Source organism: Bacillus sp. 3a, from assembly GCF_017161885.1.
Lineage (GTDB): Bacteria > Bacillota > Bacilli > Bacillales > Bacillaceae > Bacillus > Bacillus safensis.
Map to the genome: position 1 here is coordinate 288,357 of NZ_CP067376.1, position 55,657 is coordinate 344,013.

At 43.0% G+C, this 55,657-nt stretch carries 69 protein-coding genes, 2 tRNA genes, 3 rRNA genes, 1 pseudogene and 1 other annotated feature (2 of these 76 only partly in view); of the genes and pseudogenes, 3 read left to right on the forward strand and 72 right to left on the reverse strand.

Annotated features, from left to right (window positions below):
- From JJ692_RS01205 to JJ692_RS01230, 6 genes are all read right to left on the reverse strand, one after another.
- Positions 1-430, reverse strand: partial view of a SulP family inorganic anion transporter gene (locus JJ692_RS01205; RefSeq protein ID WP_206534143.1) — the 5' portion only. It extends 1,010 nt beyond the left edge of the window; 430 of the gene's 1,440 nt are visible here — the first part of the coding sequence; the start codon lies at positions 428-430; its stop codon lies beyond the left edge, outside the window.
- Between the two features lie 354 nt (positions 431-784).
- Positions 785-857: transfer RNA gene (locus JJ692_RS01210), tRNA-Thr, on the reverse strand.
- Between the two features lies 1 nt (position 858).
- A tRNA-Asn gene (locus tag JJ692_RS01215) sits at positions 859-933 on the reverse strand.
- Positions 934-975: 42 nt separating this feature from the next.
- A 5S ribosomal RNA gene (gene rrf, locus JJ692_RS01220) occupies positions 976-1,091 on the reverse strand.
- Positions 1,092-1,152: 61 nt separating this feature from the next.
- Positions 1,153-4,083 (reverse strand): 23S ribosomal RNA (locus JJ692_RS01225).
- Between the two features lie 182 nt (positions 4,084-4,265).
- Positions 4,266-5,814: ribosomal RNA gene (locus JJ692_RS01230) — 16S ribosomal RNA — on the reverse strand.
- The 16S, 23S and 5S rRNA genes sit together here with 2 tRNA genes alongside, the layout of an rRNA operon.
- Before the next feature lie 375 nt (positions 5,815-6,189).
- On the opposite strand from JJ692_RS01230, the gene pdaB reads away from it, so the two are divergent.
- Positions 6,190-6,954: a polysaccharide deacetylase family sporulation protein PdaB gene (gene pdaB / locus JJ692_RS01235; protein ID WP_025092244.1), complete on the forward strand. Its 765-nt coding sequence runs from the start codon at positions 6,190-6,192 to the stop codon at positions 6,952-6,954.
- Here the strand turns inward: pdaB and JJ692_RS01240 are convergent.
- Positions 6,947-7,549: a KinB-signaling pathway activation protein gene (locus JJ692_RS01240; RefSeq protein ID WP_024425618.1), complete on the reverse strand. Its 603-nt coding sequence runs from the start codon at positions 7,547-7,549 to the stop codon at positions 6,947-6,949. The two genes, pdaB and JJ692_RS01240, sit on opposite strands and share 8 nt — an antisense overlap.
- 90 nt (positions 7,550-7,639) lie before the next feature.
- On the opposite strand from JJ692_RS01240, the gene gerD reads away from it, so the two are divergent.
- A complete protein-coding gene (gerD, locus tag JJ692_RS01245; RefSeq protein WP_206534144.1) occupies positions 7,640-8,224 on the forward strand; it encodes a spore germination lipoprotein GerD in 585 nt (194 codons plus the stop codon).
- A gap of 41 nt (positions 8,225-8,265) precedes the next feature.
- On the opposite strand, the gene JJ692_RS01250 is transcribed toward gerD, so the two are convergent.
- The 3 genes from JJ692_RS01250 to JJ692_RS01260 form a co-directional block, all read right to left on the reverse strand.
- On the reverse strand, positions 8,266-9,324 hold the full coding sequence (locus JJ692_RS01250; RefSeq protein ID WP_206534145.1) for an Mrp/NBP35 family ATP-binding protein: 1,059 nt from the start codon (positions 9,322-9,324) through the stop codon (positions 8,266-8,268).
- A gap of 103 nt (positions 9,325-9,427) precedes the next feature.
- Complete coding sequence (cwlD, locus tag JJ692_RS01255; protein ID WP_024425615.1) at positions 9,428-10,141, reverse strand: N-acetylmuramoyl-L-alanine amidase CwlD; 714 nt, start codon at positions 10,139-10,141, stop codon at positions 9,428-9,430.
- Between the two features lie 58 nt (positions 10,142-10,199).
- Entirely contained in the window at positions 10,200-10,643 is a 444-nt protein-coding gene (locus JJ692_RS01260; RefSeq protein ID WP_044333888.1) for a DUF2521 family protein, read from the reverse strand.
- Positions 10,644-10,795: 152 nt separating this feature from the next.
- Here JJ692_RS01260 and JJ692_RS01265 point away from each other — a divergent pair, with 152 nt between their 5' ends.
- Positions 10,796-11,365, forward strand: a complete 570-nt coding sequence (locus JJ692_RS01265; protein ID WP_024425613.1) for a DUF4825 domain-containing protein — start codon at positions 10,796-10,798, stop codon at positions 11,363-11,365.
- Positions 11,366-11,401: 36 nt separating this feature from the next.
- Here the strand turns inward: JJ692_RS01265 and JJ692_RS01270 are convergent, their stop codons facing one another.
- The 62 genes and pseudogenes from JJ692_RS01270 to cysE all read right to left on the reverse strand — a co-directional run.
- A complete protein-coding gene (locus tag JJ692_RS01270; protein ID WP_238550049.1) occupies positions 11,402-12,418 on the reverse strand; it encodes a serine hydrolase in 1,017 nt (338 codons plus the stop codon).
- 171 nt (positions 12,419-12,589) lie between these two features.
- Positions 12,590-13,063, reverse strand: coding sequence for a GNAT family N-acetyltransferase (locus tag JJ692_RS01275; protein WP_024425611.1), 474 nt, complete (start codon positions 13,061-13,063; stop codon positions 12,590-12,592).
- A gap of 122 nt (positions 13,064-13,185) precedes the next feature.
- On the reverse strand, positions 13,186-13,710 hold the full coding sequence (locus JJ692_RS01280; protein WP_024425869.1) for a GNAT family N-acetyltransferase: 525 nt from the start codon (positions 13,708-13,710) through the stop codon (positions 13,186-13,188).
- A 177-nt stretch (positions 13,711-13,887) separates the two neighbouring features.
- Positions 13,888-14,280, reverse strand: coding sequence for a 30S ribosomal protein S9 (gene rpsI, locus JJ692_RS01285; protein WP_007496354.1), 393 nt, complete (start codon positions 14,278-14,280; stop codon positions 13,888-13,890).
- A 20-nt stretch (positions 14,281-14,300) separates the two neighbouring features.
- On the reverse strand, positions 14,301-14,738 hold the full coding sequence (gene rplM / locus JJ692_RS01290) for a 50S ribosomal protein L13 (RefSeq protein ID WP_003217042.1): 438 nt from the start codon (positions 14,736-14,738) through the stop codon (positions 14,301-14,303).
- A gap of 165 nt (positions 14,739-14,903) precedes the next feature.
- Positions 14,904-15,647: a tRNA pseudouridine(38-40) synthase TruA gene (gene truA / locus JJ692_RS01295; protein ID WP_024425608.1), complete on the reverse strand. Its 744-nt coding sequence runs from the start codon at positions 15,645-15,647 to the stop codon at positions 14,904-14,906.
- 11 nt (positions 15,648-15,658) lie between these two features.
- Positions 15,659-16,456, reverse strand: coding sequence for an energy-coupling factor transporter transmembrane component T family protein (locus JJ692_RS01300; protein WP_024425607.1), 798 nt, complete (start codon positions 16,454-16,456; stop codon positions 15,659-15,661).
- The gene (locus tag JJ692_RS01305; RefSeq protein ID WP_024425606.1) at positions 16,453-17,322 is read right to left on the reverse strand and encodes an energy-coupling factor ABC transporter ATP-binding protein; all 870 of its coding nucleotides are present in this window, start codon (positions 17,320-17,322) and stop codon (positions 16,453-16,455) included. The genes JJ692_RS01300 and JJ692_RS01305 overlap by 4 nt, the downstream gene beginning before the upstream one ends.
- Positions 17,298-18,140: an energy-coupling factor ABC transporter ATP-binding protein gene (locus JJ692_RS01310; RefSeq protein ID WP_008356549.1), complete on the reverse strand. Its 843-nt coding sequence runs from the start codon at positions 18,138-18,140 to the stop codon at positions 17,298-17,300. Before JJ692_RS01310 ends, JJ692_RS01305 begins: the two co-directional genes overlap by 25 nt.
- Before the next feature lie 127 nt (positions 18,141-18,267).
- Positions 18,268-18,630: a 50S ribosomal protein L17 gene (gene rplQ / locus JJ692_RS01315; protein ID WP_003216944.1), complete on the reverse strand. Its 363-nt coding sequence runs from the start codon at positions 18,628-18,630 to the stop codon at positions 18,268-18,270.
- 75 nt (positions 18,631-18,705) lie between these two features.
- A complete protein-coding gene (locus JJ692_RS01320; RefSeq protein ID WP_206534146.1) occupies positions 18,706-19,650 on the reverse strand; it encodes a DNA-directed RNA polymerase subunit alpha in 945 nt (314 codons plus the stop codon).
- 175 nt (positions 19,651-19,825) lie between these two features.
- Positions 19,826-20,221: a 30S ribosomal protein S11 gene (gene rpsK / locus JJ692_RS01325; RefSeq protein WP_003217231.1), complete on the reverse strand. Its 396-nt coding sequence runs from the start codon at positions 20,219-20,221 to the stop codon at positions 19,826-19,828.
- Between the two features lie 20 nt (positions 20,222-20,241).
- Positions 20,242-20,607, reverse strand: a complete 366-nt coding sequence (gene rpsM, locus JJ692_RS01330; RefSeq protein ID WP_003217023.1) for a 30S ribosomal protein S13 — start codon at positions 20,605-20,607, stop codon at positions 20,242-20,244.
- 21 nt (positions 20,608-20,628) lie between these two features.
- Entirely contained in the window at positions 20,629-20,742 is a 114-nt protein-coding gene (gene rpmJ, locus JJ692_RS01335) for a 50S ribosomal protein L36 (RefSeq protein WP_003156543.1), read from the reverse strand.
- Positions 20,743-20,773: 31 nt separating this feature from the next.
- Positions 20,774-20,992, reverse strand: coding sequence for a translation initiation factor IF-1 (infA, locus tag JJ692_RS01340; RefSeq protein WP_003217190.1), 219 nt, complete (start codon positions 20,990-20,992; stop codon positions 20,774-20,776).
- A pseudogene (locus tag JJ692_RS18875) lies at positions 20,970-21,276 on the reverse strand (KOW domain-containing RNA-binding protein). The gene infA and the pseudogene JJ692_RS18875 overlap by 23 nt, the downstream one beginning before the upstream one ends.
- Before the next feature lie 27 nt (positions 21,277-21,303).
- Complete coding sequence (map, locus tag JJ692_RS01345; protein ID WP_003217210.1) at positions 21,304-22,050, reverse strand: type I methionyl aminopeptidase; 747 nt, start codon at positions 22,048-22,050, stop codon at positions 21,304-21,306.
- Positions 22,047-22,700, reverse strand: coding sequence for an adenylate kinase (locus JJ692_RS01350; protein ID WP_024425604.1), 654 nt, complete (start codon positions 22,698-22,700; stop codon positions 22,047-22,049). Before JJ692_RS01350 ends, map begins: the two co-directional genes overlap by 4 nt.
- A gap of 55 nt (positions 22,701-22,755) precedes the next feature.
- Positions 22,756-24,048, reverse strand: a complete 1,293-nt coding sequence (gene secY, locus JJ692_RS01355; protein ID WP_007496334.1) for a preprotein translocase subunit SecY — start codon at positions 24,046-24,048, stop codon at positions 22,756-22,758.
- Between the two features lies 1 nt (position 24,049).
- Complete coding sequence (rplO, locus tag JJ692_RS01360) at positions 24,050-24,490, reverse strand: 50S ribosomal protein L15 (RefSeq protein ID WP_003216888.1); 441 nt, start codon at positions 24,488-24,490, stop codon at positions 24,050-24,052.
- A 30-nt stretch (positions 24,491-24,520) separates the two neighbouring features.
- Positions 24,521-24,703: a 50S ribosomal protein L30 gene (gene rpmD, locus JJ692_RS01365; RefSeq protein WP_003217067.1), complete on the reverse strand. Its 183-nt coding sequence runs from the start codon at positions 24,701-24,703 to the stop codon at positions 24,521-24,523.
- A 13-nt stretch (positions 24,704-24,716) separates the two neighbouring features.
- Entirely contained in the window at positions 24,717-25,217 is a 501-nt protein-coding gene (rpsE, locus tag JJ692_RS01370; protein WP_007496332.1) for a 30S ribosomal protein S5, read from the reverse strand.
- Positions 25,218-25,241: 24 nt separating this feature from the next.
- Complete coding sequence (gene rplR, locus JJ692_RS01375; protein ID WP_008356544.1) at positions 25,242-25,604, reverse strand: 50S ribosomal protein L18; 363 nt, start codon at positions 25,602-25,604, stop codon at positions 25,242-25,244.
- 32 nt (positions 25,605-25,636) lie between these two features.
- Entirely contained in the window at positions 25,637-26,173 is a 537-nt protein-coding gene (rplF, locus tag JJ692_RS01380) for a 50S ribosomal protein L6 (protein WP_024425602.1), read from the reverse strand.
- A 31-nt stretch (positions 26,174-26,204) separates the two neighbouring features.
- Positions 26,205-26,603, reverse strand: coding sequence for a 30S ribosomal protein S8 (gene rpsH / locus JJ692_RS01385; RefSeq protein WP_007496327.1), 399 nt, complete (start codon positions 26,601-26,603; stop codon positions 26,205-26,207).
- Positions 26,604-26,634: 31 nt separating this feature from the next.
- Entirely contained in the window at positions 26,635-26,820 is a 186-nt protein-coding gene (gene rpsN / locus JJ692_RS01390; RefSeq protein WP_008356542.1) for a 30S ribosomal protein S14, read from the reverse strand.
- A gap of 22 nt (positions 26,821-26,842) precedes the next feature.
- The gene (gene rplE / locus JJ692_RS01395) at positions 26,843-27,382 is read right to left on the reverse strand and encodes a 50S ribosomal protein L5 (RefSeq protein ID WP_024425600.1); all 540 of its coding nucleotides are present in this window, start codon (positions 27,380-27,382) and stop codon (positions 26,843-26,845) included.
- Positions 27,383-27,407: 25 nt separating this feature from the next.
- A complete protein-coding gene (rplX, locus tag JJ692_RS01400) occupies positions 27,408-27,719 on the reverse strand; it encodes a 50S ribosomal protein L24 (RefSeq protein WP_008356538.1) in 312 nt (103 codons plus the stop codon).
- A 35-nt stretch (positions 27,720-27,754) separates the two neighbouring features.
- Positions 27,755-28,123, reverse strand: a complete 369-nt coding sequence (gene rplN / locus JJ692_RS01405) for a 50S ribosomal protein L14 (RefSeq protein WP_003216882.1) — start codon at positions 28,121-28,123, stop codon at positions 27,755-27,757.
- Positions 28,124-28,162: 39 nt separating this feature from the next.
- On the reverse strand, positions 28,163-28,426 hold the full coding sequence (gene rpsQ, locus JJ692_RS01410) for a 30S ribosomal protein S17 (RefSeq protein ID WP_003216906.1): 264 nt from the start codon (positions 28,424-28,426) through the stop codon (positions 28,163-28,165).
- Between the two features lie 25 nt (positions 28,427-28,451).
- Positions 28,452-28,652, reverse strand: coding sequence for a 50S ribosomal protein L29 (gene rpmC, locus JJ692_RS01415; RefSeq protein ID WP_003217155.1), 201 nt, complete (start codon positions 28,650-28,652; stop codon positions 28,452-28,454).
- Positions 28,642-29,076 carry a 50S ribosomal protein L16 gene (gene rplP, locus JJ692_RS01420; RefSeq protein WP_003156478.1) on the reverse strand — a complete coding sequence of 145 codons (435 nt, stop codon included), beginning with the start codon at positions 29,074-29,076 and terminating at the stop codon, positions 28,642-28,644. The genes rpmC and rplP overlap by 11 nt, the downstream gene beginning before the upstream one ends.
- A 1-nt stretch (position 29,077) precedes the next feature.
- Positions 29,078-29,734, reverse strand: a complete 657-nt coding sequence (gene rpsC / locus JJ692_RS01425; RefSeq protein ID WP_003217241.1) for a 30S ribosomal protein S3 — start codon at positions 29,732-29,734, stop codon at positions 29,078-29,080.
- Positions 29,735-29,737: 3 nt separating this feature from the next.
- Positions 29,738-30,079: a 50S ribosomal protein L22 gene (gene rplV / locus JJ692_RS01430; RefSeq protein WP_007496316.1), complete on the reverse strand. Its 342-nt coding sequence runs from the start codon at positions 30,077-30,079 to the stop codon at positions 29,738-29,740.
- Positions 30,080-30,096: 17 nt separating this feature from the next.
- Positions 30,097-30,375 (reverse strand): 30S ribosomal protein S19, encoded by a 279-nt coding sequence (gene rpsS / locus JJ692_RS01435; protein ID WP_003216920.1) that lies wholly within the window; start codon positions 30,373-30,375, stop codon positions 30,097-30,099.
- 57 nt (positions 30,376-30,432) lie between these two features.
- Complete coding sequence (gene rplB / locus JJ692_RS01440) at positions 30,433-31,266, reverse strand: 50S ribosomal protein L2 (RefSeq protein WP_024425599.1); 834 nt, start codon at positions 31,264-31,266, stop codon at positions 30,433-30,435.
- A 28-nt stretch (positions 31,267-31,294) separates the two neighbouring features.
- A complete protein-coding gene (rplW, locus tag JJ692_RS01445; RefSeq protein WP_003217016.1) occupies positions 31,295-31,582 on the reverse strand; it encodes a 50S ribosomal protein L23 in 288 nt (95 codons plus the stop codon).
- Positions 31,582-32,205, reverse strand: coding sequence for a 50S ribosomal protein L4 (gene rplD / locus JJ692_RS01450; RefSeq protein ID WP_024425598.1), 624 nt, complete (start codon positions 32,203-32,205; stop codon positions 31,582-31,584). Before rplD ends, rplW begins: the two co-directional genes overlap by 1 nt.
- 27 nt (positions 32,206-32,232) lie before the next feature.
- Positions 32,233-32,862: a 50S ribosomal protein L3 gene (gene rplC / locus JJ692_RS01455; protein WP_024425597.1), complete on the reverse strand. Its 630-nt coding sequence runs from the start codon at positions 32,860-32,862 to the stop codon at positions 32,233-32,235.
- 37 nt (positions 32,863-32,899) lie between these two features.
- A complete protein-coding gene (gene rpsJ / locus JJ692_RS01460; protein ID WP_003156464.1) occupies positions 32,900-33,208 on the reverse strand; it encodes a 30S ribosomal protein S10 in 309 nt (102 codons plus the stop codon).
- A 218-nt stretch (positions 33,209-33,426) separates the two neighbouring features.
- On the reverse strand, positions 33,427-34,386 hold the full coding sequence (locus JJ692_RS01465; RefSeq protein ID WP_125587477.1) for an alpha/beta fold hydrolase: 960 nt from the start codon (positions 34,384-34,386) through the stop codon (positions 33,427-33,429).
- Positions 34,387-34,495: 109 nt separating this feature from the next.
- Positions 34,496-35,686, reverse strand: coding sequence for an elongation factor Tu (gene tuf / locus JJ692_RS01470; RefSeq protein ID WP_024425595.1), 1,191 nt, complete (start codon positions 35,684-35,686; stop codon positions 34,496-34,498).
- A gap of 118 nt (positions 35,687-35,804) precedes the next feature.
- Positions 35,805-37,883, reverse strand: a complete 2,079-nt coding sequence (gene fusA / locus JJ692_RS01475; RefSeq protein ID WP_024425594.1) for an elongation factor G — start codon at positions 37,881-37,883, stop codon at positions 35,805-35,807.
- Between the two features lie 54 nt (positions 37,884-37,937).
- Positions 37,938-38,408 carry a 30S ribosomal protein S7 gene (gene rpsG / locus JJ692_RS01480; protein ID WP_008356520.1) on the reverse strand — a complete coding sequence of 157 codons (471 nt, stop codon included), beginning with the start codon at positions 38,406-38,408 and terminating at the stop codon, positions 37,938-37,940.
- 121 nt (positions 38,409-38,529) lie between these two features.
- Complete coding sequence (gene rpsL / locus JJ692_RS01485; protein WP_008356518.1) at positions 38,530-38,949, reverse strand: 30S ribosomal protein S12; 420 nt, start codon at positions 38,947-38,949, stop codon at positions 38,530-38,532.
- Positions 38,950-39,062: 113 nt separating this feature from the next.
- Positions 39,063-39,311: a 50S ribosomal protein L7ae-like protein gene (locus JJ692_RS01490; protein ID WP_024425593.1), complete on the reverse strand. Its 249-nt coding sequence runs from the start codon at positions 39,309-39,311 to the stop codon at positions 39,063-39,065.
- 144 nt (positions 39,312-39,455) lie between these two features.
- Entirely contained in the window at positions 39,456-43,055 is a 3,600-nt protein-coding gene (gene rpoC, locus JJ692_RS01495; protein WP_024425592.1) for a DNA-directed RNA polymerase subunit beta', read from the reverse strand.
- A gap of 61 nt (positions 43,056-43,116) precedes the next feature.
- On the reverse strand, positions 43,117-46,698 hold the full coding sequence (gene rpoB, locus JJ692_RS01500) for a DNA-directed RNA polymerase subunit beta (RefSeq protein ID WP_024425866.1): 3,582 nt from the start codon (positions 46,696-46,698) through the stop codon (positions 43,117-43,119).
- 255 nt (positions 46,699-46,953) lie between these two features.
- On the reverse strand, positions 46,954-47,559 hold the full coding sequence (locus tag JJ692_RS01505) for a class I SAM-dependent methyltransferase (RefSeq protein WP_024425591.1): 606 nt from the start codon (positions 47,557-47,559) through the stop codon (positions 46,954-46,956).
- A gap of 96 nt (positions 47,560-47,655) precedes the next feature.
- Positions 47,656-48,021: a 50S ribosomal protein L7/L12 gene (rplL, locus tag JJ692_RS01510; RefSeq protein ID WP_008345418.1), complete on the reverse strand. Its 366-nt coding sequence runs from the start codon at positions 48,019-48,021 to the stop codon at positions 47,656-47,658.
- A 48-nt stretch (positions 48,022-48,069) separates the two neighbouring features.
- On the reverse strand, positions 48,070-48,570 hold the full coding sequence (gene rplJ, locus JJ692_RS01515; RefSeq protein WP_024425590.1) for a 50S ribosomal protein L10: 501 nt from the start codon (positions 48,568-48,570) through the stop codon (positions 48,070-48,072).
- A 69-nt stretch (positions 48,571-48,639) separates the two neighbouring features.
- Positions 48,640-48,780 (reverse strand) — a sequence feature (ribosomal protein L10 leader region).
- Between the two features lie 49 nt (positions 48,781-48,829).
- Entirely contained in the window at positions 48,830-49,528 is a 699-nt protein-coding gene (gene rplA, locus JJ692_RS01520; RefSeq protein WP_017359164.1) for a 50S ribosomal protein L1, read from the reverse strand.
- A gap of 99 nt (positions 49,529-49,627) precedes the next feature.
- Positions 49,628-50,053, reverse strand: a complete 426-nt coding sequence (gene rplK, locus JJ692_RS01525; protein ID WP_003216956.1) for a 50S ribosomal protein L11 — start codon at positions 50,051-50,053, stop codon at positions 49,628-49,630.
- Between the two features lie 171 nt (positions 50,054-50,224).
- Positions 50,225-50,758 carry a transcription termination/antitermination protein NusG gene (gene nusG / locus JJ692_RS01530; protein WP_003217197.1) on the reverse strand — a complete coding sequence of 178 codons (534 nt, stop codon included), beginning with the start codon at positions 50,756-50,758 and terminating at the stop codon, positions 50,225-50,227.
- 171 nt (positions 50,759-50,929) lie between these two features.
- Positions 50,930-51,106, reverse strand: a complete 177-nt coding sequence (gene secE, locus JJ692_RS01535) for a preprotein translocase subunit SecE (protein WP_008345422.1) — start codon at positions 51,104-51,106, stop codon at positions 50,930-50,932.
- Positions 51,107-51,140: 34 nt separating this feature from the next.
- A complete protein-coding gene (gene rpmG / locus JJ692_RS01540) occupies positions 51,141-51,290 on the reverse strand; it encodes a 50S ribosomal protein L33 (protein ID WP_008356502.1) in 150 nt (49 codons plus the stop codon).
- A 76-nt stretch (positions 51,291-51,366) separates the two neighbouring features.
- The gene (gene sigH / locus JJ692_RS01545) at positions 51,367-52,023 is read right to left on the reverse strand and encodes an RNA polymerase sporulation sigma factor SigH (protein ID WP_008345424.1); all 657 of its coding nucleotides are present in this window, start codon (positions 52,021-52,023) and stop codon (positions 51,367-51,369) included.
- A gap of 63 nt (positions 52,024-52,086) precedes the next feature.
- Positions 52,087-52,599 carry a ribosome-dependent mRNA decay endonuclease Rae1/YacP gene (rae1, locus tag JJ692_RS01550; protein ID WP_024425589.1) on the reverse strand — a complete coding sequence of 171 codons (513 nt, stop codon included), beginning with the start codon at positions 52,597-52,599 and terminating at the stop codon, positions 52,087-52,089.
- Between the two features lie 2 nt (positions 52,600-52,601).
- Positions 52,602-53,351: a 23S rRNA (guanosine(2251)-2'-O)-methyltransferase RlmB gene (gene rlmB, locus JJ692_RS01555; protein WP_024425588.1), complete on the reverse strand. Its 750-nt coding sequence runs from the start codon at positions 53,349-53,351 to the stop codon at positions 52,602-52,604.
- Positions 53,335-53,766: a Mini-ribonuclease 3 gene (locus tag JJ692_RS01560; protein WP_003217007.1), complete on the reverse strand. Its 432-nt coding sequence runs from the start codon at positions 53,764-53,766 to the stop codon at positions 53,335-53,337. Before JJ692_RS01560 ends, rlmB begins: the two co-directional genes overlap by 17 nt.
- Positions 53,767-53,769: 3 nt before the next feature.
- Positions 53,770-55,170 (reverse strand): cysteine--tRNA ligase, encoded by a 1,401-nt coding sequence (gene cysS / locus JJ692_RS01565; RefSeq protein WP_044333797.1) that lies wholly within the window; start codon positions 55,168-55,170, stop codon positions 53,770-53,772.
- Positions 55,167-55,657, reverse strand: the 3' portion of a protein-coding gene (gene cysE / locus JJ692_RS01570; protein ID WP_024425585.1) for a serine O-acetyltransferase. 163 nt of this gene lie beyond the right edge of the window; 491 of the gene's 654 nt are visible here — the last part of the coding sequence; its start codon lies beyond the right edge, outside the window — the gene reads right to left on this strand; its stop codon occupies positions 55,167-55,169. The genes cysS and cysE overlap by 4 nt, the downstream gene beginning before the upstream one ends.

Consider the following 55,657-nt stretch of genomic DNA (forward strand, 5'->3'; position numbering starts at 1 on the left):
ATTCCCCAACGAAATGTGGAAGCTGAGCCATGAAGATCATAATAGCCAACGCATTGACAAAGCCAACCATGACGGACCTCGGAATAAATTTCATCAAACGAGACACTCGGCACAATCCAAACACAATTTGAATCAAACCCGTCAAAATCGTAGCTGCAAACAAATATTGCAACCCATAATCAGCGACCAAGTTAACCATGACAAGAGCCATAGCCCCTGTTGCAGCCGAAATCATGCCTGGGCGTCCACCAACAAACGAAATCACAATCGCGATACAAAATGATGCATACAAGCCGACCTTCGGATCAACGCCCGCAATAATCGAAAACGCAATTGCCTCAGGAATTAAAGCCAGTGCGACTAATATACCCGCAAGCACGTCCTGACGTACATGTCCAAACCATTCTTGCTTTACAAATAAACCTTTCAAACCATCTACTCCTTTTTATATACATACCGTACATGGAAAAAGAAGATCAACTATACCTGGAGATAAAGAAAGGGAAAACAAACGATACTTCACTTTCGGGGAAAAAGAGGAACGTACAGAGTCTTTTAATATAGAGGATATCACTTTAGTAAGAATAAAAGAAAGAGAATGAAGAATCAAGAACAAAAAGAAGGGATAAGTAAAAAATCGATGCAACACTTCTGTGCACGCCGTTTTATTCTCTTTCCTAATGTCATCAGTCTACTGGTCATCGAGCAGTTCAATATATATGTAAACAAACAAAAAAAGCCTTCTCATCATCGAGAAACCTTGTCATATCAACATATAGAGGAAAGCTTCCAAGCGGGCTCGAACCGCTGACCTCTTCCTTACCATGGAAGTGCTCTACCTACTGAGCTATGGAAGCATGGCTCCGCAGGTAGGACTCGAACCTACGACCGATCGGTTAACAGCCGATAGCTCTACCACTGAGCTACTGCGGAATGATAAAGTAACTTCTTCCATTGGAAGGATATAAACAAAAAGCTTGGCGGCGTCCTACTCTCACAGGGGGAAACCCCCAACTACCATCGGCGCTGAAGAGCTTAACTTCCGTGTTCGGTATGGGAACGGGTGTGACCTCTTCGCTATCGCCACCAAACCTGATGGAGAGAATGTTCTCTCAAAACTAGATAACAATGTTCATGCTTCACATTAGAATATAGGTTAAGTCCTCGATCTATTAGTATCTGTCAGCTCCACGTGTCACCACGCTTCCACCTCAGACCTATCAACCTGATCATCTTTCAGGGATCTTACTTCCTTGCGGAATGGGAAATCTCATCTTGAGGGGGGCTTCATGCTTAGATGCTTTCAGCACTTATCCCGTCCGCACATAGCTACCCAGCGATGCCCTTGGCAGAACAACTGGTACACCAGCGGTGCGTCCATCCCGGTCCTCTCGTACTAAGGACAGCTCCTCTCAAATTTCCTGCGCCCGCGACGGATAGGGACCGAACTGTCTCACGACGTTCTGAACCCAGCTCGCGTACCGCTTTAATGGGCGAACAGCCCAACCCTTGGGACCGACTACAGCCCCAGGATGCGATGAGCCGACATCGAGGTGCCAAACCTCCCCGTCGATGTGGACTCTTGGGGGAGATAAGCCTGTTATCCCCGGGGTAGCTTTTATCCGTTGAGCGATGGCCCTTCCATGCGGAACCACCGGATCACTAAGCCCGACTTTCGTCCCTGCTCGACTTGTAGGTCTCGCAGTCAAGCTCCCTTGTGCCTTTACACTCTGCGAATGATTTCCAACCATTCTGAGGGAACCTTTGGGCGCCTCCGTTACATTTTAGGAGGCGACCGCCCCAGTCAAACTGCCCACCTGACACTGTCTCCCTGCCCGATAAGGGCAGCGGGTTAGAAGGTCAATACAGCCAGGGTAGTATCCCACCGATGCCTCCACCGAAGCTAGCGCTCCGGTTTCCAAGGCTCCTACCTATCCTGTACAAGCTGTACCAACATTCAATATCAGGCTGCAGTAAAGCTCCACGGGGTCTTTCCGTCCTGTCGCGGGTAACCTGCATCTTCACAGGTACTATAATTTCACCGAGTCTCTCGTTGAGACAGTGCCCAGATCGTTGCGCCTTTCGTGCGGGTCGGAACTTACCCGACAAGGAATTTCGCTACCTTAGGACCGTTATAGTTACGGCCGCCGTTTACTGGGGCTTCAATTCGCACCTTCGCTTACGCTAAGCGCTCCTCTTAACCTTCCAGCACCGGGCAGGCGTCAGCCCCTATACTTCGCCTTACGGCTTCGCAGAGACCTGTGTTTTTGCTAAACAGTCGCCTGGGCCTATTCACTGCGGCTTCTCGGGGCTTTAACACCCTAAGAAGCACCCCTTCTCCCGAAGTTACGGGGTCATTTTGCCGAGTTCCTTAACGAGAGTTCTCTCGATCACCTTAGGATTCTCTCCTCGCCTACCTGTGTCGGTTTGCGGTACGGGCACCTCTCACCTCGCTAGAGGCTTTTCTTGGCAGTGTGGAATCAGGAACTTCGCTACTAAATTTCGCTCGCCATCACAGCTCAGCCTTTACGGGAAACGGATTTGCCTATTTCCCAGCCTAACTGCTTGGACGCGGATATCCAATACCGCGCTTACCCTATCCTCCTGCGTCCCCCCATTGCTCAAATGGTGAGGAGGTGGTACAGGAATATCAACCTGTTGTCCATCGCCTACGCCTTTCGGCCTCGGCTTAGGTCCCGACTAACCCTGAGCGGACGAGCCTTCCTCAGGAAACCTTAGGCATTCGGTGGACGGGATTCTCACCCGTCTTTCGCTACTCATACCGGCATTCTCACTTCTAAGCGCTCCACCAGTCCTTCCGGTCTGGCTTCACAGCCCTTAGAACGCTCTCCTACCACTGTTCGTAAGAACAGTCCGCAGCTTCGGTGATACGTTTAGCCCCGGTACATTTTCGGCGCAGAGTCACTCGACCAGTGAGCTATTACGCACTCTTTAAATGGTGGCTGCTTCTAAGCCAACATCCTGGTTGTCTAAGCAACTCCACATCCTTTTCCACTTAACGTATACTTTGGGACCTTAGCTGGCGGTCTGGGCTGTTTCCCTTTCGACTACGGATCTTATCACTCGCAGTCTGACTCCCAAGGATAAGTCATCGGCATTCGGAGTTTGACTGAATTCGGTAACCCGGTAGGGGCCCCTAGTCCAATCAGTGCTCTACCTCCGAGACTCTTACCTTGAGGCTAGCCCTAAAGCTATTTCGGAGAGAACCAGCTATCTCCAGGTTCGATTGGCATTTCACCCCTACCCACACCTCATCCCCGCACTTTTCAACGTGCGTGGGTTCGGGCCTCCATTCAGTGTTACCTGAACTTCACCCTGGACATGGGTAGATCACCTGGTTTCGGGTCTACGACCACGTACTCATGCGCCCTATTCAGACTCGCTTTCGCTGCGGCTCCGCATCTTCTGCTTAACCTTGCACGGGATCGTAACTCGCCGGTTCATTCTACAAAAGGCACGCCATCACCCGTTAACGGGCTCTGACTACTTGTAGGCACACGGTTTCAGGATCTATTTCACTCCCCTTCCGGGGTGCTTTTCACCTTTCCCTCACGGTACTGGTTCACTATCGGTCACTAGGGAGTATTTAGCCTTGGGAGATGGTCCTCCCGGATTCCGACGGAATTTCACGTGTTCCGCCGTACTCAGGATCCACTCTGGAGAGAACGACATTTCAGTTACAGGGCTGTTACCTTCTTTGGCGGGCCTTTCCAGACCTCTTCGCTTATATCATTCCTTTGTAACTCCGTATAGAGTGTCCTACAACCCCAAGAGGCAAGCCTCTTGGTTTGGGCTGTTCCCGTTTCGCTCGCCGCTACTCAGGGAATCGCATTTGCTTTCTCTTCCTCCGGGTACTTAGATGTTTCAGTTCCCCGGGTATGCCTTCTCATACTCTATGTATTCAAGTATGGATACTACTCCATTACGAGCAGTGGGTTTCCCCATTCGGAAATCTCCGGATCAAAGCTTGCTTACAGCTCCCCGAAGCATATCGGTGTTCGTCCCGTCCTTCATCGGCTCCTAGTGCCAAGGCATCCACCGTGCGCCCTTTCTAACTTAACCATTTCTTACTTTAGAAAGAATCACTATGTGTGATGAACTTTGCATTGCATTCAATGTGAATGTATTACTTATTGTTATCTAGTTTTCAAAGAACAATCCTGTCTCGCTAGAGACATGTTTTGAAGGAATGATCCTTCAAAACTAAACAAGACGAAAACGCACGCTGCTCCATATATCCTTAGAAAGGAGGTGATCCAGCCGCACCTTCCGATACGGCTACCTTGTTACGACTTCACCCCAATCATCTGCCCCACCTTCGGCGGCTGGCTCCATAAAGGTTACCTCACCGACTTCGGGTGTTGCAAACTCTCGTGGTGTGACGGGCGGTGTGTACAAGGCCCGGGAACGTATTCACCGCGGCATGCTGATCCGCGATTACTAGCGATTCCAGCTTCACGCAGTCGAGTTGCAGACTGCGATCCGAACTGAGAACAGATTTATGGGATTGGCTAAACCTTGCGGTCTTGCAGCCCTTTGTTCTGTCCATTGTAGCACGTGTGTAGCCCAGGTCATAAGGGGCATGATGATTTGACGTCATCCCCACCTTCCTCCGGTTTGTCACCGGCAGTCACCTTAGAGTGCCCAACTGAATGCTGGCAACTAAGATCAAGGGTTGCGCTCGTTGCGGGACTTAACCCAACATCTCACGACACGAGCTGACGACAACCATGCACCACCTGTCACTCTGTCCCCGAAGGGAAAGCCCTATCTCTAGGGTTGTCAGAGGATGTCAAGACCTGGTAAGGTTCTTCGCGTTGCTTCGAATTAAACCACATGCTCCACCGCTTGTGCGGGCCCCCGTCAATTCCTTTGAGTTTCAGTCTTGCGACCGTACTCCCCAGGCGGAGTGCTTAATGCGTTAGCTGCAGCACTAAGGGGCGGAAACCCCCTAACACTTAGCACTCATCGTTTACGGCGTGGACTACCAGGGTATCTAATCCTGTTCGCTCCCCACGCTTTCGCTCCTCAGCGTCAGTTACAGACCAGAGAGTCGCCTTCGCCACTGGTGTTCCTCCACATCTCTACGCATTTCACCGCTACACGTGGAATTCCACTCTCCTCTTCTGCACTCAAGTTTCCCAGTTTCCAATGACCCTCCCCGGTTGAGCCGGGGGCTTTCACATCAGACTTAAGAAACCGCCTGCGAGCCCTTTACGCCCAATAATTCCGGACAACGCTTGCCACCTACGTATTACCGCGGCTGCTGGCACGTAGTTAGCCGTGGCTTTCTGGTTAGGTACCGTCAAGGTGCGAGCAGTTACTCTCGCACTTGTTCTTCCCTAACAACAGAGCTTTACGATCCGAAAACCTTCATCACTCACGCGGCGTTGCTCCGTCAGACTTTCGTCCATTGCGGAAGATTCCCTACTGCTGCCTCCCGTAGGAGTCTGGGCCGTGTCTCAGTCCCAGTGTGGCCGATCACCCTCTCAGGTCGGCTACGCATCGTCGCCTTGGTGAGCCATTACCCCACCAACTAGCTAATGCGCCGCGGGTCCATCTGTAAGTGACAGCCGAAACCGTCTTTCATCCTTGAACCATGCGGTTCAAGGAACTATCCGGTATTAGCTCCGGTTTCCCGGAGTTATCCCAGTCTTACAGGCAGGTTACCCACGTGTTACTCACCCGTCCGCCGCTAACATCCGGGAGCAAGCTCCCTTCTGTCCGCTCGACTTGCATGTATTAGGCACGCCGCCAGCGTTCGTCCTGAGCCAGGATCAAACTCTCCGAAAAAGTACAAAACCGAAGTTTTGCTTTTCGCCAGTTTGACTGACTACCTATGAAGTATCATAGGATTTTTTATAAAAACTCGAATTAACAGGTACGTTTTGTCTTGTTTAGTTTTCAAAGATCATCTCCGCCGTTCTTAGCGGCTTTAATAATATAACATTTCGCTTCATCTTATGTCAACAACTTTTTTCAAGTTTATTTCCCGAAGCGTTTTGTGTTTGTCACTGTGTGTCAGCGACGATTAATAATATATCACGAAAACATTCTCTTGGTCAATGTCTTTTCAAAACTTTTTTTGAAATAGTTTTATTAAGCATCTTAAATCCTTGTCCTGCATACAATCAAGTAACAATCTTGGACAAGGCAGGAGTGTTTGAATTGAGTCGATTATATGTGTTGCCTATTAAACGGCTGAAGCAAGTTGTCATTATTCTTGTAGCAGCCCTTGCAGCTGCAACCTTTTTTTATGTACAAAAGGCACCGCCGCTGTCGGTATTTAAAACTGAACATGGACCCCGAGCCATTTATAAAGGCGAGACTTCATCAAAACATGTCTCTCTCACTTTTAATATTGGCTGGGGAGATGAGAAGGCTGTTCCTATTTTAAATGTCCTTCGAGAGTACGGTATAAAGAACGCCACCTTCTTTCTGTCTGCTTCTTGGGCTGAGCGTCATCCTGATATCGTGAAACAAATTAAGGAGGACGGCCATCAAATTGGAAGCCTCGGCTATGCTTATAAAAATTATAGCCAGCTTGAAGATAGTGAAATCAAGCAAGATCTTGTCCGTGCACAAAATACATTTCAAAAGCTTGGACTAGATGACATTCAACTATTAAGACCGCCAACTGGACAGTTTAACGAAACAGCACTAAAAATAGCCACACAGTACGGTTATACCGTTGTTCATTACAGTATCAATTCACAGGATTGGCTGAATCCGGGTGTCGACCAGATTGTTCAGAATGTAAATGATCGAATGAAAAGCGGAGACATTGTTCTCCTTCACGCCTCAGATTCAGCAACCCAAACCGCTCAAGCCTTACCCGCTATTTTGAAACAAATAAAAGAAAAGCATTTAAAAAATGTGACGGTTGGCGAACTGATCTCCAATACGAAAACAAAGTCATCGGAAGTTAAGTAGCTTTCGCTTTTGAAAACCGCGGCATCGCTAACAGCTGAAACGCATTACAGCCTAATAGCGGGAATAGCATTAAATACAGCCAGTCCTCTTCATTAACTCTGAGCGCCGGGAACCATTCTAACGACGTGATGACGACCATGAGAAACATTGCAGAAACAAATGTTTTCTTAGAGGACTGCTGCTGTTTAAAGTAAGCCACGATCAATGCAAACACACCGATAAATAAAGGCAGCCACAAGTATGGAAAAAATGATTCATTCTCCCCGAAAAACAAAAATCGCAAGTAAGCTAAATCAAACAGCACAAAAATCACAAGAAACAGCTGAATGGTATTCCATAAAGAATGCGACCGAAAAATCTCTAACGCAAACCGGTGCACCGTCAAGAAGACAACAAACCCCATCTGGCTAATGACACTAAAGATCATCCCTACACCAATGAACCAAAACAACACAGATGCGATCTCTAGAATTTCAAACGATATAAAAAGCTTCTGATATTTCCCCCACTCCAGCGCAAAGCCTACCACGCTTGTAATGACCGCTCCAACAGCTAGCACAGAGAAGAAAAAACGAACTAAATCCCGACTTTTCATTGAATTGATCCAACCCCTATTTTTGTTATGTATAAATTTACGTGAAACATTCATATTAAAAGTAAGACATGTAACGAAAGGAGCCACAGTATGTCAAAAGGCATCTTGCGTATAATGAGCTGTTTTCTTCTTTTATCTCTAACAGCTTGTGCTCCCAAAACCCAATCCTCATCTAATATGGACTATGACGAAACAAAAAAAATGGTCGTCGATATATTAAAGACAGATGACGGTAAAAAGGCCATTCAACAGTTATTAAATGACGAGGCAATGAATGAAGCTTTGGTAATGGATGAACAAACTGTGAAAAAAACGATAGAGAAAACACTGACTTCTGATAAAGGCAAAGAGTTCTGGAAGAAGGTCTTTGAGGATTCTAAATTTGCCGAGACTTTCGCAAAATCCATGCAGCAACAGCATGAAAGAATGTTAAAACAGTTAATGAAGGATCCTGACTATCAACAGCTGATGATGGATATTCTCAAGGATCCTGAGATGGAAAAGAAATACGGTGAACTGGTAAAAAGCAAAGAGTTTAGAAAGCACTTAGAAAAAGTCATTACGGAAACATTGAGCAGCCCTCTTTATAAGAAGAAATTCGAAGATGAGCTCAAAAAGGCAGCATCTGAAAGCAGCAGTGATTCCGGCTCGAAAGATAGCGAAGGAAGCGATTAGTTAAACATCACCCGAGTGGCATTCATCCACTCGGGCTTTCATTATGCTTTCACTGCTAATTGTTCAATGACTTTATTCGCAATGTGTTGATACACTTCTCCTGTCGGATGACTTGCATCATAGACAGAAGGCGCGAAATCATCCTCATTCCAATCAGGCTGTCTTAAAGGAATTTGGCCAAGAACTGATACACGCAGCTCTTCAGCCAGCTTGTCCCCGCCGCCTTTTCCAAAGACGTATTCCTTTTCACCTGTTTTTTTGCTTTCATAATAACTCATATTCTCAACGACACCGAGCACCTCATGATCTGTTTGCAGCGCCATTGCGCCTGCTCTTGCTGCAACGAAGGCAGCCGTTGGATGCGGTGTAGTGACAATGATTTCTTTACAGCTAGGCAGCATTGTATGAATATCAAGCGCCACATCTCCCGTTCCAGGCGGTAGGTCTAATAGTAAGTAATCTAAGTCTCCCCACTCAACTTCGTGGAAAAAGTTATTTAACATTTTTCCAAGCATCGGCCCTCTCCAAATAACCGGTGCATTTTCTTCAACAAAAAAGCCCATTGAAATCACTTTGACACCAAAGCGCTCCACAGGAATAATTTTTTCCCCTTTAACTGTTGGTCTGACAGTGATTCCCATCATATCCGGTACACTAAAGCCATAAATATCAGCATCAATCAGCCCGACTTTTTTCCCTAGACGAGCAAGCGCTACAGCAAGGTTAACAGAAACCGTCGATTTACCAACGCCGCCCTTTCCACTCGCAATCGCTAAGAACTCAGGCGGATTTTTAGAGTTAAGCAGGGTTTCTTCCTCATCTTGTGATGGCATAAACTTTTCAAGTGTTTCCTGAGGAAGTTCTTCAAAACGAAGTCCTACTGTGTTAGCGCCAGCTGCTTTCAAGGCTTGTACGATGTCTTGCTGCAGCTTCATCTGCTCAGCAGTGCCTGTTTTGGCAATAGCCACCTTTAGACTCACATGCTCTTTCTCAGGCTTTAGGCTGATTTCCTTGATGGCATCCAGCTCACCAAGCGGTATATGAAGGAAAGGTTCGTCCATCTTCCCAACTAGTTTTCTCACATCATCTTGTCCGATCATAGCAGAACCTCACCCTTTATTGAATTCGTTTACAATCCAAGTATATCATACATATCCTTACAATGTCTGTCCTGTTTGCCTGCGATCAAAAGGAAAAAGCCCCTTATTCAGGCGGCTCTTTTTGCTCTGTTAAATATCTTAAAATCCCTTTATAAATAGAGGCAGCAATTTGATCCTGATATTTAGGTGTTGCCAGCTGGCCAGCCTCTTTCGGATTGGAGAGAAATCCAATTTCCACAAGAGCTCCTGGCTTTGTGACATTTTGCATTAAATAAATGCCGTTGATCCGCTTCGCCTTTCGATCTGTGTTTTCAAGGTTTCTGCGCAATTCATCTTGAATGAACTTCGCTGCCTTTTCATTTTCTTCATACTTTCCGTAAAAAAACGTCTGCGCCCCGCTCCATTTGTTTGATGGTATCGCATTTAAATGAATGCTTAAATAGAGGTCCGCTTCAGATTCATTGATAACTTTAACGCGGTTCCTTAAATCCTCCGCTTTCTTCCGGGCATAACCCTTTGTATTCTTTGATGATAAATCAGAATCATCCTCTCGGGTCATGAGAACAAGTGCTCCCTGCTCCTGCAAATAGTCACGTATCTTCATGGATACATCCAGTGCAATCTCTTTCTCAAGCAGCTCTCCTCCTACAGCCCCGCCATCTGGACCGCCGTGACCCGGATCTAAATAGATGATCTTCCCGCTTAGAGGCAAATTCCACGATTTCCAAGAATCATCATTTAGAAATTGAAACCTGAATAAGAATAAGAGGACAATAAACCCGATTAAAAACCCTGTCCACTTCAGCTTTCTTTTCATCCCTGTCCCTCCCATACACCATTATTTTATAGATATGGGACAAGGGCTGGAAATATGCTTAGTGCAGCCGAAGCTTGTGTCTTTTTTCTGATTCACGAAAGCCTTCCTGCCACCACATGCTTAAAAAATCCTTCGCAAATGGATATAAACATGACATCTTGCGCTCCATACGGAACATATTCCCCCACGATTGCAAGCAACCTGCGAGCTCTTCAATCAGCTCGGCTTCCTCCTGAGAGGACCGTTTTTTGATATCGTCGAACGATTCCCCGTATTTACTCGACTCACCGTATCTCCCGCCAGCTAAAAAAGCTTCAATGGCGAAATCGATACAGCCATCACTCATAATCCCAGCTGGATCATCTGCAAATGGAAACAGCTTCTTTGTGAATTTCTCAGAAGCGGCCGTTACTTGTTGAAGAGACAATGTACGCAAAAGCTTCTTTTCAAGCGTGACATCTCGTTTTGTTTTTAGTTGATAAAATGAAAGCACTTCTGCCATGGACTGAACTCCTTTTTTCTTTGTATTGTTCGTTGGTTTGAACAAAACATGCAGTTCAGTAAATGGAAATGGCGGTTAGTGAACAATCTCAATGGAAAATTGTGATAAAATAGTCATTTAAATATAGACAGAATGGTAAAGGGGCAAAATCAATGAAGAAATGGATGTATATCCTGCTGCTATTAACAGTCGTCCTATCTGCATGCAGCAGTCAAGCCACAGAGAAAAAGAGCGATATAAAAGGAATAGAAGACATATCCTTAAAACAACTTTCAACACACAAAAACACGTATCTCGGTGACAATTCAGCCATTCGTGAAATCTTATCAGATCTTCCTGGAGGCGTAATACGTGAATTTGAAATCATCGATGGGAAAGCATTAGACGTCACTTATGGAGTAAAAGGAAATGCAGGCTATACAGAAGAACAGTTTGACGCCTTCTGGTTTGATCAAAAGGATACGATCGAAAAAACGTATTTATACAACGCCATCGCACTTTTTATTCTTGTCGATAACGTAGAGCAAGTGACACTTAACATGAGCTCTAAAAACGAGCCGTCCGTCACGTTTAAAAGAAAACAGCTAGAAAAAGAGCTCCCTCACCCTTTTAAAAAGTACAAAGACGATACTGCGCTTTGGCAAAAGGAACTGGTTGATGGAGTTGTGAAGTCAAAAAAGAAACGCCAAGATGTATACAAAACGTATCCAATGCAGAAATAATAAAACAGAGGGGTGTTTCCCTCTGTTTTTTGATGTTTATGTAGTGAAAGCCTGTATCAATCGTTGTCGAAAGTTTTGATCCACTGCTGCAGTAAGCATAAATTCGTTGAATACTCCCCCAATCCAGTGAGAATTGTTCGCTTTCGGATCATTGATAAAAAGAGAAATGGATATAGAGGATGTATCTGTTCTTCGATATAAAGCACCTGTGAAAACGAACAATGTTGCTCCGCCTTTATACCAAAGATATTGATCTGTTTCCTTTTTCAATGTTTCTCCCAGTACGATTTGGCTAAAAAGACTCTTTTCTTCTATTGTTAACAGCTCATCCTGGAGACGTTTCATAAAATGTGCATATTGATTGGTTGTAGACTTTGTCAACTTTTGCGTCAGTAATGATTGTATACGCCAGCCTAATAAGTTCTTTTTTTTCATTTTTTCTTCTAACGCCTTTTTATGCTCTGGGTCATATTTCATGATATTAAAAATCTCATCCATTAGAGATTTGTATTGTTCTTCGGATACACCGCTCATTTTCTTGAATGCATCCCGCCGACGATCAGATACATAAGCGGACCACAAAATCATTGGCGTCAACGGCATGAGTTCATCATGTTCCGTAAGACCTGCTTGTTTCATCTGATCATTGATCTTTTCTAAGCCCAGCCGGTCAATCAAATAATCCGTACAAGCATTCGAACTGAATTGCATCATCCCTTTGGCAACATCTAATAAAGTCGCATGCTCAGAAAAATCATTGACCTCCAGCCAGTACGCGTGCGCACCACCGTCTGTTCTATCAATATAAAACCGCTTTATATCAGACAATGCCACTTTTTCCTCTAGCTTGATGGTGCGGCTCGATACAGCTTTAACGAAATGAAATAAAACCACTAATTTCACCGTACTTGCAAGTGGTGTTTTTTGATCAGCATTCCATTCTAACATTACATCATCATTTTCAATGATTGTCACTGAAACGTCCTTTTTGTTTTTTATGACAAATGTCAAAAGATCTTCCTTCGTTTTCTTCATATCTCTTTTATACAGCAAGACTTGAACCACCACGTAAAGTATGACCACACATATGACAATTAGACCGGTTTTGAGTAACATGTTTCTCCTTTCCAAATAACAGAGGATTTACATGTTTAATATAACAAATATTTCAAATAAAGGCACAAAAAAGGCAGAGGTTTGTGAATCCTCCGCTTCATGATGTCCTTATTCATGGGGCAAATGCAGCTTCATTCCTTCATGAGTGGCTTCAAATCCTAATTTCTTATAAAAATGGCGTGCTTCTGGCCTCTGTTTATCTGTTGTCAGTTGAATCATATGACAGCCACGGTTGCTTGCGCGTTGAATGGCCCACTTTATAAGCAGCGAACCGACTCCTTTTCCTCTATGACTCGAAGCCGTACGAACTCCTTCGATGGATGCTCTCCATCCCCCTTGATGTGTAAGAAATGGCGTCATGGTTAACTGAAGAACACCAACTGCTTCTTCCTGGTCACACGCAACAATGAGTTCAATATTTGGATCAGCATCGATTGATTGAAAGGCTTTGATATAGCTTTCTAATAATGGGCGAGTGTAACGCTCTCTCTTTTGACCTAACTTATCATCTGAAAGCATGAAGACGATTTTGTCGAGATCTTCTTGCACAGCTTCTCTAAATGTCAATTGATTTAAATTCAATGAAAGCACCTCCTTAGATGGAAGACTGTTTTTCACTTACTAAAATACCAGTTAAGAGCGTTCTCATATAAAAATTTGATCAGCTGCTTTTTCATCAAAGTACTTCATATCATGAAAACTGATCAAGCCCTCTTCACGAACCATTCCTCTTGTAAGATGGCATAGTAAAACTCATCCCACCACTCATTTCCTTGTGGTATACATTTTTTAAAATACCCCTCTCTCCTCATCCCCATTTTCTCCATCACTCTCCACGATGGCACATTTTCAGGCTGACAAGTGGCAATGATCCGATGTAAGTTCAGAGTGTGAAAACCATGATGTAAGACAGCATACGCCGCTTCTGATGCATATCCCTTGTTTTGATAGGCAGGATTGAAAACCCAGCCAATTTCATATGTGTGCTCACCAAAGTAAGAATGAAACACGATATGCCCGATGCAAATCTGGTCTTCTTTTAATAGAACAGCAAAATTCTTGGCTGTTTTAAGACGATTATTTTTAACAAATTCCTGCGCATTTTCTTTAGAAAAAACACCTTCCGGAATATACTTCATCACTTCCGGATCAGAAGTATATGCATAGACATCCTGCCAATCATCTTCAGCAAATGAGCGAATGATACACCTTTCTGTTGTTAGATTCATATGACACCCCCTCCATAGACTTCGTGTTTTAAACAGAAACCTTGCTATGATCCTATTTTATATGTTTCCAAACAGAAAAAAACACAAATAAAAAAGCATCAGCAGGATGCTGATGCTTTTTTTATAAGGTTTGTCTGTAACAAACCTTTGTAAAACGTCCATACAATATAAAATTGATTAACGTTTTGAGAACTGAGGTGCGCGACGTGCGCCTTTAAGACCGTATTTCTTACGCTCTTTCATACGAGAGTCACGAGTAAGAAGTCCAGCACGTTTAAGTGGTGTACGGTACTCAGGATCTACTTCTAGAAGAGCACGAGAGATACCGTGACGAATTGCTCCAGCTTGACCAGAGAATCCACCACCGTGAACATTTACAAGAACATCGTAGCTGTTAGCTGTTTCTGTGATGTTCAAAGGCTGTTTCACGTCTTCGATTAAAGCAGCGAATGGAATGTATTCAGTAATTTCACGATTATTAACGACGATACGGCCTTCACCTGGAACTAAGCGAACGCGCGCTACAGAACTTTTACGACGACCTGTACCGTAATATTGAACCTGTGCCAAATTGTTAACCTCCCTTATAATTAACCGCGAAGTTCGTAAACTTCAGGTTGTTGTGCTTGATGTGGATGCTCAGAACCACGGTACACATTTAATTTTTTGAACATTTGACGTCCTAGTGGACCCTTTGGAAGCATACCTTTGATAGCAAGCTCCAACATTTTTTCAGGGTAGTTTGTACGCATCTCAAGAGCAGTTCTTTGTTTCAAACCACCTGGGTGCATCGTGTGACGGTAGTAAATTTTGTCCGTCAATTTCTTACCAGTTAATTCGATTTTCTCAGCATTGATGATGATCACATGATCACCTGTATCAACGTGTGGTGTATAAGTTGGTTTGTGCTTACCGCGCAAAAGTGATGCTACTTCAGTAGAAAGACGACCTAGAGTCTTGCCTGCCGCATCAACAACTAGCCATTTGCGCTCAATTGTGCTTGCGTTCGCCATTGGTGTTGTACGCATGAGTTTCCCTCCTAAATAAATCAATGAATTTTCCTTGAATCAAATGCTACGTTCTATTTCAAAACACAGATAAGTCTTCCGGGGCTTATTTGTGGGGTTGAAATACATACCATATGATATCTTATAACTTTCTGCTTCCTGTGTCAAGAACATGTTACACCTGGTTTAGTTGTCATAGAAAACTTCCCATAAATACAGTCCGTGACTAGGCGCAGTCTTGCCTGCCGCTTCGCGATTTCGGGCGGCAAGCATGGCTTTTATGTCATCAGGGTGAAATTTACCAGAACCGATTTCAAGCAACGTTCCAGCGATAATCCGCACCATGTTGTATAAAAAACCATTCCCTCTCACACGCATTTCAAGCCCGTCTGAGACGCTTTTCCACTCGAGGGCATAAATAACCCTCACCTTGTCCTGAACCTCTGTATTGGCCGCACAAAAGCTTGTAAAGTCATGTGTCCCAATCAGGTGCTCTGCGGCTTCTCTCATTTTATCGATGTCCAGCCGGTAAGGATAGTGGCAGACATACTGTCTCGTGAACACATTTTGGTGGGTTTCTGTTGAGACCTTATAACGGTACTCCTTCGAAACAACACCAAATCTGGCATGAAACGAATCATCGACCTCCTCAGCCTTTAGAACACGGATATCATCCGGCAGCAGGCTGTTGAGGGCAAAAGGCCATCTCTCCATCGGGATTGAGAGCGGGGTCTCAAAATGGATGACCTGTCCCTTTGCATGAACACCGCTGTCCGTCCGGCCGGAAGCCACGATCGGAATCAGTTCATCCTGTTTGTGCATTCTTGCAAGGGCCGACTCAATCTCCGTCTGAACGGTTCGCTGCCCTGGCTGCACCTGATAGCCTTTAAAATGTGTCCCATCGTAGGAAACGGTACATTTGACCTTCATCTAGGAATCACCTAATTTCTAAGCAGCACAAGGAGTGCTGTTAACAGGATGAATAGAAGCAGCGTGAACGTGTCCTTCATGCCCCAGACAAGCTGACGGTATTTCGTCCGTCCTTCTCCCCCGCGGTAGCCTCTCGCTTCCATCGCGGTCGCCAGTTCCTCTGCACGCTTAAACGCACTGACGAAAAGCGGAACAAGCAAAGGAACGATAGCTTTCAGGCGATCCTTTAAAGGTCCGCTTGTAAAATCAACGCCTCGTGCCATTTGTGCCTTCATGATTTTGTCTGTCTCTTCTAATAACGTCGGAATAAACCGAAGAGAGATGGACATCATGAGAGCAAGTTCATGAACAGGCAGCTTGATTTTACGGAATGGGTGCAGCAGTTTTTCCATCCCGTCTGTCACTTCTATAGGCGTTGTCGTTAACGTAAGAAGTGTCGTCATCATAATGAGATAGACAAAACGGAGTGAAATGAAGATCCCCTGCTTTAGACCTTCTTCATAAATATTCAGAAAACCAAAGTGGAATAGCAAGGCGCCATCCTTTGTCATGAAAATATGCAGAATAAAGGTAAACAGGACAATCCATAGGATCGGCTTCATTCCCTTGAGAATAAAGTATAGCGGCACCTGAGAAACCATCACCACAAGAATGGTAAAGACACCTAAAAGCCCGTAAGTGATGTAATTATTAGCAAAAAAGACAATAAAGACGAAAAAGAAAATTGATAACAGCTTTGTCCTTGGATCAAGACGATGGACAAAGGATGAGCCTGGCACATATTTGCCGATAATCATACTATCCATCATGATGTCGTGTCCTCCTGATAAAGAGCTGTTAAGGCTTCTGCCATCTCATCCATGGTCAGAAGCGGCCTTGGAAACGTAATACCAAGCTTTTCTTCTACAGTCTGCTGGAATTTAATCGTTTCTGGGAGGTCGAGACCAAACGAAGACATGTCTGTACGATTGGCAAACAACTCTCTCGGTGTGCCTGTTGCCTTCACTGTCCCTTTATGCATCACAATCATTTGATCCGCATAATGAGCGGCATCCTCCATACTATGTGTGACGAGGATCGTGGTGAGGTTTGCCTTTTGATGAAGGTCATAGAACATGTCCATGATTTCCTTCCGTCCGCGTGGATCCAGCCCAGCAGTCGGCTCATCAAGCACAAGCACTTCTGGCTCCATCGCTAAAACGCCTGCAATCGCCACACGCCTCATTTGACCGCCGCTTAATTCAAAGGGAGATCGAGATAATAGGGATTCAGGAAGACCCACCAGTTTCAGCATCTCCTTCGCCTTCGCTTCTGCTTTCTCTTGAGGAACACCGAAGTTCATTGGACCAAAGCAGATATCCTTGAGGATGGTTTCCTCAAAGAGCTGATGCTCAGGAAACTGAAACACGATGCCTACCTTTTTCCGGAGGGGTTTCATATCCTTCTGCTTTTTATTGGCTTGTAAAATGGTCTCTCCAAGCGCAATGCTCCCCTTCGTTGGTTTGAGCAATCCATTTAAATGCTGCAGCAATGTAGACTTGCCAGAGCCCGTATGACCAATGACAGCGACATAGCTGCCCTCTTTGATGGAAGCATTGACATCATACAAAGCGAGACGCTCAAACGGCGTTTTCATTTGATAACGATGCTCTAATTCTTTGATCGTAATGTCCATAGCTCTTTCACCAATCCTTCTTGTGTCAAATGGGCATTTGCAAGCGGCACACCTTGCTGCTTCAATTGCTTGCTCAATCGATAGGAGAATGGCAGATCAAGTCCAATCTGAACCAGCTGTTCATCTAGTTCAAATACTTCCTCTGGCGTTCCCTCGGCAAATTTCTTCCCGCCATTCATCACTATGACGCGGTCTGCCTTGGCAGCCTCGTCTAAATCATGTGTGATGGAAATGACTGTGACTGTACCTTGTTCCTTCAGTAGTCTAACAGTCTCTAACACTTCTTCACGGCCAATCGGATCAAGCATTGATGTTGCTTCATCCAAGATCATGATGTCAGGGCTTGCGGCAAGCACACCTGCAATAGCAACTCTCTGCTTCTGCCCGCCTGATAGATGGTGCGGCTCTTGATCAAGAAACTCCTGCATATTGACCTGTTTGACAGCCCAATCTACACGTTCTATCATCAATTCCCGCTCAACCCCGTTATTTTCTAAACCAAAAGCCACATCATCACGAACTGTTGAGCCCACAAATTGGTTATCTGGGTTTTGAAAGACCATTCCGACCTTTTTGCGAATATCCCAAACACTTTCTTCTTTGAGCTCAATCTCTCCAACCTTGACCGTACCAGCATCCGGTAAAATGAGCCCATTCAGCACACGGGCAAGTGTGGATTTACCTGAACCGTTATGACCAACAATGGCGAGCCATTCATTTTGATTCACATGCAGTGACACTTGATCTAAAGCGGGCTTGTCCGCATCCTTGTGATAACGAAATACAATGTCCTTTACGTCAATTAATGTCTTCCCCATCTCTACCGGACCTCCTCTCAGCTCAACCTCTTCTTTGCTTATTCCTAAAAAAAAGCCGTAGTACCTAAAAAAGGGCATAGATCCAGTTATGAACTGTCCCGCCCTTTCTTAGATACACGATATGTGATTAAACTAATTCAATGACAGCCATTGGTGCGCCATCGCCGCGACGAGGTCCAAGCTTCATGATACGAGTGTATCCACCTTGGCGATCTTCGTAGCGAGTTGCAACGTCAGCGAATAATTTTTGAAGTGCATCTTGGTTTGTTTCAGCGTTAGCTACTTCATTACGAATGTAAGCTGCAGCTTGACGGCGAGCATGAAGATCTCCGCGTTTGCCAAGAGTGATCATTTTTTCAACTACAGAGCGAAGTTCTTTCGCACGTGTTTCAGTTGTTTCGATGCGTTCGTTGATGATCAAATCAGTCGTTAGGTCACGAAGCATTGCTTTACGTTGTGCACTAGTGCGTCCTAGCTTTCTGTATGCCATGTGATGTCCCCTCCTTAATTAGAGATGCTGTATGAATAAAAAACACACGAAAATCCTAGTTCACAATGAAACTAGTCAATCGTCTTTACGAAGACCCAGTCCAAGTTCTTCTAGTTTCGCTTTCACTTCTTCAAGAGATTTACGTCCAAGGTTACGAACTTTCATCATATCCTCTTCTGTCTTGTTAGCAAGCTCTTGAACAGTGTTAATACCCGCACGCTTCCAACAGTTGTAAGAACGAACAGAAAGATCAAGCTCTTCAATTGTCATTTCAAGCACTTTTTCTTTTTGGTCTTCTTCTTTCTCAACCATGATTTCAGCATGCTGAGCTTCGTCAGTTAACCCAACGAAAATATTCAGGTGTTCAGTTAAAATCTTAGAACCTAGAGCGATCGCTTCTTTCGGTCCTGTGCTTCCATCAGTCCATACATCTAGTGTTAATTTATCATAGTTTGTGATTTGCCCAACACGGGTGTTCTCCACTTGATAAGTCACACGAGATACAGGTGTATAGATTGAGTCGATCGGAATCACACCGATTGGCTGATCGTCTCTTTTGTTTGCATCAGCAGGATTATACCCGCGACCTCTTTGTGCAGTTAAGCGAACACGGAAGCTCGCATTCTTGCCAAGAGTTGCGATGTGAAGATCTGGATTTAAGATTTCAATATCGCTGTCGTGTGTAATATCAGCAGCTGTTACAGTACCTTCATCTTGTACATCAATTTCAAGCGTCTTCTCTTCTTCAGAGTAGATTTTGAGTGCAAGCTTTTTAATGTTTAAGATAATCGTTGTAACATCTTCAACCACGCCTTCGATCGTTGAGAATTCGTGTAAGACACCATCTATCTGGATCGATGTTACAGCTGCACCAGGAAGTGAGGATAAAAGGATACGACGAAGGGAGTTCCCTAAAGTGGTACCATATCCACGCTCAAGTGGCTCTACGACAAACTTGCCATACTTGGCATCGTCGCTGATTTCAACCGTTTCGATTTTTGGTTTTTCAATTTCGATCATCTAATAAAACCCTCCTTCAAAACGTCGAAACCTCGAATAGAATCATATGAGATTCCATCCGAAATTCCTCATTGTTTAGTCCCGTATGTGCTCAGGCAACGAGTCGTGTATTCGTCTCATAAATAACTGTATCATAACCCATTATTGACAGGGACACAAAATCTATACAAACAAATTACACGCGGCGACGTTTTGGTGGACGGCATCCGTTATGAGGAACTGGAGTTACGTCTCTAATTGCAGTAACTTCAAGACCTGCAGCTTGAAGTGCACGAATTGCAGCTTCACGACCAGAACCAGGACCTTTAACAGTTACTTCAAGTGTTTTAAGACCGTGTTCGATAGAACCTTTAGCAGCAGTTTCAGCAGCCATTTGTGCAGCGAAAGGAGTAGATTTACGAGAACCTCTGAATCCTAATGCACCAGCACTTGACCAAGAAATTGCGTTTCCATGAACATCAGTAATCGTTACAATCGTGTTGTTGAAAGTGGAACGGATATGAGCGATTCCAGCTTCAATATTCTTTTTCACGCGACGTTTACGCGTATTTTGTTTACGAGCAGCAGCCATTCTTTAACTACCTCCTTTACTTATTTTTTCTTGTTAGCTACAGTACGACGCGGACCTTTACGAGTACGCGCGTTGTTTTTTGTGTTTTGTCCACGAACAGGAAGTCCTCTACGATGACGGATTCCGCGGTAGCTTCCGATTTCAATTAGACGCTTAATGTTAAGTGAAACTTCACGACGAAGGTCACCTTCTACTTTAAGTTTGTCAATGATATCACGGATTTTACCAAGTTCGTCTTCAGTTAGATCGCGAACGCGAGTGTCTTCAGAAACACCTGCTTCTTTAAGGACTTGTTGCGCAGTCGTACGACCAATTCCAAAAACATATGTTAAAGAAATGACAACACGCTTATCACGTGGAATATCTACACCAGCAATACGAGCCATGATTTGGGCACCTCCTTGTTATTAGCCTTGTTTTTGTTTATGTTTTGGGTTTTCACAGATCACCATTACTTTTCCTTTTCTGCGAATCACTTTACATTTTTCACAGATAGGTTTAACAGATGGTCTCACTTTCATGTGTTTCCAACCTCCTTCTTCCGGAGTTGCTTTATTTGTAACGGTACGTAATTCTACCACGAGTTAAGTCATATGGAGATAATTCTACCGTAACTTTGTCTCCAGGTAAAATGCGAATGAAGTGCATACGGATTTTTCCTGATACATGAGCCAAAACTGTATGACCATTCTCTAGTTCAACTTTGAACATTGCGTTTGGCAAAGTTTCTGCTACAGTACCTTCCACTTCAATTACATCGTCTTTCGCCATTCAAGTGTTCTCCCTTCTTCAAATCAGTAACTTGCTCTCTGACAAATGTCCAAATGAGAATCTCTCAATTGTTCATCTATCACCCGACCTGTTTTGAATATACTGTTCTGAACTTCCGGAGATACGCAATCATAAAAGGTTATATGATTGATATTTTTTCTTAGGAGAATGAAATTTACGCTTTTCTCCGTCTGCGATTAGTACATGGCAGTCAACGAATATGCCGATGACACCTGTATACTGATCTTGTTCTTTCTTTGGACTATACAGACAACCTGCCCGATTTGGGCCTGAAAGGCTTCAGTGAAGACCTAAATCTTAGTCAGTATATCAAAACCTGTATCTGTAATCGCAATCGTATGCTCAAAGTGAGCACACTTTTTCCCATCAACCGTTACAACCGTCCAGTTATCAGCCAATGTTTTCACATATCGGCTGCCTGCGTTCACCATCGGTTCGATGGCCAACACCATTCCAGGTTTTAGCCGCGGGCCTTTGTTGGGCGGACCATAATGAGGAATTTGAGGGTCCTCATGAAGATCCTGTCCGACCCCATGTCCAACATATTCTCTAACAACTGAAAAATTCTCATTTTCAACATACGTTTGTATGGCATGGGAAATGTTCGACAGACGTTCGCCTGGCTTTGCTTCCTGTAAGCCTTTATATAGAGATTCCTCTGTGACTTCCAGTAGTTTGCGGTCTTCATCACTGATTACCCCAACTGGATAAGTCCAAGCAGAGTCACCATGATAGCCATTTAACTTTGCGCCAATATCGATACTAATGATGTCACCATCACGTAAAACCCGTTTACCAGGAATACCGTGAACGAGTTCTTCATTCACCGAAACGCAAATGCTCCCGCGAAAACCATTATACCCTTTAAAAGATGGGATTGCACCCTGCTTTGTAATAAAACGTTCGGCAATTTGATCCAATTCTTTTGTCGAAATACCTGGTTTTATGTGTTTCTTCAGCTCTTCATGAGTCAGTGCGACAATACGTCCAGCTTCTCTCATAATCTCAAGCTCGCGAGGAGTTTTACAGATAATCATTTATTTAATCCCCCAAGCAGGTCCTTGATATCTGCATATACATCGTTAATGTGCTTCGCACCATCAATGTTTGCAAGATATCCTTTTTCTGAATAGAAGTTCAGTAAAGGTTCAGTCTGCTTTAAGTTTACTTCAAGTCTAGTCGAAACGGTTTCTGCATTATCATCTGCACGTTGATAAAGCTCGCCTCCGCACTTGTCGCAAACATTTTCTTTCGCAGGTGGATTGAATACTAAATGATATGTTGCTCCGCAATTTTTGCAAATTCTTCGGCCAGTCAGACGCTCCATCAAAGCATCTTTATCGACTTTAATATTAATGACATAATCAATCGTTCTGCCAAGGTCCTTTAGAATTTCTTCTAAAGCTTCAGCCTGAGCGACTGTTCGCGGAAATCCGTCCAGAAGAAAACCTTGTTCACAATCATTTTTGCCAAGTCTTTCTCTAACAATACCGATTGTGACCTCATCAGGAACAAGCTCTCCTTTATCGATAAAGGATTTTGCTTCGAGCCCAAGTTGTGTCTCCTCTTTCATAGCAGCGCGGAACATATCTCCTGTTGAGATATGAGGGATCCCATAATCATCAACAATTCGTTCTGCCTGAGTGCCTTTACCAGCACCCGGAAGCCCCATTAAGACTAAGTTCATTTCGGATTTCCCCTTCCTTACTTAGAGAGGTTGGGCAGCTGCCCAGCCCTCTGTTTTATTTCATAAATCCACGGTAATTTCGTTTCACTAATTGGCTTTCAAGCTGCTTCATTGTTTCAAGTGCAACACCTACAACAATGAGAAGACTTGTGCCGCCAATTTGTGCAGCGGAAGGTAATCCAGCGAATTGAATGAAAAAGATAGGAAGTATTGAAATCACGGCTAAGAAAATGGCGCCCACAAACGTGAGTCGGTACAAAATGCTCGTAATTCTATCTTGAGTCATTTTCCCTGGACGAACTCCCGGGATATAGCCACCCTGCTTTTGCAGATTTTCAGCCATTTGTTCAGGATTGACTTGGACAAAGGCATAAAAATATGTGAAAGCAACAATCAGTGCTACATAAATCGTCATACCGATTGGCTTAGTATAGTCAAAGTTGTTGGTTATCCAAGTTGTCACATTATTGGTTCCGAAGAACGATGCGATCGTCTGCGGAGTAATAATGAAAGAAACGGCAAAGATGACTGGAATCACCCCTGCTGGATTCACTTTCAATGGAAGGTGCGTTGCTTGACTAGCAGACATTTGTGCACGGCCAGTTCCTTTTGAATATTGAATTGCAATCTTTCTCACTGCCATTTGAATGTAAATAACACCGATAACAATGACAAGAATGGCAATGACAATAAGGGCAATTTTAAGGATTTGCATGAACAGCTGTCCATCTCCACCTACAAATTGTTGAGCGTACACTTGTTTTAATGTTTGAGGGATACCAGCGATGATACCGGCAAAGATAATAATCGAAATACCATTACCAACACCGTGAGCAGTAATCTGCTCACCCAGCCACATTAAAAATGCTGTTCCCGCAGTGAGTACGACCGCAATTAAGAGATACGTTGAAACACCAGGGTTTTCAATCAGCATGCCTCCTGCCATATTGTTGAATCCATATGACATTCCCAGCGCCTGGATAAATCCTAGAACAATTGTAAAATACCTTGTGAATTGTGCTAATTTTCGGCGGCCAACCTCTCCTTGCTTTGACCACTCAGTAAACTTCGGAACAACATCCATCTGCAAGAGCTGAATGATGATCGAAGCAGTGATATACGGCATAATCCCCATTGCAAGAATGGAGAATTGGAAAAGTGCCCCGCCCCCAAACGTGTTGAGGATTCCGAAAACACTCATTTGATCCTGTGCCTGGAGAACTTCGGCGTTCACATTAGGCACAGGGATGAAAGCACCTATACGAAAGACGACTAACATTAAAAGTGTGAATATAATCTTATTCCGTATATCTTTCACGCGCATAAAATTGGAGATTGTCTTAAACAAGTTAGATCACCTCGGCTGTACCGCCAGCAGCTTCAATCGCTTCTTTCGCAGAAGCAGAGAATTTATTGGCTTTTACAGTTAATTTTTTTTCTAATTTACCGTTGCCAAGAATTTTTACTCCTGCTTTTAACTTGCTTATTGCACCAGTCTCTAGAAGAAGTTCAGGAGTTACTTCCGTTCCTTCGTCAAAACTGTTTAATCTGTCTAAGTTGATTACCGCGTAATCTTTACGGTTGATGTTTGTAAAACCACGTTTTGGAAGGCGTTGGAATAAAGGCATCTGACCACCTTCGAAACCAGGGCGTACACCGCCGCCAGAACGAGCGTTTTGACCTTTATGACCTTTACCAGAAGTTTTACCGTTACCTGATCCAATACCACGACCAACACGGTTGCGTACTTTACGTGAACCTTCTGAAGGCTTCAATTCATGAAGTTTCATTTGGGCACCTCCTTATCGATTAAAAATGTTTTATTGTTCTTTAACAGAAACTAAATGAGACACCTTGTTAATCATGCCGCGGATCGCTGCATTGTCTTCATGTACGACTGTTTGGTTTGTTTTCTTAAGACCAAGAGTACGAACAGTGACACGCTGATCTTCAGGGCGACCGATTACACTGCGTTTGAGGGTAATTTCTAATTTATTTGCCATTATTGTTCCCTCCTTATCCTAACAGGTCTTCTACAGATTTTCCACGAAGCTTCGCTACATCTTCAGCACGTTTAAGCTCACTTAAACCTTGAAGTGTTGCGCGGATCATGTTGATCGGTGTATTAGAACCTAGAGATTTAGAAAGGATATCAGCTAGACCAGCAAGCTCAAGTACCGCACGCACTGGGCCTCCAGCGATAACTCCTGTACCTTCTGAAGCAGGCTTCAATAGAACGTTTCCTGCACCGAATCGACCGATGATTTCATGTGGAATTGTAGTTCCAACCATTGGTACTTCAATTAAATTCTTTTTCGCATCTTCAACAGCTTTGCGGATCGCTTCTGGTACTTCTTGTGCTTTACCAGTACCGAAACCTACATGACCGTTTTTGTCACCGACAACAACTAAAGCTGCAAAACGGAAACGACGTCCACCTTTAACAACTTTCGCTACGCGGTTAACCGTAACTAAGCGTTCTTCTAACTCTAATTTGCTTGGGTCAATACGACTCATTCGGATGTGTCCCTCCTTCTTTTATTAAAATTTAAGTCCAGCCTCACGAGCAGCTTCAGCTAGAGCTTTTACACGTCCATGATATAGGTATCCTCCGCGGTCAAATACCACGTTAGAGATTCCTTTTTCAACAGCACGTTTTGCAACAAGTTCGCCAACTTTCGTAGCAGCTGCAGTGTCAGAACTATTCTCGATCTTTAACTCTTTATCAAGAGTAGAAGCACTTACAAGTGTTACACCGTTAACATCATCAATTACTTGAGCGTAGATATTCTTGTTAGAACGGAAAACGTTAAGGCGAGGTCTTTCAGCAGTACCTGAAAGTTTCGCACGAACACGAGCATGTCTTTTAAGACGAGTAGCGTTTTTGCTAGTTTTCGTAATCATCCGAGTCACTCCTTTCTTCACTTTAAGTGATCTTACTTACCAGTTTTTCCTTCTTTACGGCGAACGAATTCACCTTCGTAACGAATTCCTTTACCTTTGTAAGGCTCTGGAGCACGGACAGCGCGGATGTTAGAAGCTAGAGCTCCTACACGCTCTTTATCGATACCTTTAATGATTACTTTCGTTTGAGATGGAACTTCGATTTCAACTCCAGCCTCAGGAACGATTTCAACTGGATGAGAGTATCCAACGTTAAGAACAAGTTTGTTTCCAGATTTAGCTGCACGGTAACCGACACCGATAAGTTCTAAACCTCTTTCGAAACCTTTAGATACACCTTCAACCATGTTTGCAATCAAGCTACGTGTTGTACCATGTAATGCACGGTGTTCTTTATTTTCAGACGGACGGCTTACAGTTAAGACGTTGTCCTCAATTTTAATTTCCATATCAGGGTGAAATGCACGAGTTAGTTCACCTTTTGGTCCCTTTACTGTCACTGTGTTATCGTTGTTTGTCACAGTTACTCCTGAAGGGATCTCGATTAGTTTTTTACCTATACGAGACATACCAAGCACCTCCATTCATCTTAAACTTTTTTTACCATACGTAAGCAAGTACTTCTCCACCAGCTTGTTTAGCACGGGCTTCTTTGTCCGATAAAACACCTTGTGATGTAGAAATAATTGCGATTCCAAGTCCGTTAAGTACACGTGGTACTTCATTTGATTTCGCATATACGCGTAAACCAGGTTTACTGATTCTTTTAAGACCAGTGATAACACGTTCGTTGTTTTGGCCGTATTTAAGGAACAAACGGATAATTCCTTGTTTGCTGTCTTCGACGTACTCAACGTCACGGATAAAACCTTCACGCTTTAAGATTTCAGCAATTTCTCTTTTGATTTTTGAAGCCGGTACTTCTAGCTTCTCATGACGTACCATGTTCGCATTGCGAATACGAGTCAGCAAATCTGCAATCGGATCTGTCATAACCATTATTTAATAACCTCCTTCCCATTTATGGGGATTACCAGCTGGCTTTTTTAACGCCAGGAATTTGTCCTTTATATGCAAGTTCGCGGAAACAAATACGGCAAAGTTTAAACTTACGAATAACTGAATGTGGACGTCCACAACGTTCGCAGCGCGTATACTCTTGAACTTTAAACTTTTGTTTGCGTTGTTGTTTCGCAATCATAGACTTTTTAGCCACGATTTCGCCTCCCTTTCATTGATTATTTCTGGAACGGCATACCTACTTGAGTTAATAACTCACGTGCTTCTTCGTCCGTATTGGCAGTAGTAACGATAACGATATCCATACCGCGGACCTTTGTTACTTTATCGTAATCAATTTCTGGGAAGATTAACTGTTCTTTAATACCAAGCGTGTAGTTTCCACGACCGTCGAAAGATTTCTTAGAAATCCCGCGGAAGTCACGTACACGTGGTAAAGACACAGAAATAAGTTTATCAAGGAAATCATACATGCGCTCTCCGCGAAGTGTTACTTTCGCACCGATTGGCATTCCTTCACGTAGACGGAATCCAGCAATAGACTTCTTCGCACGAGTAACGACAGGTTTTTGACCAGCGATAAACGTTAATTCTTCAACAGCAGTATCGATTGCTTTAGCGTTTTGAACGGCGTCACCAACACCCATGTTGATCACGATTTTTTCGATTTTTGGCACTTGCATTACTGAAGTGTATTCAAACTTAGAAACTAATGCAGGTGTAATTTCTTTTACATACTTTTCTTTAAGGCGGTTCATGAGAAAGACCTCCCTTCCTTATTTACTATTTATCTAGAACTTGCCCAGATTTTTTCGCTACACGGACTTTCTTTCCGTCCTCAACTTTATACCCAACACGTGTCACTTCACCCGTTTTAGGATCAAGCGGCATTACGTTTGATACGTGGATCGGCGCTTCTTGTTCAGAAATTCCGCCTTGAGGGTTAGCTTGGGTTGGTTTAGAGTGTTTTTTCACAAGGTTAATACCTTCTACTAAAACACGTTCCTTTTTAGGGAAAGCAGCAAGGATGACACCTTGTTTACCTTTATCTTTACCAGAGATAACCACTACTTTATCGCCCTTTTTAACATGCATTTAATCGCACCTCCTTGAGTCGCGGATTGTATTCATTAAAGTACTTCTGGTGCTAGAGAAACAATTTTCATATAGTTGTTTTCACGAAGTTCACGTGCTACTGGTCCGAAGATACGAGTTCCACGTGGGCTCTTGTCGTCACGGATGATGACACATGCATTTTCGTCGAAACTGATGTAAGATCCATCGTTTCTGCGAGCTCCGCTCTTAGTACGAACGATAACTGCTTTCACAACTTCACCTTTTTTGACAACGCCTCCAGGTGTTGCTTGTTTAACCGTACAAACAATGACATCACCGATGTTAGCCGTTTTACGTCCAGAGCCACCAAGAACTTTAATCGTTAGTACTTCGCGTGCGCCAGAGTTGTCAGCTACTTTTAAACGAGTCTCCTGTTGAATCATTAATGTTACCTCCTTTCGGAAAAAGAAATCCGAACTTTATTAGATAATAACGGCTTCTTCGACAACTTCAACTAGACGAAAGCGTTTAGTCGCAGATAAAGGACGAGTTTCCATGACCTTTACGATGTCTCCGATTTTTGCTTGGTTGTTTTCATCATGTGCTTTGAACTTTTTAGAGTATCTTACACGTTTGCCATAAAGTGAATGCTTTTTGTATGTTTCAACTACAACAGTGATGGTTTTATCCATTTTGTCAGAAACAACACGACCTTGATACACTTTACGTTGGTTACGTTCGCTCATGTTTGCGGGGCCTCCCCTCTAATTATTATTTATTAGCAGCGATTTCTCTTTGACGAATCACAGTTTTCATGCGTGCGATTGATTTACGCACTTCACGAATGCGAGCAGTGTTTTCAAGCTGCCCAGTCGCTAATTGGAAACGAAGATTGAAAAGTTCTTCTTTAAGAGACTTTACTTTTTGTTCAATTTCAGCAGTGGTAAGGTCACGAATTTCATTAGCTTTCATTTGATTCACCACCAATTTCTTCACGTTTTACGAACTTCGTTTTAATTGGCAATTTGTGAGATGCAAGACGAAGAGCTTCACGAGCAACTTCTTCAGACACACCAGAAATTTCAAATAAAACTTTGCCCGGTTTTACTACAGCTACCCATCCTTCTGGAGCACCTTTACCGGAACCCATGCGGACCTCTAGAGGTTTAGCTGTGTATGGCTTAGAAGGGAAAATTTTAATCCAAACTTTACCGCCACGTTTCATGTAACGAGTCATAGCAATACGAGCAGCTTCGATTTGACGGTTTGTGATCCAAGAAGCTTCAAGAGCCTGGATACCGTACTCACCGAAATGTACTTCAGTACCGCCTTTTGCACGACCACGCATTTTTCCACGATGTTCTCTGCGATACTTCACGCGTTTTGGCAATAACATATTATTTTCCTCCTTCCGCAGTATTCTTCTTAGTTGGAAGGACTTCTCCACGATAGATCCATACTTTTACGCCAAGCTTACCATAAGTAGTGTCAGCTTCAGCAGTAGCATAGTCGATGTCAGCACGAAGTGTGTGCAATGGAACAGTACCTTCACTGTAATATTCAGAACGAGCAATATCTGCACCGCCAAGACGACCAGAAACCATTGTTTTGATTCCTTGTGCTCCAGCACGCATTGTGCGTTGGATTGTTTGTTTTTGTGCACGACGGAATGAAATACGGTTTTCAAGTTGACGAGCGATGTTTTCAGCAACTAGCTGAGCATCAAGATCTGCTCTCTTGATTTCAAGAATGTTGATGTGTACACGTTTGCCAGTTAGGCTGTTAAGAGCTTTACGAAGTGCTTCAACTTCAGATCCGCCTTTACCAATTACCATACCTGGTTTAGCCGTGTGGATTGTGATATTTACGCGGTTTGCAGCACGTTCGATTTCTACTTTAGAAACAGACGCGTCAGACAAACGCTTGCTGATGAATTCACGGATTTTCAAGTCTTCATGTAAGAAGTCAGCGTAATCTTTTCCTGCGAACCATTTAGATTCCCAATCACGAATGACGCCAATACGAAGACCTACTGGATTTACCTTTTGACCCACGGATTATCCCTCCTTCTTTTCTGATACAACGATTGTAATGTGGCTAGTACGTTTGTTAATTGCGCTCGCACGACCCATAGCACGTGGACGGAATCTCTTAAGTGTTGGACCTTCGTCAACGAATGCTTGAGTAATCACTAGGCTGTTAGCGTCCAACTCGTAGTTGTGCTCAGCGTTTGCGATAGCAGATTTTAATACTTTTTCAATAATTGGTGAAGCAGCCTTAGGTGTAAGGTTTAAGATAGAAACTGCTTCTCCTACTTGCTTACCTCGGATCAGGTCCATTACTAGACGTGCTTTACGAGGAGCAATACGGACTGTTCTTGCGACAGCTTTAGCTTGCATTTAAAAGCCTCCTCTCATTAGCGTCTTGTTTTTTTATCGTCACTAGCATGACCTTTGTAAGTACGGCTTGGTGCGAATTCGCCCAATTTGTGACCTACCATATCTTCAGAAATGAAAACAGGTACATGTTTGCGTCCGTCATAGACAGCGATTGTGTGACCGATGAATTGTGGGAAAATTGTAGAACGACGAGACCAAGTTTTTACGACTTGCTTTTTGTCAGTTTCATTCAATTTCTCGACTTTAGCCATCAAATGATCATCAACAAATGGTCCTTTTTTTAAGCTGCGAGCCATTGTGGAACCTCCCTTCGTGATTGAACTACGGTCCTAAATGAACCGTAGACAACCCCGTTACTTGTTTTTACGACGACGTACAATGAATTTATCAGACTTGTTGGTTTTCTTACGAGTCTTGAATCCAAGAGTCGGTTTACCCCATGGAGACATTGGTGATTTACGTCCGATTGGAGCGCGTCCTTCACCACCACCGTGTGGGTGATCGTTAGGGTTCATTACAGAACCACGAACTGTTGGGCGTACGCCTTTCCAGCGAGAACGTCCAGCTTTACCGATGTTGATTAATTCGTGTTGCTCGTTTCCAACTTGACCGATAGTCGCACGGCAAGCAGAAAGAATCATGCGAACTTCTCCTGAGTTCAAACGTACAAGAACGTATTTACCTTCTTTACCTAGAACTTGAGCAGAAGTACCAGCAGAACGAACTAATTGTCCACCTTTACCTGGTTTTAATTCAATGTTATGCACAACTGTACCAACTGGGATGTTGATAAGTGGAAGAGCATTACCTGGTTTGATGTCAGCTTCTGGTCCAGAAGTAACTTCAGTACCAACTTGGATTCCTTTCGGAGCAAGAATGTAACGTTTCTCACCATCTGCATAGTTTACAAGAGCGATGTTCGCTGAACGGTTTGGATCATACTCGATTGTAGCAACGCGTCCAGGTATACCGTCTTTATCACGCTTAAAGTCGATGATACGGTATTGACGTTTGTGACCGCCACCTTGATGACGAACAGTCAATCTACCTTGGTTGTTACGTCCGCCTTTTTTGTGTAGCGGTGCAAGCAACGATTTTTCTGGTTTGTCAGTCGTGATTTCAGCAAAATCTGAAGTAGTCATGCCACGACGACCATTACTGGTTGGTTTATACTTTTTAATCGCCATTTTGAATTTCCCTCCTTCTTTTTAAGATTTACGCTTCAAAAATTTCGATTTCTTTGCTGTCAGCAGTTAATTTCACGATCGCTTTTCTGCGACGGCTAGTCATACCAGTGTAGCGTCCAACGCGTTTTGATTTACCTTTGTAGTTTTGAACGTTGACTTTCTCAACTTTCACTCCAAAGATTTCTTCAACAGCGTCTTTCACTTCTGTTTTGTTAGCTCTGACATCAACTTCGAACGTGTACTTCTTCTCTGTCATTAGATCAGCAGAACGTTCAGTAATGATAGGGCGCTTTAGAACATCACGAGGATCTTTCATTATGCAAGTCCCTCCTCTACTTTTTCAACCGCTGCTTTAGTGATCAGAAGTTTGTCGTGGTTGACAACGTCAAGAACGTTGATACCGTTAGCTTCAACAACTGTTACTCCAGGGATGTTACGAGCAGATAAAGCAACTGTTTCGTTTGCATCCGCAGTGACGATCAACGCTTTCTTCTCAACAGATAATCCTTTAAGGATGCCTGCGAATTCTTTCGTTTTCACTGCATCAAGAGTCAGATCTTCAAGAACGATGATGTTGTTGTCGATTACTTTAGAAGACAATACTGACTTGATAGCCAAGCGGCGAACTTTTTTAGGTAATTTATAAGAATAACTGCGTGGTGTTGGACCGAATACGATACCGCCTCCGCGCCATTGTGGTGAACGGATAGAACCTTGACGAGCACGACCTGTACCCTTCTGTCTCCAAGGCTTACGACCTCCGCCACGTACTTCAGAACGAGTTTTTACTTTGTGAGTTCCTTGACGTAAGGAAGCTCTTTGCATAAGAATAGCATCGAATACTACGCTTTCGTTTGGCTCGATTCCAAACACAGAAGCGTTTAATTCGATTTCACCGTTAGTAGAACCGTTTTGGTTATATAATGCTACTTTTGGCATGACTTGTTTCCTCCTTTCCTAAGAGAGTTATTTAGATTTAACTGCACTCTTTACAGTTACTAGAGATTTTTTAGCTCCTGGTACGTTTCCTTTGATCAATAGAAGATTGCGTTCTGCATCAACTTTCACGATCTCAAGGTTTTGGACAGTGATTTGCTCTCCGCCCATACGACCTGGAAGAAGTTTACCTTTGAATACACGGTTTGGATCAACAGGTCCCATTGAACCAGGACGACGGTGGTAACGTGAACCGTGAGTCATTGGTCCGCGTGATTGTCCGTGGCGTTTGATAGCCCCTTGGAATCCTTTACCTTTTGATGTTCCTGTTACATCTACGATATCTCCATTTGCGAAAATATCAACTTTGACTTCCTGACCAACTTCATACGCATCTAACTCCGCACCGCGTAATTCTTTTACGAAGCGCTTAGGAGCAGTTTCCGCTTTAGCAACGTGGCCCTTCTCTGGCTTGTTAGAAAGCTTTTCACGTTTGTCATCAAAACCGATTTGGATTGCTTCATAGCCATCCGTGTCAACAGTCTTCTTTTGAAGAACAACGTTAGCAGCAGCCTCAACAACAGTTACAGGGATAAGATCACCGTTTTCTGCGAATACTTGCGTCATACCAATTTTTCTACCTAAGATTCCTTTGGTCATTAGTCACACCTCCTATAATATGTGTTTTCTATTTGAATTAAAGTTTGATTTCGATATCTACACCAGATGGTAAATCTAAACGCATAAGTGCATCAACTGTTTGCGGAGTTGGATTCACGATGTCGATTAGACGTTTGTGAGTACGCATCTCGAATTGCTCACGAGAATCTTTGTACTTATGCACCGCACGAAGGATTGTGTAAACTGATTTTTCAGTTGGAAGCGGGATTGGACCAGATACACTAGCACCAGAACGCTTAGCCGTTTCAACAATCTTCTCAGCAGATTGATCAAGAATTCTATGATCATATGCTTTTAAACGAATACGAATTTTTTGTTTTGCCATTATTTTCCCTCCTTTTCGCCTACTTACGTTAGACAGTTCTCCGTGAGAAAAACCTGATCACCTCGCCATGGCAAAGCGGCCGGGTGTGTCAGCAACCTCTCACTTCATCGCAGTCAAAGACCAACATGCACTATTGTACCAAATTGGCCTGCGTGTTGCAATAATAAATCGGATAAATTTATGATTTGCACACTTTTCATATTATACAGGGATTCAGCCTATAAATCAAGCTTTCCCTGAAGATGATGTATAGCAGTCTTTCTTATGATACGTATAAATTCATCTGGCTCTTCGATATGCGGAGAATGTGCAGAGTCTTTAAAGGTAAACCATTCTTTGATTGGTGCTTTTAATTGATCAACATACGGTTTTGATACAGCAGCTGGTGTAATCATGTCATGATCGCCAATGAGAAAGTAGCACGGTATTAATATAGTAGAAACTCGGTATTGAATACTCTCATTCATGAGCTGATCCCATAACTTGTCTTGACTAAACTTCTGCCCTTTTATGAACTTCCATTTATCTTTCAGCTGATATTGCTTACTAAAAAGAAACCCTTTTAGTATTTGAAAAACCGGCTTCCATCTATGCGTGAGACCTACGCTCGCAAACTCTTTATATAGAGAAAACAAGGCATGAGCTGATGTCCGTTTCCATGGAGGCGGTGTCAGTAATCGCAGACACCCAGCAAACAGCCGATTGCGATGGTATTTCTTCAAAAGGAGCTCGTACGATACGATATCTTCCTTTAACACATCTACTACCTGACTAATCCCATAATAAGCATGATAAAGATCCGGACGCTTATGTACTGCTTGTATGGCAATTAATGATCCCCACGAGTATCCTGCGATATACAATTTTGAATGACCTAGATAAGATAGGATCTTCTCTGTCAATTCAATCGTGTCTTCAATAAATTGCTGAATGGTCATCGATGCATCGGGAAGATTCTCTTGATAGGAAAGTCCTGCGCCACGCTGATCCCAATGGACAACTGTAAAGTCTTGATCAAGTTCCTCGAGAAAGGAATCAATATAACTGATTTGAGCTGAGCCGGGCCCGCCGTGTAAAAATAAAAGTACAGGCTTCGTTTCACTCGTCTGATCTTCTTTCATCCTAATCCATTGGTCAATCCCGCCGATCGACCATTTTTTCAAATATGTCTTTGCCATTCCAGCGATCCTCTCGGTTCCATTTAGATTCTATAGCTTATAGTAGCCGTTCTGATCTGGAAAAGCAAAAAAAGAGACCCTTTTGCAAGGAGTCTCTTTTATATGTTTATTACTTAACGATAGTTGAAACGACACCAGAACCTACAGTACGTCCACCCTCACGGATAGAGAAACGAGTTCCTTCTTCGATAGCGATAGTAGAGATAAGTTCAACTTCCATCTCAGTGTTATCGCCAGGCATTACCATTTCAGTACCTTCTGGAAGATGTACGATACCAGTTACGTCAGTTGTACGGAAGTAGAACTGCGGACGGTAGTTAGCGAAGAATGGAGTATGACGTCCACCCTCTTCTTTAGAAAGTACATAAACTTCAGCTTTGAAACGGCTGTGTGGAGTGATTGTACCTGGTTTAGCAAGTACTTGACCACGTTGGATATCTTCACGAGATACACCACGAAGTAGTGCACCGATGTTGTCACCAGCTTCAGCATAGTCAAGAAGTTTACGGAACATTTCAACACCTGTAACAGTTGTTTTACCGTTTTCTTCTTGAAGACCGATGATTTCAACTTCGTCACCGACTTTAACTTGTCCACGCTCAACACGACCAGTAGCAACTGTTCCACGACCAGTAATTGAGAATACGTCCTCAACTGGCATCATGAATGGCTTCTCAGTGTCACGCTCTGGAGTTGGGATGTACTCATCAACCGCATCCATAAGTTCAAAGATTTTTGCTTCGTAATCAGCATCTCCTTCAAGAGCTTTAAGAGCAGAACCTTTGATAACTGGTACATCGTCACCAGGGAAGTCATAGTCAGAAAGAAGGTCACGAACTTCCATTTCAACAAGTTCAAGTAACTCTTCATCGTCAACCATGTCACATTTGTTAAGGAATACTACGATGTATGGTACACCTACGTTACGAGAAAGTAGGATGTGCTCACGTGTTTGTGGCATTGGACCATCAGCAGCAGATACTACTAAGATCGCGCCGTCCATTTGAGCAGCACCAGTGATCATGTTTTTAACATAGTCAGCGTGTCCTGGGCAGTCTACGTGTGCATAGTGACGAGTTTCAGTTTCATACTCAACGTGTGCAGTTGAGATTGTGATTCCACGCTCACGCTCTTCTGGAGCACCATCGATTTGGTCATAAGCCATAGCTGTACCTTTACCAGATTTCTTATGAAGAACTGTTGAGATAGCAGCAGTTAGAGTTGTTTTACCATGGTCAACGTGTCCAATTGTACCAATGTTAGCATGCGATTTGGAACGGTCGAATTTTTCTTTAGCCATTCTAAAAATCCTCCTTAAAGGTTCATTGTATTTGGTATAGAGTGATAGAAAGTGAAGAGTTACCTCTCACTTTCTGATCTTCAATAGTAGTTATACTTTAGTTTAAAGGCAAAATCAATTATTCACCTTTATTTTTTTTGATGATTTCTTCACTGATGCTCTTAGGCACTTCTTCGTAGTGATCCATGTGCATAGTGAAAGTACCGCGTCCTTGTGTGTTAGAACGGAGTGCAGTAGCATATCCGAACATTTCAGAAAGTGGAACCATAGCGCGAACAACTTGAGCGTTACCGCGAGCTTCCATACCTTCTACACGTCCACGACGAGATGTGATATCACCCATGATGTCTCCCATGTATTCTTCTGGGATAACAACTTCCACTTTCATCATTGGCTCAAGTAGAACTGGGTTACATTTGCTGACAGCATTTTTCAATGCCATAGATGCAGCAATTTTGAACGCCATTTCGTTAGAGTCAACATCGTGGTAAGATCCATCAAATAATTTTGCTTTGATGTCGATTAATGGGAATCCAGCTAATACACCATTTTCAAGTGAATCTTCAAGACCTGCTTGAATTGCTGGGATGTATTCACGTGGAACAACCCCACCGACGATTGCATTTTCAAATTCGAAGCCTGCGCCTTCTTCGTTTGGTTCGAACTCGATCCAAACGTGTCCGAACTGACCGCGTCCACCAGACTGACGTACGAATTTACCTTCAACTTTTGCACCAGAACGGAATGTTTCACGGTACGCAACCTGAGGAGCACCTACGTTAGCTTCAACCTTGAACTCACGCTTCATACGGTCAACAATGATATCAAGGTGAAGCTCACCCATACCAGAGATGATCGTTTGACCAGTTTCAGGGTTTGTTTGTGTACGGAATGTTGGATCCTCTTCAGCTAGTTTAGCTAAAGCGATACTCATTTTATCTTGGTCAGCTTTAGATTTAGGCTCGATAGCTACATCGATTACTGGCTCTGGGAATTCCATAGACTCAAGGATAACAAGATTTTTCTCGTCACAAAGAGTGTCACCAGTAGAAGTATCTTTAAGACCTACAGCTGCTGCGATATCCCCTGCATATACAGTAGAGATTTCTTCACGGCTGTTTGCGTGCATTTGAAGGATACGTCCAACACGTTCACGCTTGTTCTTAGAAGAGTTCTTCACGTATGAACCAGAATCAAGTGTTCCAGAGTATACGCGGAAGAAAGTTAGTTTCCCAACATAAGGGTCAGTCATAACTTTAAATGCAAGAGCTGCGAATGGTGCGTCATCAGTAGACTCACGAACAACCTCTTCATTTGAATCTGGCAGGATACCTTTGATTGCAGCAACATCAGTTGGTGCAGGAAGGTAGTCAAGCACAGCGTCAAGTACAAGCTGAACACCTTTGTTTTTGAAAGCAGATCCAACAAGAACTGGGTAGAATTCAACATTCAATGTTCCTTTACGGATTGCAGCTTTCAATTCAGGAATTGTGATTTCTTCACCCTCAAGGTATTTTTCCATAAGCTCTTCATCAAGCTCAGCGACAGCTTCAATTAGGCTGCTGCGAAGCTCTTCAGCTTTGTCTTTATACTCAGCAGGGATTTCTTTAGCATCAGAGCGAGTTCCAAGGTCATCTTCGTAGAAGTATGCTACGTTTTCTACAAGGTCGATGATTCCTTCGAATTGATCTTCAGCGCCGATCGGCAATTGAATTGCATGAGCGTTCGCTTGAAGACGATCTCTTAATGTGCTTACAGAGTAAAGGAAGTCCGCACCGGTTTTATCCATTTTGTTAACGAATACGATACGAGGTACTCCGTAAGTTGTTGCTTGGCGCCAAACTGTTTCAGTTTGTGGCTCTACACCTGATTGTGCATCAAGAACAGCAACCGCACCATCAAGTACACGTAAAGAACGTTCAACTTCAACAGTGAAGTCTACGTGTCCTGGTGTATCGATGATGTTTACACGGTAACCTTTCCATTGTGCTGTAGTAGCAGCAGAAGTGATTGTAATACCACGTTCTTGCTCCTGCTCCATCCAGTCCATTTGTGAAGCTCCTTCGTGAGTTTCACCAATTTTATGGATACGACCAGTGTAGTATAAGATACGCTCAGTCGTTGTCGTTTTACCGGCATCGATGTGAGCCATGATACCAATATTACGAGTTTTGTCTAAGGAGAACTCTCTTGCCATTGGGTAATTTCTCCTTCCTCATTAGGGAATAGTTTTTTTAGTTTGGTATAAATCCTACCAGCGGTAGTGAGCGAATGCTTTGTTCGCTTCTGCCATTTTGTGTGTATCTTCACGTTTCTTAACAGCAGCACCAGTGTTGTTAGCTGCGTCAAGGATTTCGTTAGCAAGACGCTCTTCCATCGTTTTTTCTCCACGAAGACGAGCGTAGTTTACTAACCAGCGAAGACCTAAAGTAGTACGACGGTCTGGGCGAACTTCTACAGGAACTTGGTAGTTAGCTCCACCTACACGACGTGCTTTAACTTCAAGAACTGGCATGATGTTTTTCAAGGCTTGTTCGAAAACCTCCATCGCTTCATTACCAGTACGTTCTTTGATGATATCAAATGACTTGTAGAGAATTGTTTGTGCTTTTCCTCTTTTACCGTCGATCATCATTTTGTTGATCAAACGAGATACAAGTTTAGAATTGTAAATTGGATCTGGCAATACGTCTCTTTTTGCTACAGGACCTTTACGTGGCATCTGAATAGCCTCCCTTCTCTTTTAAAAGGATTTCTATCTGTCTCTCATCTCAATATCATTGTCAGTTACCTGACTCCACTGATCTGATATCAACTTCTAAAAACCCTTATGTTTGTTTGTATTATTTGCTTTGTTTAGGGCGTTTTGTTCCGTATTTAGAACGTCCTTGCATACGACCGTCAACTCCGGCAGTATCAAGCGCACCACGAACGATGTGGTAACGTACACCCGGTAAGTCTTTTACACGTCCGCCACGGATAAGTACTACACTGTGCTCTTGTAGGTTATGTCCGATACCAGGAATGTAAGCTGTTACTTCAATCAGGTTAGACAAACGTACACGAGCATATTTACGTAGTGCTGAGTTTGGTTTTTTCGGTGTCATTGTACCGACACGAGTACAAACCCCGCGCTTCTGTGGAGATGTTACGTTAGTGTGCTCTTTTTTGAAACTGTTGTATCCTTTGTTAAGTGCAGGTGACTTTGAGTTTTCAACTTTACTCACGCGTCCTTTGCGTACTAGCTGATTAATTGTAGGCATGTTGTTATTCCTCCCTTCATTACTTTTTTTATAACCCACATACCCAGGTGGTTCATCAAAAGGCAAAAAACAATGCTTTTGCATTTTAAGCATGCAAAAACAAAACAAGTACGTTATAACATAATGGCAACAGCTGCTGCCCCAACTTCAATTCCGCAGGCCTTGCCGAGCTTTTTCATGGAATCTACCACTAAAATGTCTACACCCTTCTCTTGTGCTAGTTTCAATACACTAGCAGTTAAAGCAGGATCAGCATCTTTCGCTACGACGACTTCCTTTACTGAATCTCGTTTCAGAGCTTTTACTGTTTGCTTCGTACCGATAATAATGGATTGAGCCTGTGATACTTTATCATAAGACATCGAATATCCTCCAAAGTAACAGGTTTTATTTTGAGCACCTTGGTTATATTATCATCATGGCAGAAGGATGTCAATATCGTATGACAGATTATCTTGACATCCTTCACCATTTTTGATGATTTTATAGGAATCTCACGAGAAAGATTACTCTACAGGAACCATATCGTCAGACGGCTGCACTTGCGAAACCGGCTTAACTTTACGGTAGTTTGGCATTCCTGTTCCAGCAGGAACAAGTTTACCAATGATCACATTCTCTTTCAAGCCAAGCAGTTCATCACGTTTTCCTTTGATCGCCGCATCTGTTAGGACACGAGTCGTTTCTTGGAAGGATGCCGCAGACAAGAATGAGTCTGTTTCAAGCGAAGCTTTTGTAATACCAAGAAGAACTGGACGGCCTGTTGCAGGACGTTTGCCTTCGAATAGTACTTTTTTGTTCGCTTCAGTGAATTGATGTACATCAAGAAGTGTGCCTGGTAATACGTCTGTATCCCCTGCATCAGCGACACGCACTTTACGAAGCATTTGGCGAACCATTACCTCTACGTGCTTATCTCCGATTTCTACCCCTTGCATACGGTATACTTTTTGTACTTCATGAAGCAGATATTCTTGAACAGCTGTCATGTCAGTCACTTTAAGAAGTTCTTTCGGATCGATCGAACCTTCTGTAAGTACTTGACCACGAGTAACTGTGTCACCTTCAACAACTTTTAGACGCGCATTGTAAGGAGCTGTGTATGAGCGAGTTTCAACTTCGCCTTGAACCACAATTTCCTGCTGCTTGTCACGAACATCGTTAATTTCAGCAACGACACCATCAATTTCAGAAATTGTCGCTTGCCCTTTCGGATTACGCGCTTCAAATAGCTCTTGGATACGAGGTAGACCTTGAGTGATATCGTCTCCTGCTACCCCACCGGTGTGGAACGTACGCATTGTAAGCTGTGTTCCTGGCTCACCGATTGATTGTGCAGCGATGATTCCAACTGCTTCACCGACTTCAACGTCAGTACCAGTTGCAAGGTTACGGCCGTAGCATCGTTTACATACACCATGAGGCGTGTTACATGTAAATGCAGAACGGATCCATACTTCCTCAATTCCTGCTTCAACTACTTCAAGTGCTTTATCTTCATCAATTAGTTCGTTTTCGGCTACAATGACTTCGCCTGTTTCAGGATGAACAATTGGTTTTCTTGCAAAACGTCCGATCAGACGCTCTTCAAGTTTCTCAATAATTTCATTTCCTTCTTTAATAGACTTCGCCAAGATTCCACGGTCTGTACCGCAATCTGTTTCACGGATGATGACATCCTGTGCAACGTCAACGAGACGACGCGTGAGGTAACCTGAGTCAGCTGTTTTAAGGGCTGTATCGGCAAGACCTTTACGCGCACCGTGAGTGGAAATAAAGTATTCCAATACGGTTAAACCTTCACGGAAACTAGATTTAATCGGAAGTTCGATGATACGTCCAGCCGGGTTGGCCATCAGACCACGCATACCAGCCAGCTGAGTAAAGTTAGATGCGTTACCACGCGCTCCAGAGTCACTCATCATGTAGATTGGGTTGACTTCATCAAGGGACTTCATCAGTTTACCTTGGATCACATCTTTAGAAGAACTCCAGATTGAAATAACTCTCTCATAGCGCTCTTCTTCAGTAATCAAACCACGTCTGAATTGCTTCATGACGTTATCTACTTTTGCTTGTGCTTCTTCAAGAATTTGCTGCTTATCATCTAATACGACGATATCAGACACACCAACCGTAATACCGGCTTTAGTAGAGTATCTGAAACCAAGATTTTTCATGCGGTCAAGCATTTTAGATGTCTCAGTGATATGGAATCTCTTAAAGATTTCAGCAATGATTTTACCTAAAATACCTTTTTTGAACGGCGCATTGATTTCTTGTTTCTCGATCGCAGCTTTTACATCCTCACCTTTTTCAAGGAAGAAACGATCAGGCGTTTTTTCTTCAATATTGCTCTTTGTCGGCTCATTCATGTATGGGAATGATTCCGGTAAGATTTCGTTAAAGATCAGTTTTCCAACTGTTGTAATCAACAATTTAGAACGCTGTTCATCAGTGAATGTCACATTCTTCAACGAGCTAGCTGCAACAGCTACACGTGTATGAAGATGCACATAACCATTTTGATAAGCTAGAAGGGCTTCGTCAGTATCTTTGAAGACCATACCTTCTCCGATAGCACCTTTGCGCTCAAGTGTAAGGTAGTAGTTACCAAGCACCATATCCTGAGATGGCGTAACAACTGGTTTTCCATCTTTCGGGTTCAAAATGTTTTGAGCAGCAAGCATTAAGATACGAGCTTCAGCTTGAGCTTCAGCAGATAATGGTACGTGAACCGCCATTTGGTCACCGTCAAAGTCAGCGTTGTAGGCTGTACATACAAGTGGATGCAGACGAATTGCGCGTCCTTCCACAAGTGTAGGTTCAAACGCTTGAATACCAAGTCTGTGAAGAGTCGGTGCACGGTTTAGTAAGACTGGATGCTCACGAATAACTGATTCTAAAACATCCCATACTTCCGGCTGCACGCGCTCAATTTTACGCTTCGCACTCTTGATGTTGTGAGCTAATCCTTTTTCAACAAGCTCCTTCATCACGAATGGTTTGAATAATTCAAGAGCCATTTCTTTCGGAAGTCCACACTGATACATTTTCAAATGTGGTCCTACGACGATAACGGAACGTCCAGAATAGTCAACACGTTTACCAAGCAAGTTTTGACGGAAACGTCCTTGTTTCCCTTTCAGCATGTGAGAAAGAGATTTCAATGGTCTATTTCCTGGTCCTGTTACTGGTCGGCCTCTACGTCCATTATCAATCAAGGCATCGACAGCTTCTTGAAGCATACGCTTCTCATTCTGAACGATGATGCTTGGCGCGCCAAGATCTAATAAACGCTTCAGACGATTGTTACGGTTGATGACACGACGATAAAGGTCGTTCAAGTCCGAAGTAGCAAAACGTCCACCATCAAGTTGAACCATTGGACGTAATTCTGGCGGAATAACCGGAAGTACATCAAGAATCATCCAAGATGGTTTGTTTCCTGAGTTACGGAAGGCTTCTAATACTTCAAGGCGTTTGATCGCACGTGTACGGCGCTGTCCTTGAGCAGTTTTCAGCTCTTCTTTCAGTGTATCTACTTCTTTTACAAGATCGATATCTTGAAGAAGTTTGTTGATTGCTTCTGCACCCATAGCTGCTTGGAATGTATTACCGTATTTATCTAAATAAGCACGGAATTCTTTCTCAGAAAGAAGTTGTTTCTTCTCAAGCGGTGTGTTGCCCGGATCTGTCACGACGTAAGAAGCGAAGTAGATCACTTCTTCTAACGCACGTGGTGACATATCAAGAACAAGACCCATACGGCTTGGGATACCTTTGAAATACCAAATGTGGGAAACTGGGGCAGCCAGTTCGATATGCCCCATTCTCTCACGACGGACTTTTGCCCGTGTTACTTCTACACCACAACGGTCACATACAACACCCTTATACCGAACGCGTTTATACTTCCCACAATGACATTCCCAGTCTTTTTGCGGTCCGAAGATACGTTCACAAAAGAGACCATCTTTTTCAGGTTTCAGTGTACGATAGTTAATCGTTTCAGGCTTTTTCACTTCACCAAAAGACCAAGAACGGATTTTATCAGGTGATGCGAGACCGATGTTCATATACTCAAAATTGTTCACATCTAGCAAGGGGCCTACCTCCCTTTTAATCTTCGGGTTATACCCTAGTCACTTGCTCTAATCGTTTCTGCTATTCTTTTGTGACTGCGTCACGTTCAAGATCGACAGGTGCGAGGTCTGCAGCATCTTCGTCATTAGATAACGCTAATCCGTCTGCTTTCTTCGTTTCCTCATCGTCTTCTAAATCTCTCATTTCTATCTCTTCTTCATCGCCAGATAGGATTTTCACATCCATACCTAAACTTTGAAGTTCTTTGATTAACACTTTGAATGATTCAGGGACACCTGGTTCAGGTACGTTATCCCCTTTGACGATGGCTTCGTATGTTTTCACACGACCCACAACGTCATCCGATTTAACTGTTAAGATCTCTTGAAGTGTATATGCTGCACCGTAAGCTTCAAGTGCCCATACTTCCATCTCTCCGAAACGCTGACCACCAAACTGTGCTTTACCGCCAAGTGGCTGCTGCGTAACAAGTGAGTATGGTCCAGTTGAACGAGCGTGAAGTTTATCGTCAACCATGTGAGCCAGTTTGATCATGTACATGATTCCGACAGATACACGGTTGTCGAATGGTTCACCAGTTCGACCGTCATAAAGGACTGTTTTCGCATCACGGGACATACCTGCTTCTTCAAGCGTTTCCCAAACATCTTCCTCGCGCGCACCATCAAATACTGGTGACGCAATGTGGATGCCAAGGTAACGTGCAGCCATACCCATATGAAGCTCAAGTACCTGACCGATGTTCATACGAGATGGTACCCCTAGAGGGTTCAACATGATATCGATCGGTGTTCCGTCTGGAAGATACGGCATATCTTCTTCTGGAAGGATTTTAGAGATAACCCCTTTGTTACCATGTCGTCCGGCCATTTTGTCACCTTCAGAAATCTTACGCTTCTGAACGATGTATACGCGGACTAACTGGTTTACACCTGGAGGTAATTCATCTCCATCTTCACGGTTAAAGACTTTTACATCGTGGATAATTCCGCCGCCGCCGTGTGGAACACGTAGTGACGTATCACGAACTTCACGAGCCTTTTCACCGAAGATTGCATGTAATAGACGTTCTTCAGCTGTTAGTTCAGTTACACCTTTAGGAGTTACTTTCCCCACAAGAAGGTCTCCGTCTTTTACTTCTGCACCAATACGGATGATTCCGCGCTCGTCAAGGTTGCGTAAAGCATCTTCCCCAACGTTTGGAATATCACGAGTGATTTCTTCTGGTCCAAGCTTTGTATCACGAGCTTCTGATTCATATTCTTCAATATGAATAGACGTGTAGACGTCATCTTTTACAAGGCGCTCACTCATGATGATCGCATCCTCGTAGTTGTAACCGTCCCAAGTCATGAAGCCGACCATGACGTTACGTCCTAGAGCCAATTCACCTTTTTCCATAGAAGGACCGTCTGCAAGGATTTCCCCTTTAACGACTTCATCTCCAACACTTACGATAGGACGCTGGTTGTAGCAAGTCCCTTGGTTAGAGCGGACAAATTTCAGCAGGCTGTATTTGTCTAGGTTTCCTTTGACTTGTTGTCCGTCAACGTCTTCATAACGGCGAACCCAAATATTTTTTGCTTCTACACGTTCTACAACACCTGGGTAGCGGCAGATGACAGCAGCACCAGAGTCTTTACCTGATACGTACTCCATACCTGTACCAACAATCGGTGATTCTGGCTGCATCAAAGGCACAGCCTGACGCTGCATGTTCGCTCCCATTAGAGCACGGTTAGAGTCATCGTTTTCTAAGAATGGGATACATGCTGTCGCTGCAGAAACAACCTGCTTTGGCGAAACGTCCATGTAGTCAACGCGGTTTCGAGGAACAACGGTGTTTTCCCCTCTGAAACGAGCAATGATATTATCATCGATAAACGAACCATCATCAGCTAACTGAGCGTTCGCTTGTGCTACTACGTAGTTATCCTCTTCATCAGCAGTTAAGTAATCGATTCTCGGTGTCACTTTACCAGTTTCAGGATCAACCCGGCGGTAAGGTGTTTCGATAAATCCGAAGCGATTCACTTTTGCAAATGAAGATAGAGAGTTGATCAAACCAATGTTTGGACCCTCTGGTGTTTCAATCGGACACATACGTCCATAGTGAGAGTAGTGAACGTCACGAACTTCCATTCCTGCACGCTCACGTGTCAAACCACCCGGTCCAAGCGCTGACAGACGACGTTTGTGCGTCAATTCAGCAAGCGGGTTTGTTTGATCCATGAACTGAGAAAGCTGAGAACTACCAAAGAACTCTTTGATAGAAGCGATCACAGGACGAATGTTGATCAGCTGCTGAGGTGTGATCGTGTTTGTGTCTTGAATTGACATTCTTTCACGGACAACACGCTCCATTCTGCTTAGACCAATACGGAATTGGTTTTGCAGAAGTTCACCTACAGAACGCAGACGACGGTTACCAAGGTGGTCGATATCATCTGTGTCACCTACACCATGAAGAAGGTTGAAGAAGTAACTGATTGACGCAATGATGTCAGAAGGCGTGATGTTTTTCACAGCTTCCTCTACATATGCATTTCCAATCACGTTGATCACTTGCTCGCCTTCTTGATCAGTCGGTGCATAAATCTTAATAGATTGAAGTTCTACTTCATCTTCTACTACGCCACCATTAGGATAAAGCTTTCTAAATCCGATGCCGTTTTCTAAGTATGGAAGAACTTTATCAAGAACTCTTCTGTCTAAAATTTGACCTTTTTCTGCTAGAATTTCACCTGTTTCAGGATCAACTAGCGTTTCAGCCAATTTTTGATTGAACAGTCTATTTTTAATATGAAGCTTCTTATTAATCTTGTAGCGTCCAACATTTGCTAGGTCATATCTCTTCGGATCGAAGAAGCGGGAGTCTAGCAAGCTTTTCGCATTTTCAACAGTTGGCGGTTCTCCAGGACGGAGGCGCTCGTAGATTTCGAGAAGTGCTTTATCCGCATTCTCTGTATTGTCTTTTTCCAGTGTGTTGCGTAAGTATTCATTCTCGCCAATGAGGTCAAGAATCTCTTGATCAGAGCTGAAGCCGAGAGCACGCAAAAGAACCGTAACCGGCAACTTACGTGTGCGATCGATGCGTACATAGACTACATCCTTCGCATCAGTTTCGTATTCTAACCATGCGCCACGGTTTGGAATGACAGTCGCAGTAAAACCTTTTTTACCGTTTTTGTCTACTTTACCACTGAAATATACACTTGGAGAACGCACTAACTGAGAAACGATTACACGTTCCGCACCATTAATGATAAAAGTACCTGTGTCTGTCATGATTGGGAAATCACCCATGAACACATCTTGGTCTTTTACTTCTCCAGTTTCTTTGTTAATTAAACGAACTTTTACTCTTAGTGGAGCAGAGTAAGTTACATCACGTTCTTTTGATTCTGCTACAGGATACTTAGGATCCCCTAGGCTGTAATCAATGAATTCAAGAGAAAGGTTACCAGTAAAATCCTCAATTGGGGATATATCTTGAAACATCTCTCTAAGACCCTCATCAAGAAACCACTGATAAGAAGAGGTTTGAATTTCAATGAGATTTGGTAATTCTAACACTTCGCTTATGCGTGCGTAGCTTCTGCGCTGGCGGTGTCGTCCATACTGAACTAGTTGACCTGTCAACTGATTCACCCCTCAAATCATGCGTATTATATGTGTAAAAAGTATTTCTGTCTTTCAAATGTCAGTAAAGAAATACTTTTACAAGACAAAAGAAAAAAGGGTTTCTAAAATAAGAAAACCACATCCAAAAACAAATACCGATTTTATTAGTTTTCCCAAGTATGCATAATTTATACAAAATAGTTGTTTTTTAAGCCTATCAAGCAAAATATACACATTGGCATTTTATAATGTTAACACAGCTAGGAAACTGCGTCAAACTTTTTTAGCTTTGATGATATAGTAGCCCTTTTTTTTCAGCACAACCTCGACTTCTCCAAAGAGCTGCTCTAATTTTTCAATCGCAGATGGTCCACCTTGCTTTTTCTGAATAACCACCCACAACTCACCTTCCGGCAATAAATGATCAGCACTTTTTTCAAAGATCGCATGTACAACTTTCTTCCCTGCCCGTATTGGGGGATTGGTCAGTATAGAGGCAAAAGCAGCTGAGGAATGAACATTCGAGAACAAATCACTTTGATAGATGCGAACATTATCAATGCGATTATGTTTAGCGTTTTCCTTTGAAAGTTCGACTGCTCTTTCGTTCACATCAATCATATGAATGGTACGGCTAGTCATTTCGTTTGCTAACGATAAGCCGATCGGTCCATAACCGCAACCGACATCTAAGACATCGCCATCCAAGTCAGGTTCTTCGAAAGCTTCAATTAAAAGCCTTGAACCAAAGTCGACTTCTTTCTTAGAAAACACTCCACTGTCACTTGTAAAAGTAAAGGTACGGTTTCTCAAGGTGAAGTCCCATGTCTGTTTATTGCTTTTCACTGATGGCTTTTCCGTATAATAGTGGTCACTCATGGTGAATGGACCTCCTCTGGATTCAATCGTTTCAGGAGATTAGAAAAGAAAAAGCCCGCCAGTAAAAGCGAGCTTTCCCAAAAGATTAGGCGAAGATTACTTAACTTCTACAGAAGCGCCAACTTCTTCAAGCTTAGCTTTAAGTTCTTCAGCTTCTTCTTTAGCAATACCTTCTTTAAGTGGTTTTGGAGTGTTGTCAACAAGTTCTTTAGCTTCTTTCAAGCCAAGACCAGTGATTTCACGAACCACTTTGATAACTTTGATTTTTTGGTCTCCAGCACCAGCAAGTACTAGATCAAAATCAGTTTTTTCTTCAGCAGCAGCACCGCCACCAGCAGCTACAGCTACAGGAGCAGCAGCAGTTACGCCAAATTCTTCTTCGATTGCTTTTACTAAGTCGTTTAACTCAAGTACAGTTGCTTCTTTAACTGAAGCAATGATTTCTTCGATATTTAAAGCCATTTGTAATTCCTCCATTTTAAGTTTTTTTACGTAAACGTAAAGTACGCATTAAGCGCCTTGTTCTTCTTTTTGATCTGCAACTGCTTTAGTAGCAAGAGCAAGATTACGAACTGGAGCTTGAAGAACGCTAAGCAACATAGAAAGTAAGCCTTCGCGAGACGGAAGTTCCGCAAGAGCCTTCACTTCTTCTACAGTCGCTACGTTTCCTTCGATGACACCAGCTTTGATTTCTAAAGCTTCGTGGCTTTTCGCAAATTCGTTGATGATTTTCGCAGGTGCGATAACATCTTCGTTACTGAATGCGATAGCGTTTGGACCTGTTAAGAAATCGTTTAAACCCGTTAGTTCAACTTGTTCAACTGCACGGCGAGTCAAAGTGTTTTTGTAAACTTTGAATTCTACGCCAGCTTCACGAAGCTGTTTACGAAGTTCAGTCACTTCAGAAACTGAAAGACCGCGGTAATCTACAATGACAGTAGACATACTATCTTTAAATTTAGAAGTAATTTCATCAACGACAACTTTTTTAGTATCGATTGCATTGCTCATGGTTACACCTCCTGTACATTCTTTGTGTAACACTTATACCGATCAGGCCATCACGTTCCTAACGAACGGTTCTCCATATAAAAAGCCTCCATTAAGACATGGAGGCTGTATATACAAGCATACGTTAACGTAAGACTGTGACATATACACCTCGGCGGGTTAATTAAGCCATAAGGCCCCTGCTGTCTACGGTATAAATGGACATTATTCTATTTTACAACATTTTGATATTATCAAAATGGTTGTCATAAGTCAAGAATTATTTTGCAGAGAAAGAAGATGGATCCACTTTCACGCCTGGGCCCATAGTAGATGTAACAGAAACGTTTTTCACGTATACACCTTTAGCCGCTGCAGGTTTTGCTTTAAGGATTGTGTCATAGATTGTTGCAAAGTTCTCAACAAGCTTTTCGTCCTCGAAAGAAACCTTTCCGATTGGCGCGTGGATGTTACCAGCTTTATCAACGCGGTACTCTACTTTACCAGCTTTGATTTCATTGATTGCTTTTTCAACTTCGAACGTTACAGTTCCTGTTTTAGGGTTTGGCATAAGACCTTTTGGTCCAAGTACACGACCGATCTTACCAACTTCACCCATCATGTCAGGTGTCGCAACGATTACATCGAATTCGAACCAGCCTTGTTGGATTTTAGTGATGTAATCAGAATCTCCAACGTAGTCTGCTCCAGCAGCTTCTGCTTCTTTTGCTTTTTCGCCTTTAGCGAACACAAGAACGCGTTGAGTTTTACCAGTTCCGTTAGGAAGTACAACTGCACCGCGGATTTGTTGATCGTTTTTACGAGGGTCTACGCCCAAACGAAAAGCAACTTCTACAGTCGCATCAAATTTAGCTGTATTTGCTTTTTTTGTAAGAGAAACAGCTTCAGCTACATCATACGCTTTTGTACGATCGATCAGCTTAGCAGCTTCTACATACTTTTTACCTTTTTTAGCCATTATAAAAATCCTCCTTATGTGGTTTTAGCGGAATAACCTCCCACGAATAAGGGTTGCGAACTTGTCAAAACCAAACTCGCAACCCAACAAGACAAAAAATTAATCTTCGATGACAATACCCATACTGCGTGCAGTACCTTCAACCATGCGCATAGCTGATTCAACGCTAGCAGCGTTTAAGTCAGGCATTTTTGTTTCCGCGATTTCGCGTACTTTATCACGCTTAACAGTTGCCACTTTATTACGGTTAGGTTCACCAGAACCAGACTCAATACCAGCTGCTTTTTTAAGTAAAACTGCAGCAGGTGGAGTTTTAGTAATAAATGTAAATGAACGGTCTTCAAAAACCGAAATTTCAACAGGAATGATAAGACCAGCTTGGTCAGCTGTACGAGCGTTAAACTCCTTACAGAATCCCATGATATTAACACCGGCTTGACCTAGTGCAGGTCCAACTGGTGGAGCTGGGTTAGCTTTTCCAGCAGGAATTTGCAATTTAACAACTTTAACTACTTTTTTAGCCACGAGACACACCTCCTTAAAGTCCGTGATGTGGTAATAGGGGAATCCCCCTCCCACTCAACAACTTCATTCTTTATATGAATGACGAAATAACTAGCTAGCGATCTTGAGTGAACTCAAGACGTACCTTTGCTATATTACCACTTCTATACACTCATTTCAAGCTCTTTTAAATTACAATTTATCGATCTGCGTGAACTCAAGTTCAACAGGTGTTTCTCTACCAAACATATTAACGAATACTTTGACTTTGCTTTTATCGTAATCAATTTCTTCAATCGATCCAGTGAAGTTAGCAAATGGTCCATCAATGACCTTAACTGTTTCTTTCAGTTCAAAGTCGATTTCTGTTTTGCGTTCTTCAAGACCCATTCTCTTCAGAATGGTTTCGGCTTCGCCTGGCAGCAGTGCAGTCGGCTTTGAGCCTGATCCAGCTGATCCAACGAATCCAGTGACACCTGGTGTATTACGAACAACATACCAAGAGTCGTCAGTCATCACAATTTCCACTAGAACATAGCCAGGGAATACCTTCTTTTTGACGACTTTTTTCTTACCATTTTTAATATCCGTTTCTTCTTCTTCTGGTACGACGACGCGGAAGATTTTATCCTGCATGCCCATTGATTCAACACGCTTTTCCAAATTCGCTTTTACTTTGTTTTCATAGCCAGAGTACGTATGCACAACATACCAATTCTTTTCCATTTTCGTTCAGGACTATTTAGTCCTTCCCTCCCCACATTTCATAATGTCTATTTGACGAATCTCGAGTAACGGTAAATATTTTCAAGCAATTGAAAAAACCCGTAAAACGGGTTTTTTGGCAAGTCATATTATGATCTATTATAGCACGTTCAGCAGACCATTATTCAAGTATTAATGAATTAATTCGATTAATTGTGAGATTCCTATATCAAGAAAAGAGAAAAAGATGGCAAAGAATACGACTGTTAAAATAACAGTGATTGTGTAGCGGACCATTTCGTTCTTCTTTGGCCAGCTGACCTTTTTCATTTCTTTTCCGACACTTTTTAAGAAACTGATAATACGCATGTAAAAGACCTCCACAGATTAAAGAACGCAAATCTTACTTCGTTTCTAAATGTGTTTTATGTGAATTACAAGTCTTGCAATATTTCTTAACTTCTAATCTTTCAGCTGCTGAAGCAACACTTTTCATTGTCGTATAATTGCGGCTTCCGCAGTCTTTACAGGCTAGAGTAATCTTTTTCCTCATATTTACACCTATTTTCTCGACATCATTTCATTAGTACCTTATCACAGTGTCGAAAAAGCTGTCAATATAGGTTTGATTAGAGACTAATCTCGCGAAGCTCTAAATATTTCTCTAATTTTCTCTTTACTCTTTGGAGTGCGTTATCAATTGATTTCACATGACGGTTTAAATCTTCCGAAATCTCTTGATAGGATCTGCCATCGAGATAAAGCACAAGTACCTTTCTTTCCAGCTCGCTTAGCAGTTCACCCATCTTCATTTCGATATCATCAAATTCTTCTTTGCTAATGATTAAGTCTTCTGGGTTAAGCGCTTTAGCACCGGAAATGACATCCAATAATGTTCTGTCCGATTCTTCATCGTAGATCGGCTTGTCTAATGATACATAGGAATTTAACGGGATATGTTTTTGGCGAGTAGCTGTTTTAATTGCGGTGATAATTTGGCGGGTAATACATAATTCTGCAAAAGCCTTAAATGAAGTAAGCTTGTCCTCTCTGAAATCGCGGATAGACTTATAAAGTCCGATCATTCCCTCTTGGACAATGTCCTCTCGATCCGCTCCTATCAAGAAATAAGATCTTGCTTTCGCACGTACAAAATTGCGGTATTTCGTTATTAAATAATCTAGCGCATCACTATCTCCGACATGAACCCTTTCAATGACTTGTTCATCTTCCAACTGGCAAAATTGCTCTCTGATGGACTTACCCTTGCTGTTGTTTAGATTCACTTCGATCCCCCCGACCGCACCTAGATAGAAATATTATACATTAATGGTTGAAATATCGTCAAGCTATTCCAGATTCCCGCGCCGCCATTTTTCAAACGTTTTCAATACATCTTCTGACAATTCAATCTTAGATGCTGGTTTATCAGACGTAATCTTTTTGACCCTCGTTTCAATCTTTCGTTCTATCACTTCAATCTCTCTTAAAAGCTCACGAGCCGACTTCCGAAGAGCTCCTTGTCCAAAAATAGCCCATTGTTCCGTAAAATCTGAGGTTGCCACATGAATTTGCGTCCGAATATTATTCAAATCCTGCGCCAGCTTTTCAATCCGCTCATCTGCCGTTTCATTCTCTCTCGTAAAGATGACCTCTACTCGGTGGTTAGTCCGCTTCTTTTCAATTCCTTTGACCATATGGGCATCGAATACGACAATGACTCGATACCCAGTGTAGGCTTGATATTCTGCTAAATGTTGAATCAGCACGTCTCTGGCTTCTTCAAAGCTGTTTTCCTTTAAGTGCTGCAGCTGAGGCCATGCACCTATCATGTTGTATCCATCGACTAAGAGGATATCCATCTCTATTCTCCTAACGGATAACGTTTTCGATACACTTCATACATCAATAGACCAGCAGCAACTGATGCGTTTAACGAAGTAACCTTCCCGGCCATAGGCAGTTTAATCAGAAAATCACACTTTTCCTTAATCAATCGGCCAATTCCTTTTCCTTCACTGCCAATCACAAGAGCCAGCGGCATTGTGCCATCAAATTGTCTGTAATCCTGTTTAGCAGACGCATCTGTTCCCGCAACCCAGATTCCTCTTTCTTTCATTTCATCAAGGGCTCTTGAAAGATTGGTCACTTTTGCAACAGGGATATGCTCAATTGCTCCAGTGGATGCCTTAGCAACTGTTGTTGTTAGACCGACCGCTCTCCTTTTCGGAATGACAATCCCGTGTGCACCTACAGCATCTGCCGTACGCATAATAGATCCTAAATTATGCGGGTCTTCAATTTCATCTAAAATCAGAAAGAAAGGCTGCTCATTCCGCTTTTCAGCGATTTGATACAGATCGTCCAATTCTGCATATTCATATGCTGCTACTTGTGCAACGATTCCCTGGTGCTGACCTGTAACCATTTGATCAAGCTTTTTCCTCGGAACATACTGAATGGTGATATTTTGCTTTTTAGCGAGTTCAATGACCTGCTGGGCTTGTCCTTTTACAGTGTTTTCCGCCATCCAGAGCTTGTATAACTCCCGATCTGACTTCAGTGTCTCAATCACTGCATTTTTCCCAATGACATAATCATGTTGCTGACTCATTTGTCTTCCTCCCTGACGTTCCGATTTCAATCGCCTGACTAATCAGCTCTTCTAAGCGTTCGTCCTGCTTTTCGATAAATAAATAACCCATAAGCGCTTCAAACGCTGTACTATAACGATACGTTTGAACGTCTGTGTTTTTAGGCACTGTGCCTGATTTTGCGTTTCTTCCTCTTTTCAGCACCGCTTCTTCTGCTTCAGTGAAAAAGCCTTGCTGCTGAAGCGTAAATAAAATAGCAGCCTGTGATTTAGCTGAAACAATTTTGCTTGCTCGTTTGTGCAGCTCATTGGGTTTTGTCGCCCCCGTTTGGAGGAGGTGATGCCTCACATATACTTCAAAAATGGCATCACCCATATAAGCCAGCGCAAGTCCGTTCAGCTGTTTACCGTCTTTCAGCTTTTCAAAATTCAACATTGCCTATTCTCCTCTTTTCCAGCGAGTACCTTGAGGAGTGTCCTCCAACACAATATTCATGTTCTTTAATTGATCACGAATTTGATCAGATAGAGCAAAGTCACGATTTCTTCTAGCTTCATTGCGTTTTTCAATTAACGCTTCTACCTCTTCGTCAAGCGTGTGCTTTTCTTCTAATGAGAAGCCGAGAACAGACGTAATTTCTTGGAACAAGCCGATAAATGCCTTGATCACTTCCTCCGAAGTATGATCATTTTCCATATAATAATTCGCCTGTTTTGCTAATTCGAATAAAACAGAGATCGCATTTGCCGTATTGAAGTCATCATTCATTTCAGAAACAAATGTCGCACGCTGCTCTTCAATTTTTTCCAGCCATTCAGCATTATCTTCCGTAATATTCGTACTGCTCTCAAGACGGTGATGTAAATTCGCATACGATGTCTTGAGTCGGTTAAACGCACTCTTTGTACTTTCTAATAAATCCATTGAGTAGTTAATTGGGTGGCGATAGTGAACCGACAACATAAAGAAGCGGAGCACATCAGGATCTTGTTCTTTCACAATGTCATGCACGAGCACAAAGTTGCCAAGTGATTTTGACATTTTTTCATTATCGATATTAATATACCCGTTATGCATCCAATACTTCGCAAAAGGCTTCCCTGTCAAAGCCTCAGATTGGGCAATTTCATTCTCATGGTGAGGGAATGTTAAATCCTGTCCGCCAGCATGAATGTCGATCGTATCACCTAAATATTTTTTGACCATTGCCGAGCATTCGATGTGCCATCCTGGGCGTCCTTTGCCCCATGGGCTATCCCAAGAGATTTCCTGATCCTTTGCAGCCTTCCAAAGAGCAAAGTCCAGCGCATCTCGTTTCTTTTCACCTACACGAATACGAGCACCTGTCTTCAGTTCATCAATTGATTGGTGAGAAAGCTTTCCATAACCTTCAAATGAGCGTGTGCTGTAATACACGTCACCATCTGCTTCATAGGCGTAGCCTTTTTCAATCAATGTCGCAATAAACGCAATGATATCATCCATGTTTTCCGTCACTCGCGGGTGAAGGTCTGCTTTTTTGCAGCCGAGCGCACTGACGTCTTCGAAGTAAGCTTGGATAAAACGATCAGCAATTGTCGGCACATCTTCTCCGAGTTCATTGGCCGCTTTGATGAGTTTATCATCCACATCTGTAAAGTTTGATACAAAGTTCACATCGTAACCGCTGTATTCTAAATACTTACGTACAGTGTCATAAACAATAGCAGGTCTAGCATTCCCGATATGAATGTAGTTATAAACGGTTGGTCCGCACACATACATCTTGACCTTTCCTGGCTCAAGCGGGACAAATTCTTCCTTCTTACGTGTCAATGTATTATAAATATTGATTGTCATGATTGTTCTTCCTTTCTGCTCAATGAAGCCAGCTCACCTTTTAGCTTTTCCATTTCTCGTTCCAATTCTTTAAAACGATCGGAAACTGGATCTGGCAAATCTTGATGGTTGAGATCACGATTGATTTTCTTTCCATTTTGAACGACCACTCGCCCAGGTATACCTACAACAGTGGAATGGTCTGGGACGTCTTTTAACACGACCGACCCTGCACCAATCTTGGACCCTTTTCCAACCGTGATAGAACCAAGCACCTTGGCACCTGTCGCAATGAGGGCATCATCTAAAATGGTCGGATGCCGCTTTCCCTTTTCTTTCCCTGTTCCCCCTAATGTCACGCCTTGGAAAACAGTGACGTTGTCTCCAATTTCACATGTTTCCCCGATCACGACGCCCATGCCGTGATCAATGAAGAACCGCCTGCCAATGGTTGCCGCCGGATGAATTTCCACCCCTGTGAAAAAGCGGCTGACCTGAGAAATGATCC

Bases quoted from the DNA above. Each gene is read 5' to 3' on its own strand.
- JJ692_RS01265 (WP_024425613.1), top strand. From the start codon at position 10,796: ATGAAGAAATGGATGTATATCCTGCTGCTATTAACAGTCGTCCTATCT.
- rplL (WP_008345418.1), bottom strand. From the start codon at position 48,021: ATGGCTTTAAATATCGAAGAAATCATTGCTTCAGTTAAAGAAGCAACT.
- rpmG (WP_008356502.1), bottom strand. From the start codon at position 51,290: ATGAGGAAAAAGATTACTCTAGCCTGTAAAGACTGCGGAAGCCGCAAT.
- rpsQ (WP_003216906.1), bottom strand. From the start codon at position 28,426: ATGAGCGAACGTAACCAACGTAAAGTGTATCAAGGTCGTGTTGTTTCT.
- rpsG (WP_008356520.1), bottom strand. From the start codon at position 38,408: ATGCCACGTAAAGGTCCTGTAGCAAAAAGAGACGTATTGCCAGATCCA.
- rpsE (WP_007496332.1), bottom strand. From the start codon at position 25,217: ATGAGTCGTATTGACCCAAGCAAATTAGAGTTAGAAGAACGCTTAGTT.
- rpsJ (WP_003156464.1), bottom strand. From the start codon at position 33,208: ATGGCAAAACAAAAAATTCGTATTCGTTTAAAAGCATATGATCATAGA.
- rplF (WP_024425602.1), bottom strand. From the start codon at position 26,173: ATGTCTCGTATAGGTAAAAAACTAATCGAGATCCCTTCAGGAGTAACT.
- truA (WP_024425608.1), bottom strand. From the start codon at position 15,647: ATGAAGGTCAAATGTACCGTTTCCTACGATGGGACACATTTTAAAGGC.
- JJ692_RS01490 (WP_024425593.1), bottom strand. From the start codon at position 39,311: ATGTCTTATGATAAAGTATCACAGGCTCAATCCATTATTATCGGTACG.
- fusA (WP_024425594.1), bottom strand. From the start codon at position 37,883: ATGGCAAGAGAGTTCTCCTTAGACAAAACTCGTAATATTGGTATCATG.
- JJ692_RS01560 (WP_003217007.1), bottom strand. From the start codon at position 53,766: ATGTTGAATTTTGAAAAGCTGAAAGACGGTAAACAGCTGAACGGACTT.
- rplQ (WP_003216944.1), bottom strand. From the start codon at position 18,630: ATGGCATACAGAAAGCTAGGACGCACTAGTGCACAACGTAAAGCAATG.
- rplA (WP_017359164.1), bottom strand. From the start codon at position 49,528: ATGGCTAAAAAAGGTAAAAAGTATGTAGAAGCTGCTAAGCTGATCGAT.
- gerD (WP_206534144.1), top strand. From the start codon at position 7,640: ATGTCAAAAGGCATCTTGCGTATAATGAGCTGTTTTCTTCTTTTATCT.
- cysS (WP_044333797.1), bottom strand. From the start codon at position 55,170: ATGACAATCAATATTTATAATACATTGACACGTAAGAAGGAAGAATTT.
- rpsH (WP_007496327.1), bottom strand. From the start codon at position 26,603: ATGGTTATGACAGATCCGATTGCAGATTTGCTGACTCGTATTCGCAAT.
- JJ692_RS01250 (WP_206534145.1), bottom strand. From the start codon at position 9,324: ATGATCGGACAAGATGATGTGAGAAAACTAGTTGGGAAGATGGACGAA.
- JJ692_RS01300 (WP_024425607.1), bottom strand. From the start codon at position 16,456: ATGATGGATAGTATGATTATCGGCAAATATGTGCCAGGCTCATCCTTT.
- rplC (WP_024425597.1), bottom strand. From the start codon at position 32,862: ATGACCAAAGGAATCTTAGGTAGAAAAATTGGTATGACGCAAGTATTC.
- JJ692_RS01280 (WP_024425869.1), bottom strand. From the start codon at position 13,710: ATGAATCTAACAACAGAAAGGTGTATCATTCGCTCATTTGCTGAAGAT.
- rplW (WP_003217016.1), bottom strand. From the start codon at position 31,582: ATGAAAGATCCTCGTGATGTTCTAAAGCGCCCTATCATTACTGAACGT.
- rplP (WP_003156478.1), bottom strand. From the start codon at position 29,076: ATGTTATTGCCAAAACGCGTGAAGTATCGCAGAGAACATCGTGGAAAA.
- JJ692_RS01240 (WP_024425618.1), bottom strand. From the start codon at position 7,549: ATGAAAAGTCGGGATTTAGTTCGTTTTTTCTTCTCTGTGCTAGCTGTT.
- rplB (WP_024425599.1), bottom strand. From the start codon at position 31,266: ATGGCGATTAAAAAGTATAAACCAACCAGTAATGGTCGTCGTGGCATG.
- JJ692_RS01350 (WP_024425604.1), bottom strand. From the start codon at position 22,700: ATGAACTTAGTCTTAATGGGGCTTCCGGGTGCTGGTAAAGGCACTCAG.
- JJ692_RS01260 (WP_044333888.1), bottom strand. From the start codon at position 10,643: ATGGCAGAAGTGCTTTCATTTTATCAACTAAAAACAAAACGAGATGTC.
- JJ692_RS01305 (WP_024425606.1), bottom strand. From the start codon at position 17,322: ATGGACATTACGATCAAAGAATTAGAGCATCGTTATCAAATGAAAACG.
- secE (WP_008345422.1), bottom strand. From the start codon at position 51,106: ATGCGTATTATCAGTTTCTTAAAAAGTGTCGGAAAAGAAATGAAAAAG.
- JJ692_RS01320 (WP_206534146.1), bottom strand. From the start codon at position 19,650: ATGATCGAAATTGAAAAACCAAAAATCGAAACGGTTGAAATCAGCGAC.
- rpmJ (WP_003156543.1), bottom strand. From the start codon at position 20,742: ATGAAAGTGAGACCATCTGTTAAACCTATCTGTGAAAAATGTAAAGTG.
- rpsL (WP_008356518.1), bottom strand. From the start codon at position 38,949: ATGCCTACAATTAATCAGCTAGTACGCAAAGGACGCGTGAGTAAAGTT.
- JJ692_RS01465 (WP_125587477.1), bottom strand. From the start codon at position 34,386: ATGGCAAAGACATATTTGAAAAAATGGTCGATCGGCGGGATTGACCAA.
- nusG (WP_003217197.1), bottom strand. From the start codon at position 50,758: ATGGAAAAGAATTGGTATGTTGTGCATACGTACTCTGGCTATGAAAAC.
- rplD (WP_024425598.1), bottom strand. From the start codon at position 32,205: ATGCCAAAAGTAGCATTATATAACCAAAACGGTTCTACTAACGGTGAA.
- tuf (WP_024425595.1), bottom strand. From the start codon at position 35,686: ATGGCTAAAGAAAAATTCGACCGTTCCAAATCGCATGCTAACATTGGT.
- rpsK (WP_003217231.1), bottom strand. From the start codon at position 20,221: ATGGCTGCTGCTCGTAAACAAAATACGCGTAAACGTCGCGTGAAAAAG.
- JJ692_RS01310 (WP_008356549.1), bottom strand. From the start codon at position 18,140: ATGGGGAAGACATTAATTGACGTAAAGGACATTGTATTTCGTTATCAC.
- rlmB (WP_024425588.1), bottom strand. From the start codon at position 53,351: ATGAGTCAGCAACATGATTATGTCATTGGGAAAAATGCAGTGATTGAG.
- rplX (WP_008356538.1), bottom strand. From the start codon at position 27,719: ATGCATGTTAAAAAGGGCGATAAAGTAGTGGTTATCTCTGGTAAAGAT.
- rplM (WP_003217042.1), bottom strand. From the start codon at position 14,738: ATGCGTACAACACCAATGGCGAACGCAAGCACAATTGAGCGCAAATGG.
- rplJ (WP_024425590.1), bottom strand. From the start codon at position 48,570: ATGAGCAATGCAATCGATACTAAAAAAGTTGTCGTTGATGAAATTACT.
- rpmD (WP_003217067.1), bottom strand. From the start codon at position 24,703: ATGGCAAATAAATTAGAAATTACCCTCAAACGCAGTGTAATCGGTCGC.
- rplE (WP_024425600.1), bottom strand. From the start codon at position 27,382: ATGAACCGCCTTAAAGAAAAGTATGTAAAAGAAATTACACCTGCATTA.
- rplR (WP_008356544.1), bottom strand. From the start codon at position 25,604: ATGATTACGAAAACTAGCAAAAACGCTACTCGTCTTAAAAGACATGCT.
- rae1 (WP_024425589.1), bottom strand. From the start codon at position 52,599: ATGGATATCCTCTTAGTCGATGGATACAACATGATAGGTGCATGGCCT.
- rplN (WP_003216882.1), bottom strand. From the start codon at position 28,123: ATGATTCAACAGGAGACTCGTTTAAAAGTAGCTGACAACTCTGGCGCA.
- map (WP_003217210.1), bottom strand. From the start codon at position 22,050: ATGATTATCTGTAAAACTCCTCGCGAGCTTGAGATTATGAGAGAAGCT.
- rplV (WP_007496316.1), bottom strand. From the start codon at position 30,079: ATGCAAGCTAAAGCTGTCGCAAGAACAGTCCGTATTGCTCCTCGTAAA.
- JJ692_RS01505 (WP_024425591.1), bottom strand. From the start codon at position 47,559: ATGAGTGACCACTATTATACGGAAAAGCCATCAGTGAAAAGCAATAAA.
- rpsS (WP_003216920.1), bottom strand. From the start codon at position 30,375: ATGGCTCGCAGCTTAAAAAAAGGACCATTTGTTGATGATCATTTGATG.
- rplO (WP_003216888.1), bottom strand. From the start codon at position 24,490: ATGAAACTTCATGAATTGAAGCCTTCAGAAGGTTCACGTAAAGTACGC.
- rpsM (WP_003217023.1), bottom strand. From the start codon at position 20,607: ATGGCTCGTATTGCTGGTGTAGATATTCCACGTGATAAGCGTGTTGTC.
- cwlD (WP_024425615.1), bottom strand. From the start codon at position 10,141: ATGAAAAGAAAGCTGAAGTGGACAGGGTTTTTAATCGGGTTTATTGTC.
- rpmC (WP_003217155.1), bottom strand. From the start codon at position 28,652: ATGAAAGCTAATGAAATTCGTGACCTTACCACTGCTGAAATTGAACAA.
- infA (WP_003217190.1), bottom strand. From the start codon at position 20,992: ATGGCGAAAGACGATGTAATTGAAGTGGAAGGTACTGTAGCAGAAACT.